Genomic DNA, 57,671 nt, shown 5'->3' with positions numbered 1-57,671 from the left:
TTCTATGATGAACCATTTTTAGCGTACTTTCTTTAAGCTCTTCGATCTCCTTAATTAATATGGAAGTTTGCTTCGTATATCGTTGTTTTAAATCTATTTCCTTTAATGTAGAAAGATTCATCTCTACTGTCAGGAATGCGGAATGAGCAGCTGCCTCAAATAGAATCGCACCTATACCTAAGTCGGAAATGACATTTTTATTTGCTAATTCCACTATACGATATGTATTCTGCAACCCCTCTTGGCAAACTTTCATAAGTTTAATAGGCACCTCAATTGCCTGAACAATCGCTATTTGAAGGGATTGTTCTCGGTTTTCTTTCTCCACATCTGTGGAAGATGGAAGTCTTAACGCGTTCATATATTTTTCAAAGGCGTTTATATCTGCAAAAAATAATTCTTCACAACTGGTAATTATATCTTTCATTTTTTCAACGAGACTGGAAGATTGCTTACAAATTTCCTCAAATTTCTCTCCTTTAGAAAGGCTTCCGACCATAGAAGTCATTGTCGCTCCAAGCGTTGCAGTTAGAGCTGAAATACTTCCTCCTCCTGGAGTTGGCTGTGAGCTTGCGGCTTGTTGAATTAACGTTCGAATGGAATGATCCCAAGTAACTGACGTCATTGATCGACATCCTCCTCAAACTTTGATTGTAATTCAATTGTATTTAATAAGTTTTCAAATAGTATAGCTGTTGTTAATGAACCCACTCCACCAGGAACAGGTGACATCGCTAACACTTGATTGTCTACGTCACTGGATACATCCCCAACCATTTTCCCTTCAGCATCTTCATTGATGCCCGCATCAATAATGATTAAGTTGGAATGAATCATGTCTCTTTTGATTAAATGAGGACGACCAACTGCCACAAATACAATATCTGCATAATGAATATGTTCTTTAAGATTGGGTGTATATGAATGGCAAACGGTTACAGTAGCATTCTCTCTTAAAAGCATATGAAAAAGTGGAAGCCCGACTGTCTGTCCCCTCCCTATTAATAGAACATTTTTACCTTGTAGATTATAGCCATAATATTTAAGTAATCTGATACAAGCCTGAGGTGTTGCGGGATAAAGACCTGTCTTCCCAGTAAAAGCCGCTAATTGATTTGTTGGTGATACACCATCAATATCCTTTTTTGCAATAATATTCTTTTCAATCGTTAAAGAGGCTAAATGCCTAGGTAATGGCAGTTCAAGCATAATACCATGAACTTGAGAATCATTATTCAAATTAGAAATCAGTTTAAATAGCTCCTCCTCTCCTACCCCTACGCTAAAAGTATGAAGATCATATAATATATCGAGTTTCTTGGCTATTTTTTGTTTCGCCTTGGCATAGTGGAAAGATGCCGGATCTCCTTCAACTAAAATTGTGGATAAACGCGGCTGTATACCATGCAATTTCATTTTTTTAACTCTGTTTCTCAATTGATCATACAATTGATCAGCAATTATTTTTGCTCTTAAAATCTTTGTCAATTTGAAATTCCTCCATTCTACTTTTTAGTGTAAAAAACACAAAAAAGTATATGCATGTCACTCCATAAACGAGTCCATACACATACTTCCCCAGGCGAACGGTCTATTTAACTGTATGCTCCACCGTGGTTCATTCCACTTATTCGCCAGTCACATACAGAATTAGAATAATTTACTTAATAATACCAAAATTCATTTAATAAAGAAAGACTTACCTGAAGCTACTTCAGTGTTAAATTTCAAACTCATATAAAGATACGATGACAGACCAATGATCATTTCGCTATTAACTCCTCCTCATGATCCCGTCGATCGGTAATGTCCTACTCCTATTTTCCAAATAAGCAAACACGGAAAAATAAATAAGATGCCTGCGACCGGTGCTACTATATAAAGAATCGCATTCCCTTCGTTTTTATCAAGCAAGTATAATAATGGCAAATAATTTACACAGCCGAATGGTAAAACGAATGTAAAAAACTTCGATACCCATTTATGATAAATATTAAGCGGATATTGGGCCATTTCTCTTCCGCCGTCAGTAAAAATATTAACGACTTCTAAACCTTGAATCGTCCAAAAGCAAAGAGTGGCGGCGAGAATGAAAATACCTGTGAATATAAAGACACCGCTAATGATCATCAATAATAGGACGATGAATTTGATCAAACTCCATTCAATATTTAATTGACTAACCGCCCAAACAAGAACAATCACACTTTGGATAAGTCTGCCGATTCTCGTAAACTCAAATTGAGAGCCCATCACTTGAATCACTGTATTTCTAGGGCGAACGAGCAATCGATCAAAGTTTCCATTTTTCACTAGACTTGAAAACGTATCAAATCCGCGTGCAAAGCATTCACTGATCGCAAATGCCATATGAATGACAGCAAAGCAAAGCGCTACTTCAAAAAAGGACCACCCTTTAATTTGGCCAAAACGTTCAAATAAAAAGTATAACCCGGCAAAAACCGAAAATGGAACAAAAAATTGCCCAAATGATAAAAGTAAAAAGGATGTGCGATATTGCATTTGCGATTTAAATAAAATTTGCAAATATTTAAAGTATAGGCTCATGCGCCATCACCCTCCTTGTACAACGATTTTTTGTAATGCTTTATGAAAAGCAAATTTGCCGACTACAATAAGCACAACGATCCAAACGATTTGCACGCTGATACCTATTAATGCTTCATTGATCGGAATATGTCCAGAGTAGACGCGAAATGGAAAATCAGCCGTTAATCGAAATGGAAGCATGTAAGCGATCTGTTGGAGCCAGCTCGGCATAAATGGAATTGGTATCGTCAATCCTGAAAAAAACTCTCCAACTACCGCGAACATTAATAATGAGCCAATCGGTGACATTGTATAAAAGACGGAGATGTAAATAAACATAGAAATCGAAACTAATAAAAGTAATGCGAAAGTGGTAGATAATAAAAATAATAGAAAGGTGATGAAACTTGGCGGCAATGTCATCCGATATGGTTGCGGTAATAAAAAAGCGACGATCAAAATCGGAAAACAGCGTAAAATCGCACTAGACAAACGTTGGGCAACTAATTTGGCATACCAAAATTCATAGATGCCACAAGGACGACAAAGCTCGTAAGCGATATTTCCGCTCGTGATCAGATCAAACAATTCATTATCCCGAAACCAAAGCATGACAAAAACAAATAAGGCTTGCTGCAGCCAAATATAGGTAATCAATTCCTTCATTGACATTGGTGGGCTTTGGATCGCATGTTGATAAAATGCTTCGAAGATCATAATATACATAAATCCCCAGAAAAACTGTGTCGCTACTCCGGCAATTGCTGCTGCCCGATATTGCATCCCATTTGAAAGTCGCAATTTTAGTACAGAAACATATGGATTCATAGTTGATGCTCCTTGTATAATTGGATCATCATTTCTTCGATCGGCTGTGCTTCGATCGAAATATCGATCAATTCCATTTGATTCGATAGTTGAGAGAGAACTTGCGACATCATGATCTTTTCTGTATCCACACTTAAAACCATTCTTTTCGAGGTTTTAAAAAGAATGGTTGCACCATCCATGTTTAAAGGCTGATTATTTCCTTGATAATCGATTGTAACGACCTTATGCGCCCCATATTTCCCCCGTAATTCCTCAAGTTTACCATCATACAATACGCTCCCTTTTCCAATTAAAATCACTCGATCGGCTAACGCTTCAATGTCATTCATATCGTGAGTTGTTAAAATAACAGTGACTCCCTTCTCTTTATTAATCGTTTGAATAAATTGGCGTACAGCGATTTTTGATTGTGCATCCAGTCCAATCGTTGGTTCATCAAGAAATAAAATACTCGGGCTATGTAATAATGATGCCGCGATTTCACAGCGCATCCTCTGTCCTAAGCTTAATTGTCTGACTGGGGTATAAATAATTTCTTGTAAATGAAGTGTCTCGATCAATAAATTCAAATTAGCTTTATACTCATGTGGAGGAATTTTATAAATATCTCGAAGAAGCGAAAATGAGTCGATGACAGGAACATCCCACCACAGTTGTGAACGTTGACCAAAGACGACACCTATATGTTTTACGTATGATACTCTCTCCTTCCAGGGCGTATAATCCATAATCGTGCAGGTTCCACTATCCGGAACCAAAATACCGCTCATGATTTTGATCGTTGTTGACTTACCTGCCCCATTGGGTCCAATATATCCGACAATTTCTCCCGGTTCGATCGAAAACGAGATGTCTTGTAAAGCGTGCACAATCGAATGTTCACGATAAAAGAGCGCTTTCAGCGAATTCGTTAATCCTGTTGAGCGCTGTGCGACCTTAAATGATTTATTGATATTTTTGATTGTAATCACCGTTCATCCCCTCCTTTGCAAATTAATCAGAAGGAAAATATTACCGCTAGATGATTCGTTTGTCAAGCACAAAAAAAGAAGCCCCACCGGCATTCGTTTCTCCGGTGGGAGTTGATTCATTTTTGGTTTGTAATAAACTGATCAAGGATTTGATTAAACTTCTCACTATGTTCCCAAAACATTAAATGCCCGCCAAGCACTTCCACAGATGTTTGTGGGGTAAGTTTTTCTGTAAACGCCCTTGCCTGCTCTGACCAATGTTCAGCAATAATGGTTAAAGTCGGCACAGTTTCACTTGCAAGCTTAGCTTCTTCTCGGTAATCAGAAAACATGCCGGATGAGAATAAATTAGCCGCAATATAATATGGGGTTTTTAATGATTGTTCAACGAGCCAGTTTACCTCCTGCGCTTCTAATTCGCGCTGAACCATTACATCCTTCGCATAGGCGGCAATGAATTCTCTTTGTTTTTCTGGACTTTGCAAATAAATGGTATAAGCAGTTGCAATGTCGTCAAGTGGTCCTTCCACCCAATCATGCTCATGGTCGTTTGACAATGGTTTTGGCGATAAATCAACAAAAACCAACGATTTAATCCGATCAAACCCACGTTGTCTAATGTATTCCCACATCGTTAAACAGCCAAATGACCAACCGACTAGTGTAACTTCCTTCAATTCGAGCGCCTCAATCACTTTTATTAAATCCGTTCCATGTGTCGTATAATCATTCCCATGCACGGTAATGGTTGAACGTCCATGACTCCTTGGGTCGATAACGATGACTCGATTTGTTTTTGAGAAATGGGATACTTGCTCCACAAAAACTTCGGTTGTAAACGTCCACCCCGGAATAAATACAATCGGTTCACCGCTTCCTATATCTTCCACAAAAACTTCGATACCAGGATCTACTTCAATATATTTGCCATTAACAGCTGCCACAACTCTTCCCCCTTTTTAATCAACTTCATCATATGAACATATTCGCTTAAACATCACGACATTCCTTCAACCAATCACTGTATTTACTCGTTGTAAGAATGCTAAAATGAAGAAAATACGTTAGGAAAGAGGAATTGCTATGTGCCGAAACATTAAAACATTATTTAATTTTGATCCTCCCGCAACGGACGACGAAATCTATGCTGCATCTCTCCAATATGTCCGCAAAGTATCCGGATTTCAAAAACCATCGATGGTGAATGAGGCAGCCTTTCAACAAGCGATTGAGGAAGTCGCTGGCATAACGAAAAATTTACTTGATTCCCTTGTGACAAATGCCGCTCCCCGAAATCGTGAGGTTGAAGCGGAACGAGCGAAAGCTAGAAGTGCCAAAAGATTTGGTACTCCGTCTGCAAAAGTCGATCGTACTTAATAGAGAATGATCGGCTTTTGTCTTACAAAGAAATTTACATATTAAAGAAAATACATATATGTTAAAATTATAAGAAAATAGGTGGTGTGATCATGAGGCATGAAAATGAAACACCAGAAAGAAGAAGAGATAGATTAAGATTAGAAGAATTAAAAAGAAACCCTACTGGAAGTTTGAACGATGCGTTTACTCGAGCAAACAGTGGAAGCCTTGCTGATTTGGTCGGTAGTTTAGGCTGGAAAGGTACCGGTATCCTTCTCGCTGTCACCATTATCGGTTTTATCCTTATTTCATTCATTTTTAGCTAGGAAGACCTCCATTGAGATCTTCCTTGTTATCATGATGAAAATTATTCATCATCAAAACTTTCCGCCTGCTTCATTCTTAAACGATACACATAATATACAGGTATGAGACCACAGATGAAAATAATCGCTCCCATTAATAGTCCGTCTACCCAGCCGAAGTTTGGAGTTATTGAAGTAAGATAAGCAACTGCTCCAACAATGATCATCAATACAATTAAACTGATTGCAAATGACTTTTTCGGGTTTTTTATTTCTTTTTCATGTTCCACGCTGACGCTCATCGTTAAATACAAATAAACGACCGTCGATAACATGAATACGATCCAAAGTGGATTCGCACGCATCTCCTCTACTCCACCTTGAATAAAGTTGTAACCAAGAATACATACAATTCCGATCGTTTGAATGACATACGTCATTCTTACATGCTGCAAATTTTTCAAATTCAGTCTTTCATCTCTAATTTTTTTCATCAAACTCCTCCTTTTCCACCCAAAAAATTTCATCTAATTTGGCATGTACAGCATAGCAAATGTGTAAACAAAGCTTTAAGGAAGGATTATACTTTCCTTTTTCAATCAAACTAACGGTTTGGCGTGTAATTCCAACTGCATCAGCTAGCTGTTGTTGGGTCAAATTCGCTTTTACCCTGGCAATTTTCACGTGATTTTTCATCGGTTAACCTCCATCTATAATGTAACATATACATTACTATATGTAAACTATATATTACATTCGTGTACGGAAAAAGGTGCTTCATCGCCATTGTGACGTATGAAACACCTTGCTAATTTACCAAGGTACACTTAATATCTGACTTCGATGTTTCAATTTCCTTTAAGAGCTTGATCATTTACAAAAAAGCGAATTTCATGATTGTTTTCTACATTATTATAAGAATAGTTTGCACGCTGACTTGGGAATGGTGTGTAATCGAATTCGAAATACTCTTCTACTCCGTCAAGCGTCGCTTTTTTTCGCTTATAAATATTCATGAAAAGTTCCTTTTTCTTCTCCTGTTTTAATCGCCCATACGGAAAATTAGAATCATATACATATAAACGAATGAGGTTCTGATCAAATTCATCATATTCCATTTTATATACATTGACGGCATGGCCGCCCGCTTCTTGGTGTAAAGAAGCATAGATCGTTTGCCCATTGGATAACGTTTGTTCAATCTGATCGATGATCGATAGTTTGGAAGAATCATATGGCTTCGTTTTATAATTGATCACTTCATTGGCATAGATCCATTGTGTTTCTAACATTTTTACTAATGTACGATCCGGCTCTATTATAGTCTCAGGATTAATCGTGATGTTATCAATATATTTTTCTACTCCGAGGTATGAAATTTGCTCATCTTTAAAGTGATAAGCATATAAATATTTATTTTCCAAAAATGGATATTGATCCAATTGTGGTGTCAAGTCATATGACAAATTTGTATAATCAGAATCTAAGAGCACTTCCCGTAACCAGGATTTCACTGTTTCTGGTTGATATGCTAATTCCTCTTCAATCGCTTCGCCATTAAAGACCCGTTCAATTACCCGCACGATTCCCGCGCAAATTCCTCCATCCCCAATCGGGGTTAACAAATTACCAAATCTAAAAGCATTCGTATTCGCAAGGAATCCAGTATCAATCACTTTGGAAGAATAAACATGCTCTTGATTAAATTCATCATCGAATATCCAAGGCATCGAATACTTCTTCACATATTCTGGTGTCCCCATCACGGTTCCATAGTCGAGCAGTGCACGTGCAAGCAACTCACCATCTGTTTGTTCCAATGGTTGGAAAATTTTATCCAATAAAGCAAATACTTTATCTAGGAAAGCGGCAGATATTACACCGATTTTCCCAATCGATAACTCCGTAATTCCGTATTCCTCATCTTCATATTTATCTTCTACAAACTGATCGCTATCTCGCCATGAGCGCTTAAAAATAAATACTTTATGATCAAATCCTAAAATTGCACGGCTAAATTGAAAACCGGAAACGCGGAAATAATAATATTTCTCAATTCGTTCATATGTGTCTGGATTGAGGATATAAACAGGATATGAATCATTGATCGTTGCAATGATTGCATCTTCCTTTATATGCTGCTGTTTTATTTCTACAAAATCTTCCTTAGTAAAATCAAAATAAAATGCTTTTAACTGATCCTGGTTTTCTATCTCTTCCGGTAACGCTAATTCCACTTCACCACTGTAATTTAAAAATTGTACAGGCTGCCGAACAGGTTGATAAATTTCATCAAGCGTGGGATGCTCATATGTTTCAATGAATGTATGATATTTGGCGTTTAAATCAGTTGTATGAAGCGCAACATCCAATTCATGGTTTTCTATACTAAACTCATTTATCGTTTTTTTATCTATTTTTTCGTTCGGATCCAGTCCTTCCTTAATTTTAGCTAAATCACTAATACCATCATCGGAAGTTGAGTATTTTTTTGGATCTAAATGATATGTATGGATCGCATCCCAATCGGAAATCCCATTTCCGGACGTATCTGTACGATAAGGATTCAATCCTGCTTTGACTTTTTCTTTAATCGACATATTCCCGATTGTTTTATCTCCATGTAGTTCAACCATCGTTTGAGTAGAAATGGCCGAATCGATTGGTAAAGCTTTTAAATATTTTCCAAGTTTGTAATCTTTATATTGATGATAGCCCCAAATCCCCGCAACAATCAGTAAAGAACTACTGATTAATATCGTTAATGAAATGAGTATGAACTTAGCAAATTTCCGCCAAAATGTCTTCATCCCAACCCCTCCCTTATAAAACAGATAAATAATCAACACTCAGTATACGTGAACAATTCTGAGTTTTGCTTATATTTGAGAAAGATAAGTAAAAAGTACGGCGTATCTTTCATCGTGTTTCGGGAAAATAGGAAAATAGATGGATGAAAATAATAATTGTAGTAGTGAAAGGAGCATAGGAAGAAAGGATGCCTCTCCCCCATTTTTTGAAGAATGTACTTGTAATTGTGTCAATGTCTTATTTCACCAATCTTGGCTTTGCAAACCCCATTCTACATAAAGACCAATGAAAGGTGGTCTTTTGAATGACATCACTTATGTCCCATAAATGATCGACTATCCGCAATTCCACGCGACGCGCAAATAGTTCTGCAAATATATCCTCTATTTCTATTTTAGCAATCGGGATTTGGGTTATCTCACTCGTATAATAACCTGCATTTTCATCTAGATGGGTAAAATGTGTGGAAGCGAATTCGTATAAATATAGCTTCGTATCTTTCATTCTTTCAAACCAGCTATTCTCAATAATTACGACATGAGAACAAGTTTTCGAAGTTAAATATATTTGCTTATCTATTTCTAATGTGTCAGGCCCGACATGAAAGCAGACTCGTGGGCAGTTTCATGGAGTAAAAAAGTTTGGTAAGCATGTTTCATTAATGGCCCAAACAAGTCCCTTCGTTTGATCAACATCTGTACGGCTTAGTATTCTTGGATGAAATACTTCGATATTACTTTCTTCACTCACATGAAATAGTCGCACAGCCTTCTCTCCTCTATACATTTATCAACGGAATCTATTTCAGTATAGATGGTCTTTTTATATGATGATATAGCAACCCTCTTAATAAAGTTTATATTTAAGGGGGTTATATTTATACTTCCTTATTTAATGTGATTCAACACGATCAACGTGGTTTACATGTTTGTAATTAAGCAAAATATACAGAACCGATATGAACACAAATATGGCACCGACGATGAATGGAACTTGCGGATTGAAGATTTCCGCTAACTTTCCAGCTGTAAATGGTGCAATAGCTCCTCCTAGGAAACGAAGGAAACTATAAGCAGCAGACGCCGTAGACCGTTCGACAGGCGCAGCATTCATCACGGCGGTTGTAATTAATGTATTGTTGTTTCCTAATAATGCCCCTGCCAAAATAACAGCTGTAATGACTACCCAAGAAGTCGACGTCCAAATACCCATCAGAACTAACAATACAGCAAATAATCCGAGCATGATACACATCGATTTAATCGTTCCAAATCGTTGTTGCAATTTAGGTGCCATGAAAACAGAAGTAATGGCCAGCAAAATCCCCCAGCCTAGGAAAACAAATCCCAGCCCGTGTTCATCTAAACCCATTACGAAAGGTGCATATGCTAATAGAGTAAAAAAACCAAAATTGTACAAAGCAGCCGTAATGCCAAATACGAGTAGAGAACGATGTCGCAAGGCGCGAAATGGATCGAGTAAAGATGTTTTTCTTTGCGTAGATCGCTTTCTATTCGTTTGTGGCATGAATGTTAAAAGACCGACAAAAGCAATCACCATCAATGTAGCAACCCCAAGAAAAGGACCTCTCCATGAAATGGCACCCAACCAGCCGCCAATAAGCGGGCCAACGGAAATACCTAGACCAATTGCCGCTTCATATAAAATAATGGCCTTAGCTGTTCCACTATTTGAAAGAGACACGATCGCCGCTAGGGCTGTGGCAACGAATAATGCGTTACCTAAGCCCCACCCACCTCGTAAACCAACAAGTGTCCAAATATTATTCGATAATCCACCAAGAGCGGAAAACACAGCGATAATGATAATTCCAGCTAATAATGTCCATTTAAGCCCAAGTCTTGATGAAATGACGCCAGTAATTAGCATTGCCACCGCCATAACTGCATTATAGCTCGTAAAAAGTAAAGTTACTTCACTATGTGTAGCATGTAGTTTCTCAGCAATAGCGGGCAAAATCGGATCCACGAGACCTAAGCCCATGAAAGCAATGATACTGGCGAAGAAAACGGCCCATACTGCCTTAGGTTGTTTAAGAAGACTTGTTTCTTCGTATGTTTTATTCGTTGTATCAATCATAAAATTAACTCCCATTCAAAATTAGACTTTTCGTTTACTTATATATGCGTATAAAATGAATCTCATCATCCCGATCCATATCTTTTCCGTTTTCCTGCACTAGACGTAATGCGTTAATCTCTTGATTACATTCCCCTCTTCTTTTATAAATTATTTACATTACTTTCTACATAGTTGTATGTTACAACTATATTATTATACAACTAAATAGTTGTATAATGCAACCATATAATTGTATAATGCAATTAGTCGCTTATGCTAGGCTAGAAAGTAATTGACAGTCATTCACAATAGGTTATTATCATTCATATATAAAGATAAGGTGGTAAGAAAATGAATAAACATTCGTTAGAAATAATTGAGCTAGAGATGGCGGTCTTAGTTCGCCACCTCAAATCGGTTACATCTAATATAGGGAAGCTAGATAGGTCCGCCTATCTTTTACTACATAAACTATTTGCGGAAGGTCCCTTGGGGGTGAAAACGTTGGCTAATAAATTGCAATTAGATATCTCGACAGTCAGCAGACAAACATCGGCGTTGGAACAAAAAGGATATGTGGAGAAGATCCCTGACCCACAAGATGGCAGATCCTACTTCTATCGGATTACCGATTTAGGAACACTGGAATGGAGTAAATACAAAGAAGCTCGATTGGATAAATTAACTAAATTACTGCATGAATGGTCTGATGAGGAATGTGAGAATTTTGGTCAACTATTGAAAAAGTTTAATCATACGTTTATAGGCAATTGATTGCCATTTCTTCTTTAAATGCATCAAAGAACACCGTCCAAATTAAAGACGGTGTTCTTTTTACTTTTTCGGTGACTGCAAAGTAATTCCCTTTCTGTTCTGCATGCAGTGCCAACAATTATTTCTCTCACTTTCATTTTTTCATTTCGGAAAAAGATGCAATTCAGGTTGATTTTGCGATGGACTCCTTACTATCCAAAATTTCACTGTGATTTAATATAACAGACATCTAAACGATTCTGTTTCGTAACTCGCTTGTAATCTCCTGATAACTTTCATTTGATAGGCTTGATGAGAGAAAGATATGTTAAGGAGCCCAGCCAAATGAAATTAAAAGCTTTACTTTGTCTATTTTTGAAAAAACATAAGTTTAATTATTATACGGATGAATGCGTTAGATGCGGAAAAATAAGAAAAATTCAATAAAACAAGGGAACCATTAATTTAGCAAAGGTTCCCTTTGTTTTCGTTTTTTTATGATTGTAGCAAACTAGCGTCATAAATCGTGTAATCACAGCGATAGATAAATAGATACTTCCCATCAATTAATATTCCCGTTGATTTATCAATATCAGTTGCGAAATACGAGACATTATCACCGACGAATGTTGCTAATGGTTTCCCCGATTGGGAGCGAATCAAAATGACTTTGCTTTTGCCGGTCGTAATATTTTTCATATCATTAACCATTCTATTGACAAAAGGAATTGATCGGTCCATGTTTTGCACGTCGACTGTTTTAGCATATTCCTCAAATACGTTCGTCAAATCTTTTTCATATAAAATTAAGCTACTGCCAACGTGAACAACGGATTCGCCACCAATCGTAAGGCTAAGCACGGAAGATTTCTTCGTTGTGTTCCCTTCCCCATCTTTTTCCGCAAATTTATCTTCAGAACCGATACTAATTGACTTTCCTTCGATTCGATCGATCACATTGCTCTCTTCATCATATGTTTGAATGATTGCTTCTCGACCTTTTAACGCTTCTTTCATTTTTCCAATTTCGTGATTAAAGAAATTACATCCTGAAAGAAGGAGTATACTAAGTGCAATTCCCATCATCATACATGTTAAATATTTGTTTTTCATATAACCAACTCTTTCCTCACGACGATTTTGTTTCAATACTTACTTCATCCACCCAATCATAGATGCTATGTTTTAATTACGATTGAACATAACGAAAGGTTTCTTTTATTTCTAATTTTGTTTAACAAGACACCTTGTTTCTGATGAGAGGATTTCGATGGTTTCATTTTCATCCATTTTGAGGTATACTAAAAATAAATAATCATATAATAAAAAAACCGTTCCGATGTTGGACCATCGAAACGGCAAAGCAATAGCAGATTCCCTTTACGGGGGTCAGCACTCAGAGTGAGAAATAATCCATCAGAGCGGTGAAACTCAAGGGTGGATTATTTTTTATGGTTAAATGACAGGACAGCAACGATTAAGCTTGCGAAGGCAATTGCAAACATCAATGCTTGAAAAACTGTCAACAGCATCACCCCCTTTCACCCGGGGATGTGCCGACCACCCTTGAGAAATCTATTCTATTGCTTCTTTTATTATAACATTACCTCGAACAGAACACACGTTTCTTTTATAGTGATAACAAATCCTTTCAGCTAAAAAAGCCCCTTCCTATTGGAAGACGCTTTTAGTAACGAGCATGTCTTAAGCTTCAGTGTCAGAGCTGAAGGATCGTTGACCTAGTTCTTTTTCATACATATACAATGAATTCATGTCTTCGCCGATTCGTTTTAAATATTCGATATGTTTATCAAATGTAGCTTCTTCTTCTACTTGTTCATCAAGAAACCAACGCAAAAATGAAATCGTTGCATGTTCTTTTTCCTCCCAAGCCAAGTCAGTCAATTCGTATATGTTTTTAGTTACTGATTTCTCTTGTTGTAGTGCTGTTTCAAAAGTATCTAAAATGGAATCGTAATTGATTTTTGGTGCGCTCGCTCCAGTAAATTCTGCGTGCACCCCACGGTCATTCAAATATTGGTATATTTTCATGCCATGGAACCGCTCTTCATCAGCTTGTTGAAGGTAATAATGCGCAAACCCGCTATAATTAGTATGTTCACAATAAGCAGCCATGGCCATATATGATTGGGCAGCTTCAAATTCAATGTTCATTTGTCGATTTAACGCCTTTGCAATTAGTGGACTAAGCAAAAAAATCCTCCCCTTCTTACACTCATTTTCTTTTATTTTACACGATTCAACATGAATTGGCACGTTCGAAGCATAATGTTGAATCATAGATTATTATTCTTTTCCTCTTTACATCGATTTTTTATTTGATATAATCATCATAGGTTTTCCATTTTTCTATCTATTCTGACAAAAGATAAGGAGGTTATTGAATGTCAAATCACAGATGGTCTGCTTTTAGTGGACAATCACCAGATTCACCAATTGAAGTCAATGTTCGTATGAAGAAGTTTGAACATCCAGATGAACATAAGGAACTCATCGAAAAAGTGAAGTTAGGTTCTCAATTTCAAATGCGATATCGCGCTCTCTTGGAATTTTACGGTGATGATTTACTCGCCTACAAACATAAGAACATAACCAGTAAAAATGTAAATGAATTTCTTCGTATTTTCTCCGCCTACCTTACTGATTACTTAGAAGATCAGACCCCCAGCTCTTGGAAAGATTGCCACTTCGCCTTTTGGGAAGAACTAATTTACGCCTTTTACCCTCAACATATGAAAATTTCTACAAAACAAAAAGATACGACTACTTTTCTTTTCCACCTAAAAAAATTCTCCTACTGGCTTGATCAACGTTCGGGAAATTCTTCATATAATATCGTCGATCAACTCGCAAAAGACTCCATCCCCATTCTTACCGTATGCGAAAGACTTTTAAACTCCCTTTATTTACATCTATTTCCAAACATCCATCATAACAGTTGGGATCCAATCGAAGCAATCGATCGATTAAACGATAATTTCCAAAATTATCAAGAAGCGGTTACAGGCATATTTAAAGTGAGTAATATGAGCGATTATATTTTAACCATTGATGATATCGATTCTGGACAAACCTATCAGATTATAGATTTCCCTGTAAAAAAGATCGCACCAAATATTTTATTGGACGGAATCATCGGGAAAAAGACAAATGAATTTTTTTGGGAATGGCATTATACGATTGGCGTCTATCCATTGCAAGCTGAAAAATATATTTTATTGAATTAAAACAAATCGCCTGATCTCACTAATGAAGAGAGCTAACTTAGACATCAATCTTAACCTTGTGTGTTTCCGCAGTTAAAATTAATTGTACAATATCTTCTGACCTTGACGGATTATTTGACACTAGAACACTAAGCCCTTAACAATTCTTTGCATCTAGACGGCATAAACGATACCCTCAAATTCCACATGCTGCACGGGAAAATGTAAGTGCGATAGCAGGTAGAATTGATAATTTTCGTCCCTCTTATTTTCATATTAAAAATAAAAGCCTGAAAAGACCAGTGCGGTCATTCCAGGCTTTCATTTAAATTATTTAATTTTATTAATTTCATTTTTTAACACTTCAGCAAGCGCTCCGTATATCACTTGGACACCCTTCCCTTTTTTGAAGACACCTTTTGCTTTTAATTCATCTTTCCAAACTGAATCAGAAGCAACTTTGTCGATATCCTTTACAGTAACCCTTAATCTAGTAATACACGCATCAACATCAGTTAAGTTTTCTCTTCCACCCAATGCACTTATTACTTCCTCTATATCAATTTCTTTTAAAAGAGCATCTTTTTTAGTATATAACTTATTTTCAGCGTCTTCCCCACGACCTGGTGTTTTAAGATTCATCTTTAAAATAAGTATTTTAAATGTGTAATAATAAATAATTGCAGTTGGAAGACCCAAAATTAAAATCCAAATATAATTCGTTTTTGCATTTCCTTGCAATAATCCAAATAAAGTAAAATCGATAATACCTCTAGAGAAGGTTACTCCTACTGAGACATCAAGCGCATATAATACAGCATAAGATATTCCTTCTAATATAGCATGAATTACATAAAGAATTGGCGCTACGAATAAGAATGTAAACTCTATCGGCTCTGTAATCCCGGTTAAAAATGAGGTTAATGCAGCAGAAAACAGTAATCCACCAACCACTTTTTTATTTTTATTTTCCGCTGTTTTATACATGGCAAGTGCCGCAGCTGGAAGACCAAACATCATTGGCAAGTATCCGCCTGTAAAATACTTTGTTGCTTCTGCCGAAAATTTTGTGACCGCCGGATCAGCAAGCTGAGCAAAGAAAATCGCTTGACCACCTTGTACTAATTTTCCGGCTACCTCCATTTCCCCACCAAGTGATGTATACCAGAAGAGAGGATAAATAGCATGGTGAAGGCCGAAAATGTTTAACAGGCGCATTAATGATCCGTAGAAAAATATTCCTATTGGCCCTGTTCGACCAAAGAACTCGGAAAAAGTTGAAATTCCGATATGAATATATGGCCAAATAAATGGAATAATCGCTCCAATTACACTGATTGACAACACTGAAATAATTGGAATAAATCTTACGCCGGAAAAGAAGGATAATGCATCTGGAAGCCTTTTATCATAATACTTATTTGCTAAAAAGGCGACAAGTAAACCAACAATAATTCCACCAAGCACACCAATTTTAACCGTAAAAATCCCAAGTTCATACCCAAAAACGTTTGCTTGTTTTGCTGCTTCTACTGAATCTAGTCCTTTTGTTAAGAAATAGTCTACTGACGTCGTTTCTGGAGTGTGACCTAAAAATCCTAAAATCGTACTTATAATTACGTGCATTACAAGAAATGCAATCGCAGCAGATAACCCAGCCGCTCCTTTTTCTTGCAATGCTAATCCTGAAGCAATACCGACAGCAAAGATAAGCGGAAGGTTGCTAAAAACAATACTTCCTATCGCAGACATCGTGCTTAAAACATAGTATAAAAATGTGCCATCCCCTAAAATATTTGTTAACCCGTAGGTTTCAACCATTACAGGATTAGTAAATGCTGCACCAATACCGAGCAATAACCCAGCAATAGGCAAAACGGCAATTGGAATCATAAAAGCTTTACCTAAACGTTGAAGTTTTTCAAACATTTTTTATTCCTCCATTTCCTCAATCGACTTTGTCTGTATAGCTGCGACAAATCGTTTTGTTATTTCACGCGGTCTCGTAATTGCGCTTCCAACTACTGCCGTGTGTATACCTTGTTCATACGCCTTTTGAAGCTCTTCGGGTGACCAAATATGCCCCTCAGCTATTACAGGAATGGTAAGCGATGTAGTTAGTTCCTTTAATAAATCAAAATCGGGAAGAGAACGATGTTTAGTTTCTTCTGTATAGCCAGCAAGAGTACTTCCAACCATATCAACACCTAATCTTTCACATTCGACCCCTTCACTAAATTTAGATATATCCCCCATTAGAATAATGTTTGGAAATAGCTCTTTAGCCTTTTTCACAAGTTCCTCTAACGGCATATCATCGGGTCTTTTTCTATCTGTGGCATCGAATGCAACAATATCTGCACCCGCTTCATACACCTCTTTAATTTCTTTTAAAGTTGGAGTAATAAAAACAGGATTATCACCGTAGTTTTTTTTCAATAAACCAATCACAGGTAAATTTACTGTTTTTTTGATTTCCTTTATGTCAGCTGGACTATTAGATCTAATTCCAACAGCCCCTCCTTCCAATGCGGCATAAGCCATGCGCCCCATAATAAAAGAACTGTGAAGCGGTTCATCCTCTAAAGCTTGACATGAGACAATTAACCCACCTTTGACAGCTTGTAAAATATCATCTTTTCTCATAGAAGTTCACTACCTTTTTTGTAATTTGTTAAATGATATCTACCGCGATGCAATTAGCATCAAATAATTGGTTATATTAAAAATATGTAGCATCACTCCCTTCATTTATTACTACTTCAAGATGAATATTTTCCCCTTATTATAAATAAAAGGTGGTTTTTTTCTCCTTTTTATTTTATAAAAAGATCCCTTTACAGTCGGATCAAGTTATCAACGATTGAGACAAATGAAAGTTGGATACGTTTCTGCAACTGCTTAGAATCCTTTATTAGCCGGTGCTTGATAATTATGCTGTCTCTAGCTAATTATAGAAATTGTCACTTTTACGGCTTGAATATTATTATAACCATTCCGACAAATGAATAATCGGTTACTTCCTTTTTGACTTCAGCCGATAAGTACATATCGGCCATTGACCCGTACATGGCATAGGTCACAGTGGCGTTGCCATGATCTGACTATGCCACTGTTCCACATCGCACATCCTCCACTTGCTATTCAACTAACTTAATGATTCGATGATCTCATGTAAGCTCATATCTGCCATGGAGTTTATTTTTAAATGATACTGTTCAAATGGTAGCGACTTCGTCACCGGATTCGGTATGATAACCGTGGGAATCTTTGCTTCAATCGCGGCAAGCAATCCATTCAGAGAATCTTCAAAAACGACCGCCTCATTTGGCTCTATTTCAAGCACCTCAAGTGTTTTTAAAAATAAATCTGGCGCTGGTTTGACGTGCTTTACATCATCTCTTGTAATTAAGTGGTCAAAATAGCTAAGTAAGTGTAAATTCGTCAAATGAGTCGTCGCCCATTCCCTTGTCGAGCTCGTTGCTAAGGCAATCGTTATGCCCGCATTTTTGGCGTCTCTTAAATATTCGGCGACGCCTTCGCGAGCTTCCGCTTCCTGTACAAGTTTTTCATGCAGTATCCCCGCACTTTTTCGAATTTGATCCGCGTCCAACTCTTCTCCAATGACTTCTTTTAAATATGAAAACAACAAGGTATCATTTGAACCAACACATTTTACAAACTCTTCAAGTGGTAAATCAAATTGAAACTGTGATTGTAACACCTCTTTAAATGAGTGGTACCATGCCGTCTCCGTATCTAAAATTAACCCATCGAAATCAAAGATGACTGCTTTAATCATGATCTTCCTCCTTAAAGTATCGACCGGTTTAAAACATCTTCTAATAAACTCCATGCTTCCTGACTATTGGGGAGCGTAAGATCTGGTTCAAACCCATAATTTATGTACATGTTGATCGCCTGATAGCTCGTCGTCTGCGATGTAAGATAAGCTTTTGAATGATGATCTGCCAAAATGTTCATCGCGGCACTAAGCAATGGTTTTGATAGCTTTCTTCCTTGATATTCTGGAACGACGCCTACCCAGTGGATTCTACCTGCTATTTCACCATCTCCATTTACATCTCCATACCATGCCGTTGTCGTTGCAATCGGTTCTCCATGCTCATTTTCAATAAATAGGCAGCGTGAAGTCATTTCATCAATGTATGGTCCAAATTCTTTATTGAAGCGTTCCAATGCTGCTTCTTCATTTATAAATTCATCGACACTTGTTTCAATTCTAGCCCAATGATGTTCGTCACCTTTTCTAAATAGACGAATGGTAAATCCTTCTGGAAGTGAAAATTGGGGAATGTCTAATAAGTTTTTACGCACCATTTTAACAGAAATTCTTTTCATTAAAACCATCTCCCTATTCTAAACATCAATCAATATTTTAATATGCTTTTTCCGCTACTGCATTCGCTGTCACTTCTTTATATTTTAGTGCCTTGTCTTTTAATCGGCTAGCAACACCATTGCATAACATATCAATCACAAATAATTGGGCAATCTTTGCTGACATCGATCCCCCTTGAAGTGCGGTTTCCCTCCCGCCAGTTAGTAAAACAACATCAGATATTTTTGTTATAGGTGAGCGTGTGAATTGGGTAATCGATACAATTTTCGCCCCATTTTCTTTTGCAATTTTTAAAGCATCGACCGTATCTTTCGTACTTCCCGTCACCGAAATGCCGATCGCCACATCTTCATCGGTTAATGTTGCTGCCGACATCGCTTGAATATGGGAATCGATAAACATTTCCGTAATGACACCAATTCTCATCATTTTATTTCTAGCATCGATCGCAGTATTCCCCGATACACCTACTCCATAAAAAACAACTCTTTTATGTGCTAGGATAAATTGAATCGCTTTTTCAAGTTCCTGAACATCAATTAAACTCGCTGTTTCTTTTAATGCCTGGATATTATTTGTCATCGTTTTTTGGATAATATATTGCGTTTCATCCAATTCGCCTGCATCTGATTCATCAAACACATCGTGAGGCAATGTTGCTACTTCTTTCGTAATTGCCATTTTAAATGATTGGTAACCTTTAAATCCTATCTTTCTGCAAAAACGTAAAACCGTTGTTTCTCCGACACCGATATGTTCTGCCAACTCGGTTACGGTCATATAAATCGTTAATTCCATATTCGCTAGTACATAATCGGCCACTTTTTTTTCTGCCTTCGTTAACGCATTAAAATGACTTGATATTTTCGTAACCAATTGAACTTGATCATGAAATTCATTCGATGTATCCATAATGACTCTTTCTCCTTTCGCTGTATGATCTCGCTTTTGTCTATTGGGAGAAAACTCAATTGATATTTTGATTATAACAGCCTAAAAGAATATTTCCACCATTTTTTAAAATAAAATCGGTTTTTTTCTCCTTTTCTTCACTAGAACTTGATCCATTGTTTTGGATTCAAGTGATTGAATAAGTATAAGTTCGATTACGAATAGAACCTTTGTACGTTTCATCTATTTAATAAATACGGGTATTTGCGATGTTTCACTTCTGTCCGCCCCACCTTGTTAGCAGTTGATTGATTTCCTCTTCTCGAGGGATCTCTTCTTTCGGTGTTTCCAAAATAAACGGGATGTCAATCAGCTGACTTGTTTTCATAATATGATCAAATTGTCCTTCTCTTATATATCCATGGCCAAAAATCGGAGCATGCCGATCCTTTCCAGAGCGCGTTTCGTATTTAGAATTATTCAAATGAACCAATTTTAATTCAGCAAAATAGCCGAGCTTCAGCCCTTTTTCAAGTAGAATTTTCCAATTTTCCCCATCCCATACCCCTGAGGAAAATGCATGACAGGTATCAAAGCAAAATCCAATTTTTTCAGGATATGAACATAATTTACGTACTTGTGTGAGCTCTTCTAATGTTGTTCCGATCGATCCTGGTAATCCGGCATTATTTTCTAACAATATTTTCGCTTCTCCACTCCAACTTTGAAGAATTTCATTCAACATCTCGATGATGAGTTGATAGCTTGCAAGCGGATTTGTTCGACTAATCTGTTTGCCAAAATGAACGACAACACCAATTGAGCCACATGCTTCAGCGATCTCTAAATCGTTTAATAAAGAAGCAATTACTTCGTTTCTTCTTTTTTTGGTCAAAGGAGTCAATGTCGTTGGATAAGGGGAATGGCTAACAGAGATCAGTTTGTTTGCTTCACAAAATTCCTTGCATTTGCGTGCATCCTCTTTATTAAACGCCTTCATTACCAAGCTTTTCGGATTTTTAGGGAAATATTGAAAAGCAGCAGCATTTATTGCGAGTGCTCGTTTGGCAGCGCCAAAATATCCGTCTTTTATGGAAAGATGACCACCGAATTTCATATCCATTCTCCTCATCCTATGTCTAATGCTGACAAGCTTGGCAATAATACGTTTTCCGTGTAGCAATATCGATTTTTATTATCGGATGTCCACATCGCTTACATGCCTTTCCCTCACGATCATGAACATACATATCATATTTACCTGTATGATGATCGTCTTTGAAAAGAGGTTCATCCATATATCCCCCCTTTTCGATGCCCCGCTGTAAAATAAAGCGAATCGATTCATAAAGGCGAACATGCTCAGCTTCGTTTAAATCACTCATTTTTCTAAGTGGAAGCAATTGTGCTTGCCATAGAATTTCATCTGAATAGCGATTGCCAATACCAGCAAGAACGGACTGGTTAATAAGCGTTGTTTTAATTCCTCCCCTTTTATGTTTCATTGTTTCGAAAAAGGCGTCGATTGTAAAATTCTCAGCAAGCGGCTCTGGACCGATATCTTGAAATTCTTTATGTAACTTGTCTGGCGATAAAAGATGCAAATAGCCAAGTCGCAGTCCGATAAAATAAAGATGATGTTTCCCGAAAGTAAGTTGTACTTGCACGGTACGATTGGGTTTGTCCGCTGCCGCTCCATAAAACATCCAGCCGCCAAGCATCAAATGCAGCAGTAAACAGGACCCGTTTTGCAGATGAAAGATTAAATATTTAGCCCTTCTATCGATCGCTTTAATCGTCTGGCTTTTTACATGATTGATAAAATCATCGGCTTGCTCATTGATTGATTTCGCGCGATTAATTGTCACATTGGTTATCGGGTGTCCAACGAGCATTTGCTGCAGAGCAGATTTATATGTCTCCATTTCCGGTAATTCTGGCATGATACAACCTCCATTTTTACAGCGATGTGCTTATTATTCCTCGATTAAGATAAAATCATTACAGGTTAGGTATTTACGGTAGACAAAAAAACGGGGCGTCCTAGAAGTCAATAAAAGTTTGACCTCTGGGCAGCCCCTTATGCACAGGTAGTTTATCCATTTCCTTCTGATCACATATTTACGACATTTTGGTCAATCGAACTTCATCCGATTGACCCTTGCCAGTAAAAAATCACCAATAAGGTAAATCGATACACGCTCGATTTACCCTCATCGATTAAACCCATCCGATAGGGGCATTCGAAACATGTTCGATTGACCCTCATCGATTAAACCCATCCGATAGGGGCATTCGATACGCGTCCCATTTACCCTCGCCGATTAAACCCATCCGATAGGGGCATTCGATACATGTTCGATTTACCCTTGCCGATTAAACCCATCCGATAGGGGCATTCGAAACATGTTCGATTTACCCTTGCCGATTAAACCCATCCGATAGGGGCATTCGATACATGTTCGATTTACCCTCATCGATTAAACCCACCCGATAGGGGCATTCGATACACGCTCGATTTACCCTTGCCGATTAAACCCATCCGATAGGGGCATTCGAAACATGTTCGATTTACCCTTGCCGATTAAACCCACCCGGTAGGGGCATTCGATACGCGTTCCATTTACCCTTGCCGATTAAACCCACCCGGTAGGGCATTCGAAACATGTTCGATTTACCCTTGCCGATTAAACCCATCCGATAGGGGCATTCGAAACATGTTCGATTTACCCTTGCCGATTAAACCCACCCGGTAGGGGCATTCGAAACATGTTCGATTTACCCTTGCCGATTAAACCCATCCGATAGGGGCATTCGAAACATGTTCGATTTACCCTTGCCGATTAAAAATCACCAATAAGGTCATTCGAGCGCATGATGTTTACACAAAAATTAGTATTACCTTCTAGACAGCCCCGTTTCGCCTTTATTCTTTTACAAATTCCTTTGTACTTCTTACTGTATCAATTGGTCGCACCATTTTTTCAATTTGCTCACGTTTTGGTTCTAAAAATGGCGGGAGCGATAATTTTTCTCCAAGTGTTTCATACGGTTCGTCCCCCATAAATCCGGGACCATCTGTCGCAAATTCAAATAGAATTTGTGGGGCAACTCTCGCATATAGAGAACCGAAAAAGAAGCGATCAACAAAACCGGATGTTTGGAAACCAAAACCTTCTATATGATTCGTCCATTCATCAAGAACTGAACGATCATCAACGCGAAAGGCTGCGTGATGCACTGTGCCGTAGCCTTGGCGGCTTGGTGGTAAAACAGTATTATGCTCGACAACGATTTGTGCTCCATTTCCCCCTTCTCCCATTTCAAATAAATAAAACGGTCCTTCTTGTCCGATTTCCTTACATAATAAAACTTTTTCCAACATTTCTTTAAAATAGTGAAAATCAGCAATACGGACAAAGATTGGTCCTAATCCTGTAATCGCAAATTCCAATGGGATCGGTCCTTTTTGCCAAGGAATACCGGAAGCAACCCCTTGATTGTTTTCATCTGAAATGAGCTGATAGTGTTGATCATCAAAATCAACGAAAGAAAGTGTTTTTTTGCCAAATTGTTCTTTGATTCCACTATGTTGTACATCCAATCGCTCAAAGCGTTTCACCCAGTAATCCAATGCTATATCACTAGGTACCCGAAATGACGTTTTGTAAATTTCATTTGTTCCATGTACTCCTTTAGGAATGCCTGGAAAATCAAAAAACGTCATATCGGTTCCAGCATTTCCTTCATCGTCTGCAAAAAACAAATGATATGTTTGAATATCGTCTTGGTTTACTGTTTTTTTAACGAGGCGCATCCCTAAAACATAGGTGAAAAATTCATAGTTTTTTTCCGCACTACTAGTTATCGCCGTTACGTGATGCAGTCCTTTTAATTCGTTCATTTAAAAGCCTCCTGATTAATTTCCATTTTCGTTTATTATAGCCATTTTGATAAATCATAGAAATTATCTTGAATCAACTTATTCTTAATTCAAGATAAATATATCATGATGGACATTAGCTGTCAACCATACAAAAGTTAATCCTTTTTTCATTTTCCAATTCAACTCTTTTGATGTATACTAATCGTAACATAAAAAAACCGCTCCGATGTTCACGCATCGAAGCGGTCAAGCAATAGTCGACTCCCATCTAGGGTCGGCACTCTTTGGGAAAGTAATCCACTCGAGCGTCCAAACTCAAGGGTGGATTATTTTTTATTGTTAAATGACAGGACAGCAATGATTAAGCTTGCAAAGGAAATCGCAAACATGCATGCTTGAAAAACTGTCAACAGCCTCACCCCCTCTCACTTGGGGATGTGCCGACCACCCTTGAGAGCATCAAATCTATTGCTTCTACCATTATATCATCTCGCGAAATAGAACACACGTTCCTTTGTGTTTATTTGAAAAACATGACTATATTCCTATCTATCCTCAACCTGCCATGTTGCATCTATCTGTCCTTGTAATGCATGGCCTTTGATGACGACTTCATATATTCCTGAATCAGCCGCACGAAAAATGAGTTCATCCTCTTCACTTCGCTCCATCCCTACGAGTTTACCCTTTGCATTCCGTACATGATATCCATGACCTCCCCCATTAAAATTATGAATATGGAGAGAAACCATTACTTTTTCTCCTTCCTGCATTCGGATTGGGATGCGATGCTCCCCATTAAAATAATCAAAACTTGCCTCGTAAGAATGGGTTCCCTTTTCTTCCTTCCAATTTGTTTTCACGGTGAAATCAAATTGAATAATGATGAAAGCTATGATCGGAATGAGAAATGCAAAAATAGATGTTACTATTTTTGATCTTGCTGATATATATGTCCCAAAATAAAATAAGATGGCTGCGAATCCACCGATTGCTCCTGCTATTATCATCAAGATATTGATGCCAAATGCTAGAAAAATAATAAATCCTGCTAAGACATGCAAGAAAGCTTTTATGTATTTCGGATTACTCGGTAATTTCGATACGAGTATATCGATAAGTATCGAGCAGACGATACCATACACAAAAAAGGCGGCCCAAAAAAGGGGATGTTTGATCGCTTCGGAGAACTCATACAGATCAAAATTCGAGGAGAATAAGATAAACATAAGAAAGATACAAAATGAAAAGCCTGCTCCTCCAAGTTTATTTATCATATATGTCGTAATCTGCTTTTGTTTTTCAGTCATGAAATTCCCCTTTCTACTTTGATCTCGCATCGATTATACCATTCAACATTTCCTTTATTGACGCCTTTATGAATTAATTTTTTCTTTCATACGAAGATTGCGTAAATAATAAGGTAAATTTAAAGGGAATGGTGTATAATTTATAAATACTTTCGAAAGATGGGAATGAGTATTGTGAAACAAAATGATCAACGTGCTTACAATTTTAACGCTGGACCTTCTGCACTTCCATTAACCGTCCTTGAAAAAGCTCAACAGGAGCTTGTAAACTTTAAAGGAACAGGAATGTCGATTATGGAATTAAGCCATAGAAGCCCGGCTTATGAGAATGTACATAATGAAGCGATTTCTCGCTTGAGAAAACTATTTTCCATTTCTAATGATTATGAAGTGCTTTTTCTTCAAGGTGGAGCAAGTCTTCAGTTCTCAGCGATTCCAATAAACTTTTTACAGCCGGGGCAAAAAGCCGGATACATCATGACCGGTGTTTGGGCAGAAAAAGCAATTGCTGAAGCGAAGTTATTTGGTGAACCATATGAAATCGCATCTACAAAAGAAGAGCAATATCGCCGTATACCGGGATTGAATGAACTAAACTTTAATAGCGATGATGCCTATGTTCACTTAACATCCAATAACACAATTTATGGCACACAGTGGAATGACTTCCCTGATACCGGAGATGTTCCACTAATTGGCGATATGTCTAGCGATATTATGTCTAAAGCGATTGATGTGAGTAAGTTCGGAATGATTTATGCCGGAGCACAAAAAAATCTTGGACCTTCCGGTGTGACATTAGTAATCATCCGCAAAGACTTATTGGAGAAAGCAAATCCGAATATTCCAACGATGTTAAACTATCAAACACATGTAAAAGCGAATTCACTTTATAATACCCCACCAACATTCGGGATTTATATGCTTGGTGAAGTGTTACGCTGGATCGAGCAATCAGGTGGGCTTGCTGCGATCGAAGAGAATAATATTGAAAAGGCGAAACTAATTTACGATGTGATCGATCAAAGCAATGGCTTTTTCGCTGGTCATGCAGAAGCGGAAAGTCGTTCACTGATGAATATTACGTTCCGTCTTGCTGATGAAGAGCTGGAAAAGAAATTTTTAGCGGAAGCTAAAAATGAAGGCTTTGTTGGCTTAAATGGTCATCGCTCTGTTGGAGGCTGCCGTGCATCAACATACAATGCCGTTCCATATGAAGCATGTAAAGCATTAAGTGAGTTTATGAAGCAGTTCCAAAATAAACATAGCTAATAAGAAAAACCGGGCAAAAAGCGGCCCGGTTTTCTTATTGTTGTTGATCAAACTCCTTTTAAAATAGAACGAGATGATTGTTTCATTTTTGCAAATGCTTGTTCCAAGTCATTGATGAGATCATCTGGATTTTCCAAACCAACTGATAATCGAAGCAAACCATCTGTAATCCCCCGTCTTTCCCTTTCTACCTTCGGCATGGCGGCATGTGACATTTTAGCTGGATAAGATAAGATGGATTCGACCGCCCCTAGACTGACTGCAAAGAGAGGCAGCTCCAAATGATTTACAAGTTGCCGAGCTTCATGCTCGCTATGGAGACAGAAGGAAAGAACCGCTCCTGGTGATGATGATTGATAGCGATGAATTTCTGCACCTGGATGTTCCGCTAAACCAGGATAATAGACTTGCTCTACCTCTTCTCGCCCACGTAAATAAGTAGAAATTTTCAAGGCAGATCTTGACGATTCATTCATGCGTACATATAACGTTTTGATTCCTCTTAATAAAAGCCATGAATCATAAACTCCTAGAATTCCACCAACGGTATTTTGCAAAAATCCAATTTTCTTTCCAAGTTCAGCTGTTTTTGCAACGGCAAGCCCGGCTGTTACATCACTATGCCCCGCTAAAAATTTAGTTGCACTATGCAGGACAAGATCAGCACCAAGTTCCAAAGGCCGCTGTAAAGCAGGTGTCATAAATGTATTATCTACAAAAGTCAGACAGCCATTTGCTTTTGCCAATTTGGCAATCGCGGCAATATCCGTAATGTTTAACGTTGGATTTGAAGGCGTTTCGATGTAAATGACTTTTGTATTTGGCTGGATGGCTTTAGCTACTTGGTCAAGATCAGTTGTATCAACAAAACTATAATCAATCCCAAAGCGTGTTAACACTTGGGTTACGATTCGATATGTTCCACCATACACATCGCGTGAAATTAATACATGATCATGCTGTGATAATATTAAAAATGCTGTTGAAATAGCTGCCATCCCAGATGAAAAGGCAAATCCGCATTTGCCATTTTCAAGTTTTGCAATTGCTTCTTCCAACACTTCTCGTGTCGGATTCTGTGATCGGCTGTAATCATATTTTCCATATTGATCAAAGTCAAATTGATGGAACGTAGATGATAAATAGAGTGGAACATTAACTGAACCTGTATCCTCATCTATTTTTGTTGAATAATGAATGATCTTTGTTTGTAAAGAGTGAAGTCTATCCATTATTGACCGCCTCCCTTTGACAGCACTGAAAAGCATGTTCTAAATCTGCAATTAAATCAGCCGCATGCTCGATGCCAACGGATATTCGCAAAAGCCGATTGCAAAGCCCATACCGTTTTCGAATTGCTTCGGGGATATCAGCGTGCGTTTGTGTAACTGGATACGTAATAAAACTTTCTATACCTCCCAAGCTTTCGGCAAACGTAAATAGTTGGATCGCTTTTAATAACGGCGATACCCACTCTTCTTTTTTGATTTTAAAGCTGATCATTCCGCCCCTTCCCGGATAATAAACATCCGTAACGAAAGAGCTTACTTCCAAATATTTTTTTATTTTGAGCGCATTCTCCTCCTGCTGCCTCATCCGTAAGGCAAGAGTCTTCATTCCCCTAATTAAAAGCCAACAATCGAATGGAGCTAAAACAGCACCGACTGCATTATGAATTTGGAATAATCTCTTACTTATTTCTTTATCCTTTGAAACAACGAGCCCAGCAAGCAGATCATTATGACCCCCTAAATACTTCGTTGCACTATGAATGACGATGTCTGCTCCCAATTCAATTGGCCTTTGAATATACGGAGTGTAAAAAGTATTATCGACGATCAGTAGTAACTGATGGCTGTTTGAGATGTTCGCTATCTTTTTTACATCCGTTTCATTCATTAAAGGATTGGTCGGTGTCTCAATGAAGATCGCTTTTGTAGTTTTTTGAATCAATTGCTCGATGTCACGATCTGTTCTTTCATCCCAATATGTATATGTAATCTGATATTTTTGCTTCAGCCATTCAAAATATCGGTACGAGCCACCATATAGATCGCGAGAGGCGATAATATGATCACCAGACTCAAATAATGAGAACACTAATTGGATGGCGCTCATCCCTGAGCTGCATGCGAATCCACGATCACCCTTTTCTAATTTTGCAATTGTTTCTTCGAGAACAGCGCGGGTTGGGTTTCCAGTTCTAATATAATCGTAGCCCTTGTTCTGTCCAATATCCTCATGTCGGAAGGCGGTCGATAAATAAATTGGCGTATTGATCGCACCAACATATTCATGTTTTTGATTACCAATTTGAGCAAGCACGGTTTCTTTGTGAAAAGTCATTTGCAAAGCTTCCCCCTTTTTTCTTGTTTTTGAGAGGGCTGATTTTACAATAAAAAGAGCCCTCTTCGACAAGAAGAAGGCCCACCATTATATAGCAGTAGGAGTTCTTCTTATCTTTCAAGTTGTTGCCAACTTGCTGGATGTAGCACCTTTCCGTACATACGGTGGTTGCTGAGGCGTCATCGGACCAGTCCCTTGACCTCTCTTGATAAGATTAAAAATGATTTAATTGTATCTATGCACAATGAACAAAAAACACCCGGAAATACAGCTTTTTTAAAGCGAGTATCTCCGGATGTCCGGTCGGTACAATTAATTATTTCGTTCATTTCGGTCAATAGATTATTTGTATTATAGGCATACAATTTAAAATCGTCAAGCAAATTTTGAAATTTTCTTTGAATCATTCACTCTTCCTCATCAAGCGATTCTTCGAAAGCGGCTGAAACCTTATCAAATTCTTCATCGCTTTCAATCGCAGATAAATCACCATCTGAATCAACCTTCATGAAGAAAATATCAAAATCCTCTTCTGATATTTGCTGGATATCCTCTACGAAACCAACCGCCATATATTCGGTTCCGTCTAAAGTTAATGATGCTAATACCTCTACTTCATGCTCCTCATCATTCTCATCTACAATTGTAAAAACCTCTCCAACTTCGACCTTTTCCATGATATTTTCTCCTCTCACATGTATACTGATATTAGCCTAACATATCCAATATCATACTTAAACATACACTATTGGAGGAAAAATAAACATGAATCAAAAAAATATAGAAAATAAAATCATTGCAAACTACCAAAATGAGGAGAAAATGATGATTCTCGTATTCGCCCAATGGTGTGTGAATCATGATTTAGACCCTGAGGATCTATACTTGCAAGCTTATCCTCAACAAGCATCAAATCAAGCTTTACAAGAAGCGATTGCCTTAACAGTGCCAAAAGAGGAAGCGGGAGAAATTGCCAATAACACATTACTTAACGTTCTATCGTTATTTGGCAATGATGATTTGGCTTTTATTGTAAGTGAACTGATCAATCAAAAGTTATCATAAAAAAATAGCATGAACGTCTATTTGTATACGTTCATGCTTATTTAAACCATCCCTTTTTCTTCGATTGGGTAATCGCCTCGATTCGGTTCGTCACTTCAAGCTTATCGAGTATTTGTGAAATATAATTGCGGACTGTTCCCACTTTAATGCTAAGTTGATTAGCAATTTCTTTCGTTGTTTTCCCGTCAGCGACAAGTTCGAGTACGACCTTTTCTCGGTTCGTAAGCGGATTTTCTTCACTGTACATATCATCCATCAATTCAGGTGCATAAATGCGTCTGCCTGTCATCACACTCCGAATCGTACTAGCTAACTCGTCACTTGGGCTGTCCTTGAGTAAATAGCCACTTACCCCTGCTTTAATCGCTCTTTGAAAATAACCCGATCTCGCAAACGTCGTTAAAATAATGACCTTGCAATCTTTTGTTTTTAACTCTTCTGCTGCCTCAAGTCCGCTCTTTTCGGGCATTTCAATATCCATAATACAAATATCAGGCTCATATTTTTCCACAAGGGCAATGGCTTCTTCCCCATTGTTCGCTTGTCCGACAACTTCCATATCCTCTTCTAAATTGAGCAATGATCCTAGAGCACCTAACATCATTTGCTGATCTTCAGCAATCACAATTCGAATCATTGAGATTCCTCCTTTACAACACTCGGAACTTTCATGATGATGGTTGTTCCTTCGTTTGAAATCATCTCTAGGCTTCCATTCACAAATTCGAGTCGTTCCCTTATTCCCTTTAATCCATGTCCGTTGGAAAATTCATGATCTGCACTTATTCCGACACCATTATCCTTCACAGTGATACGGATATCTGTCGTTGACTGCTCGATCGAAATAAAACAGGAAGTAGCTTGGCTATGTTTTACGACATTCGTAACCGCTTCTTTCATGCATAAACTTAATATATTTTCGAGAAATAAAGATACGTTGGATAATCTGACTAGTTCCCCTCCGCTAAATTCAATTCCCGCTGCTTTTAAAATTTGTTTCACACGGACAATTTCTTCTTTAATTCTGATCCCGCGCATTTGCGAAACCATTGTTCTTACTTCATTTAACGCTGTTCTAGCTGTTTGCTGCACATCTTTGATTTCAGAACGCGCTTGCTCAGGGTCTTTATACACTAATTTCCTGGCTAAATCACTTTTTAAGCCGATTAGTGAAAGTTTCTGCCCAAGCGTATCGTGCAAATCACGAGCAATCCTTTGCCGCTCTTCTTGCTTCACTAATTCTGCAATTTTCATATTGGCATCTTCCAATTGTTCTTCAAGCTGGTCTTGTTTTTTGCGATTATAAAGGTTAAACGGTAGCAAAATGACACTTATCCAAACGATAATTACAAAAGGTAAATGCTTTAAAATGAAGGCTTTTTCAATAATGATAATGTAATTAATCGAAACAGTTGTAAACACAAGATGAATAATATAAAGGGTTAAAAATGCGATTCGATTTTTAATATTCCCGTTGTAATAGGCAATATAGAAGGCAAAATAGACGTATTGGAAGAGAATGGTCATCGTAATAGAGATGGCAATTAAAATACTCGTCCACACATAAATCGGCCATCTCGTAGAAATAAACGCAAATCGATAGGCGATAAAAAAGAGGATGGTTAGGATCAATCCCGTAATAATTTCAACTGTGCTAGACGATTGAAATATAAAATAAAACGGCAAAATACTGAAAACCGTCCATATATATGGAGAAATCCCTGAACTTTTTAACGATTTTATCAACTTTCTTTTCATACCATACCTCTTCAAAAAAATAATTTAACTCCTTTGCCATTATATCACAAAGGAGTTTTAGCCCACTCTAATTCGCGTGTTTGTACCCTTTCGCATTGTTTAGCGTTTTTAAATCCTTAAACCCAATAAACTTTTTACTTTCTTCGTCCCAAAGTCGAAACTTCAGGGAACGTAAGCTCGTTGAGATTGTGATCGTTTGTGCCTCTTGTAGTGGTTTATATTGATTATGAACTTCTTCCAAATAATAATTTGGAATTCTTGGACTTAAATGATGGACATGGTGAAATCCAATATTCCCTGTTAACCATTGGAGCACTTTCGGAAGCTTGTAGTACGAGCTGCCTTCCAACGCCGCTTTTACATAATCCCACTCTTCCTGACTTTCATAATAAGAATCTTCAAATTGATGCTGTACATAGAAGAGCCAGATGCCTAGTGAACCAGAGATTAAAAAGATTGGACCTTGAATGAGTAGAAATGCTTGCCAGCCAATTGCCCAACAAAGCAGCCCAGCAATGGCGACGATTGAAGCATTTGTTATATACGTGTTAATGCGTTCTTTCGAGCGCGCATTCTTTCCATTAAAACGATATAAAATTAGAAAAATGTAAATCGGTCCAAGAACAAACATAACAAACGGATTACGGTAAAGACGATAACCAAGACGCTGAAGTGGAGATGCTGCGACATACTCATCCACCGTCATCACCCAAACATCACCCGTTCCACGTTTATTCAAATTGCTGCTCGTAGCGTGGTGAATCGAATGGCTTCGTCTCCACTGCTCAAATGGGCATAGTGTTAAGACACCAGTAATCGTTCCAAGGATTCGATTCGCCCTGCGATTTTTAAAGAATGAGCCATGACAGCAGTCGTGAAAAATAATAAAAATTCTCACAAGAAATCCTGCCGCAATAATGGTAAGAGCTAAAGTAAGGAAATAGGAAACGGATAGACTTTGATAGGCAAGAAACCATAAGGCAAAAAACGGTACAAGTGTATTGATGACTTGTCTTACACTATTTTTTGTATTTGATTTTTCATATGGTGCCATTTGTTTTCGTAATTGTTTAGGATCTTTTTTGGACATATAGAAAGCATCCCCTCTCGAATATTGTCTTAATCATAAACAATCGGAAAAGGGATGTGTAGACATAAACGTCATGGACAAACCGTGATAAATGTCATGGTCTGTGGAATTTTTAGCCAATTACTCAAGCCTTTGAATAAGCAGTGGAATCTCGCTATAAATATCGGCAATTTCATCGATTTTCATACGCACAAGGCCACTCGATGATGGTGCAACAAAATCAATCGTCCCAGAAACAACGGCTGTTGTTTGTTTTCCCCAAGGAAGCTGCTTAATTCCGCTATACTGCTGATAGACACCCTTGCCCACAAAGCAAATGATCTTCGGCTGATAACGCTCGATTTTATTGATTAATTGTTGTTTCCCCTCTTCATATTCCACTGGTGTGATTTCGGCAGCGCTTTTTGTCGGTCTTGCTACAATATTTGTCAGTCCGTAGCCAAGCTCAAGAAGTTTAAAATCTTCAGAAGGGAGATACTTTCTCTCTGTGATTCCAGCTTTATGCAAAATTGTCCAAAAACGATTCGTTGGATTGGCAAAATGATGTCCGGTTTCGCTCGACTTGATGCTTGGATTGAAACCAACAAATAACACATCCAACTGTTCTTTTATATGGTCCGGGATTGGATGTAATGTATTCATGTCATACAATTCCTTTCGTGCAATAGCAAAATGGGTGCGAAAAAATTGTTTTTTTTCGTCACCCATCCACTCTTTGCTTTTAATCTTCTACTTTGACGCTCCATCCAAATGGGTCTTCCTTTTTCCCTGTTTGAATACCTGTTAATTCATCATATATTCTTTTGGCTAACGGCCCTGTTTCTCCATTATGGATTGTAATTTTCTCGCCTTGCCAAAAGAGCTCACCAATTGGAGAAATAACAGCCGCTGTTCCGGTACCAAACGCTTCCTCTAGTGTTCCTTCTTTATGCGCATGGAAGATGTCTTCGATGGAAATCTTCTTCTCTATAACAGGAACATTCCAATACTGTAATAATTCAATGACCGATTTTCTCGTTACCCCTTCTAAAATACTTCCGTTTAAAGCAGGTGTAACAACTTCTCCATTGATTTTAAAGAAGACGTTCATGCTGCCGACTTCTTCAATATATTTCTTTTCTTTTCCGTCGAGCCAAAGTACTTGTGAATAGCCTTCTGCGTCAGCAGCCTCTTGAGCTTTTAATGCCCCCGCATAGTTACCAGCCGTTTTCGCATTCCCTGTTCCACCTGTTACTGCTCGCACGTATTCATTTTCTACGGCAATTTTCACCGGGTTGATTCCTTCTTTATAATAAGCACCAACTGGTGATAGAATAATCATGAATTGATACGTTTCTGACGCTGATACACCTAAGTACGGTTCTGTCGCGATAATAAATGGACGAATGTATAAAGATGTCCCTTCAACATTCGGAATCCATTCTTTATCAACCATAATTAATTTTTTGAGCCCCTCAAGTGCCAGCTCTTCATCGACCTCTGGAATGCAAAGGCGATTACTTGATCGATTTAAACGTTGAATATTTTGATCGGGACGGAATAATAGTACTTCCTGATCCTTTGTTACATATGCTTTAAGTCCTTCAAAGACCGTTTGACCATAATGGAAAATGATTGCCGCTGGATCAAGTGTAATTGGTTGATAAGGGGCAATTCTTGGATCATGCCAGCCACGGCCTTCCGTATAATTAAGAATGAACATATGATCCGTAAACACGGAGCCAAATGAAAGATTGTTAAAATCAGGTTTATCTTTTTTATTTTCAGTTAATTGTACTTCTATATGGTACTTTTCCACTGTCTTATCCTCCTAAAATTCCAATTAATGGCGAATTTGTCCATTTCCGTGAATAACAAATTTCGTTGATGTTAATGCATGCAATCCCATTGGTCCACGCGCATGAAGCTTTTGTGTACTAATGCCAATTTCTGCACCGTAGCCGAATTCAAAACCGTCTGTAAATCTCGTCGATACATTATGATAAACCGCAGAAGCGTCGACATTTTGCAAAAATATCTCCGCATTTTTCGTATCGTTCGTAATGATTGCCTCGGAGTGCTTCGTTCCATATTGATTAATATGCTCAATCGCTTCCTCAACCTTATTGACAATTTTTACACCAGCAGTAAGTGCGAGATATTCTGTTGACCAATCTTCATTTGTTGCCAATTGTGCCGTATTATTTGCTTGAACGACGGTTTCGTCGCCAATAATATGCACATCGTTTTTTTGCAATTTTTCTAATAATTGTTTTCCGTATTGGGCAAACCAATTTTCATGAATTAAAAGCTTTTCAACGGCGTTACATACCGATGGACGCTGAAGCTTGGCATTTAACACAATGTCCTCTGCCATTTTTTCTTCGGCACTTTCGTCAATATAAATATGGCAATTGCCAGCCCCTGTTTCAATGACTGGAACGGTTGATTCACGGATCACTGTTTGAATTAAATTTTGGCCGCCTCTTGGAATTAACACATCTAAAAACTGATTTAACCGGAACAACTCTTTCGCTGTTTCCCTGCTCGTATCTTCAATAAGCTGAACGGCATCAACAGGTAAGGCACTTTTTTCAAGAGCGCGATGAATCGTTGATATAAGAGCGATATTAGAATATTTTGCCGATGAGCTCCCTCTTAAAATGACCGCATTTCCTGTTTTTAATGACAGTGTAGCAGCATCGATCGTCACATTCGGTCTTGCTTCATAGATCATGCCAATCACACCGATTGGAACGCGTTTTTTCTCAATATGAAGACCGTTGTCTTTTTCGATCGTTTCTAACACTTCTCCAATCGGATCAGCAAGCCCAATTAGTAATTCAATCGCATGTGACATATCATGAATTCGTTGTTCATTTAACATAATACGGTCAAGAACAGAAGCTGAGAGGCCGTTCGCCTTTCCTTCTGCTATATCTTTTGCATTTTCCTCAATAATCAATGCTTGATCTTCAATTAATTGTTCCGCAATCTGTTTTAATGCAGCATTTTTCTCCTCTGTCGTTGCACTCGTTAATAAATAACTTGCCGTTTTTGCTTTTTGTCCCTTTAAGTGTACTTCACTCATGATCCATTCCCCCTTATTAAACTTTTACCCAACGATTGCGATGGATGACTTCAACGGACGGTGCAATTGGCTCAGTCAGCCTTTCATCGTTCCGTTTTTTAATTTCCTCTTTTAACTTCTCTGAAGAATAGCTTACTTCCCCTTTACCTAATAAGCCACTCACACCATATACTTCAACAACATCACCTGCTTGAAACGTTCCTTTTACTTTAAAAACGCCAGCTGGCAAAAGACTTTTTCCATTATATAAAATCGCTTCTTCGGCCCCTTGATCAACGTAAATTTTCCCAACGGTCTCCGAGTGAAAAGCAATCCACTGCTTGCTTGTGTTAATCGAATCAAGCGAGTCGTTGTCAATATAAGTGCCGTCGCCATTGCCATGCAAAATATCAAGCAACTTTTCCTCACCATACCCGGTTCCGATGAAAACAGGAACCCCTAATGCAAGTGCTGTTTTTGCTGCCAATAGTTTTGATTTCATTCCACCGGTCCCAACTTTGGAACCTGTGCTATCTGCCGCCTCAAGCATGTCATCGGTAATTTCCTCTAAACGATTTAACCTGTTTGCTAAAGGATTCAGGCGTGGATTCGCATCATATAATCCATTGATGTCAGTTAAAATAATTAGTTGATCGGCATGAATAAAGCCTGCGACTAAAGCGGAAAGCATATCATTGTCACCAAATGTCAATTCCTCGACAGATACTGTGTCATTTTCATTAATAATTGGCAATATTCCACGTTCAAGCAGCTCCATGATTGTTGAAAAGGCATTTCGGTACTGCTCGCGATTGGAAAAGTCATTTCTCGTTAATAAAATTTGTGCCGGGATGATGTCAAATTCACTGAACTTTTCAATATATGATTCGATCAATAAACTTTGCCCAACTGCCGCAGCAGCCTGCCTGCCCTTGATCGTCACCGGTCTTGACGGATAGCCTAAGCGAGCAAAACCGGCTGCCACCGCTCCAGATGATACGAGAATGACTTCATGTTTTGCTTTTCTAAGCGCAGCAACGGCGTTCACATGATCTTGGAATTTTACTTGATCGATTTCCCCCCGATCATTCGTTAATGAACTACTACCAATTTTGACAACAATTCTTTTTTTCCTCATCATCATATCTCCTACTAGGATTTTCCATAAAATAAAAAAGCCCCAATCATCCTATTGAAAAGGACGAAAGAGCTTATCTCCCGCGGTACCACCTATTTTTGAATGCATACGCATTCCACTTACTTCATAACGTTGAAGGCACGCCCATGTTTGGCATGGGACTCAAGAGGTAGGTTCAGTGGGTTGACTGCTACGAAATCTTTCAGCTTATAAATTTCGCTCTCTGCTACAGCAACGATCCACATACTGTTCCCCTGTCGACGTTCAATATATTAACCAATATTATGACTTGAAAATGAGCGCATGTCAAGGGTTTCAGCCCTTTATTAAAGGTTTTGTTGACAATATTCAGCAATCATTTGCTCTTCTTCCTCTAACATAGAGAAATCCAATACTTGATTCGTTGCCTTTTCAATAAAATGATATTGGCTGATTCGCGCGCCTTGTTCATCAACGGCAAAAATGACTCGCAATAACAAGCCTGATGTAGTGTATGCCTCATCCTCTTCTGGCAACTCAATGTGGATGAGAAATTCGTATCGCTCTCCTGGTAAAATGCCGGTTGGATCTACAATTTCTTCAATTTCATGTGAAATAATCTTCATAACCTTAATTCCCCTCATTCCTTAATGAAACGATTATACTACTTATTTGGATTTAATTCTTTTTTTAACCCATACTGCCACGAAAATAATAATAAGTAGGGCTAGTCCAATATAGATAACCGTTGAGTATACATCCATCACATCAACAATCGATTCCCATGATGCACCGACTGCTGCACCAATATTGACAAGGACCGCATTCCAAATCAATGTTCCGAAGGCGGTTAACACGATGAACACCCCGAAATTCATCCGCGCCATTCCGGCTGGGATCGAAATTAAGCTGCGAATGAGCGGAATGAAACGACAAAAAAACACGGTCCAGACACCATATTTATCAAACCAAACATCCGCTTTATGTACATCTTTTTTTGTCAAACGAAAAATATGCCCCCAACGTTCAACGATCCGACCGAGCCGATCGATATCGAGCATCGTTCCCAATCCGTAAAGAATGATCGCCCCAAGTGTAGATCCAATTGTGGAAAAAAGAATCACTCCTGAAATTCTCATCTCCGTTACGGTCGTCATAAAACCGCCGAATGTCAAAATTACTTCCGAAGGGATCGGTGGAAAAATATTTTCTAGCGCAATTAAAAAAAGGATTCCGAAGTACCCATATTGTTCCATGATTTGTGTAATCCATTGCTGCATCTTTTTCCCCCCACTAGATCGACGATTTATTTATATATCATATCATGGACAAGCAAGGATTATGACCAGAAATCGATTCAATGGGGGATTTCGGTTAATTGCATCACTTTAAGTGTGAATTGCGTAAGTTTTCGTTTAATTACACAACTTCCGTTTGAAGATCAAATAAAAGGTGCCCAAAAGTCAAGGGATTGACTTTTGAACACGATTCATTACTTACTGAAGTTCATAGTAACTGCAAACAACTTGTCCGACTGATTTTGCTGCTACGAGCAACGCATCTTCATCAATATCGAATTTCGGATGATGATTGAAATAGGCTTTTTCCACGCCTTTTGGCTTACAACCGATATAGAAGAAACAGCCAGGAATTTTCTCTGCGTAGTATGCAAAGTCTTCAGAGCCCGAAAACTTCGGAAATTCGATCACATCTTTAATATCTGGATCATTCATCTCCTTAAGACTTGCAATCACATTCGCAGTGATCTCTGGATCATTGTATAACGGCGGATAATCCGAAACATATGTTAAATCACATGTTACACCGAATTCCGCTTCAATTCCCTTCGATATACGATGAACTTCCTTGTCAATTTTCTCTTGTGTATCACTGTCCATATAACGGACATCTCCTTCGAGAGTGACAGCATCTTTAATGACATTGAAGCTGCCTTTCCCATCAAAAGATCCGATCGTTACAACGCCTGTTTCGAATGGATCTAAACGTCGACTTATAATCGTTTGTATTGCTGTCACAAAATAAGCGCCGGCGACGATGGCGTCATTGGCTAAATGTGGCGATGAACCGTGACCGCCAATCCCCTGAATAATTAATTTGAAATACGTACGCCCTGCCATCGCATTGCCGCTTCGGTAGCCAACAACACCAGCAGGATCTGTCGGAAATAAGTGAATGCCATAAACAGCATCCAAATCATCGAGTACGCCTGATTCAACAATGCTTTTTGCCCCACCAGGAGGGGTCTCTTCCGCATGTTGGTGAATGATTTTGATCGTTCCGGGAATTTGATCTTTCAATTGAATAAGGCAATCAGCAAGGATTAATAAATAAGCCGTATGCCCATCATGCCCACACGCGTGCATGACTCCTTCATTTTTCGATTTAAAAGGAACATCGGTTTCTTCGACAATCGGCAGTGCATCAAAATCTGCTCTCAGTCCGATTGTCTTTCCCTGTTTTCCGCCTTTAATCGTGACGATGATTCCAAACCCATTCCCTACATTCGTTTGAACATCAACATCTTTACCTTTATAAAAGTCAATAATATATTGTGCCGTTTTTTCCTCATGAAAGCTAAGCTCCGGATGTTCATGTAAATAACGGCGAATATCAATCATTTCTTGCTTGCGCGATTCCAATAATTTCATTAATTGTTCTTTCATCTTATCTTCATCCTTTAAGTGGTATTAGGGTGTCATCATGTATTTCATCTTCCGTTGATTCTTTCGCTTTATTCCCTCTACTACGTGGAATCATGAATATAATTGAAAGAAGCGCCAATGCAGCAAAGATCACATTCGTAATAATACCTGCTGATGCCGCTGATTCAACTGCACCAACCGCTGTTATCGCACTATATACGGCAGTCGATATCGCAACACCGAATGAGCCGCCTAAAGAGCTTGCCATTTTATAAATCCCAGAAGCGATCCCTATTTTTTCATCTGGTGCATTGGAAACCGCTGTATCTGTCGATGGTGTCGCATACATACCTAATCCAAGACCGAATAGAACGAAGCCGATAAAGACGACAACCGTATACGTAAATCCTGGTAAAAAAGTAAAAGCCATCATTCCAATCCCTACTCCGGTTAAAATCGTCCCCCAGATCATCGGTTTTCTAGCACCCGTCTTTTGCAAAATTTTCTCACCAACACGAATCATCGCAAGTACGGCCGCTAAATATCCTAATGTTAATATACCCGATTGAAACGCGGAAAACCCTCTACCTACTTGAACATAAGTATTGGCTACGACTAATGTTCCCGCAACGGCATTTAATAAAAAGTTAGATATCGTTGCACCGGAATAAGCTTTATTTTTAAACAAGGAAAAATCGATAAACTGATTATCCTTTCTTGCTTCAACTTTGAAAAAGATAAAGATCCCTATCACAGTTACAGCAGCTAGAACTAAAGTAAGTGGGCTAATCCATCCATAATCTCCACCGCGTGTAATGACTAAATTTAAAGCCAACATCGTAATGATAAAAATAACTAACCCGGTATAGTCGAACTTCGTTGCTTGAGCGGTCTCTACTTTGCTTTCAGGTACTTCTTTTATGAGAAACATTGCAAGCAGAGCGAAAACAATTGAAATAATAAAGATCCAGCGCCACCCCATATACGTGGCAATCGCGCCACCAGCGAATGAACATAGACCAGAACCACCCCAAGACCCAATCGACCAATAACTCAATGCCCGCAGACGATCGGGTCCATCAAAATAAGCCTTAATCAAGGCAATAGTTGCAGGCATAATGGCTGCGGCAGAAAGCCCTTGAATCACTCGTCCAATAATAAGGAGAGCGGCACTATGAGCAAAAATAAGACATAGCGAACCGATCACACTTAAAATCAAACCGAAATACGTCATTTTTTTCCGCCCCATCTTATCGGCTAATCCACCGGCAACAACGATAAACATCCCTGAAAATAAGGCTGTCAAACTGATAGCTACGTTTAATGTTCCTAATGAAATCCCTAAATCTTTTTGAACATCTGGAACGACATTGACCATCGCTTGCGCAAATAGCCAAAACGTAATCACCCCAAACACAATCCCAAAAATCATTTTATTAGAACCTCGATAGGTTGTTTCCATCATATCCTCCTCGTCAAATTACGACTTAACCAAAGTATTTGTCATGTAGGAGCACCCCATTCTTTATAAATAAAACAAAAATACCCATTGATTGGAGTGAAAACCATTCAATGGGTATTGATTATTTATTAAAGCGCAGCGCGAACACGTTCAAAAAGAATATTATTTTCTAGATGTACATGGTCAAATGTATATTTCTCAAGCTGTTCTAAGCGGGCATATACGGTTCGATAGGTTTGGCAAGCATCCTCGGGCGCTGTATAGTTATTTGTAATATTACGCAACTCATTTAATATCTGGCCCGCATGCTCATGTTCTTCCTCAAGCTCAAATACATGCGGCTTTACTTTTTCTTTTAGTTCGGGTGTTGGTTTATTCAAAAATTCGAGAATAAGCGGAAATACATTTTCATCTTCATCTTTTGTGTGCTCCAATAATTCTGCACGTAATTCTTGGAATAGTTTTTGAACAAGAAGAAGATGTGGATAACCGCCCCCATGAACACGCGCTACTTTCGTAATATAAGGTGCAAGTGCAGGCAACTCTTCCCTTAAATGTTCGTGATATTTCTCTTGAATATAAGCAACGAGTGTTTTTTCACCGAAAGATGCTGGATGCAAGCTTTCGCGTTTTTCCAGTTTATTTTCTACATCTTTAATTTGCTGTAACACTTCCTCCGGATTAAGGCGGCGCGCTTCTGCCGCTTCCCTCAGTGCTACTTTTCCGCCACAACAAAAATCAATGCGCAATTTCCTAAATAGATCCGTACTTTGCGGGAGTGCAGTTACAATATCAGAAACGTAGGTATTAAGAGTAAGTTGAGTCATGTTCATGTTCCTCCTATCTTTTCTACCTACATCATAATAAAAATACAAACAGAACATTGTGATATGCATCACAGTTTAAAAAATGAATTAAATTGGGGACTTTAATGGATGTTCGATCTTGAGGATTATTAAAGAAGTGGATATTCCGTGTCGCCTACAAATTAGATTAACAAACAATTGTTGGACATAACAGAAAAAAAACGTTTCGTAAGTACGAAACGAAATCGGTCACGATACAACCTCCTCAATCCCTAAAATGTCGATAATTTTATTTCTATATTTTTTATTTGGCCGAGTACCAGAAATGATTTCCGATAGGCGGCTTAATGGAATTCCATATTGTTCGCAAAATTCCGTTTGTGTCATTTTCATTTCAGCTAAGCAACGTTTTATCTCCCACCCTATATTCGTTATCGCCTGTTTGCGAACCGGCATATAGCGATCCCTCCCTTTCTTCAACGGGTCTCTATATTTAATTTTGATAAGTTGAGGCTTCCAAGTCTTTTTTTACATCGTCATAAATTCTCAATAATGCTGTAATTTCATTGGGGGGTTGCTCTTGATGGAGTTCGAGATGAAATATAACAATATGTTGGAAATATTCGTATTGTTCATAAATATAATGATTTTTATCTTTCCAATAATGTAATTTTTCTTTTATTATTTCTAACATCTTTTCTAATTTTGCTATGTCTTTTGTTTCAAACAACTTCTCTCCCCCTTATCACTCGTTGGAATCTTCTGATTTTTAGATTCACTACAAAAGTCTTGCAAATATCTCTTGTTCTTATTATGTTTCGGTCAAACTTTTTGATATGATTTGAATGTGTTATGTAATTTATTATAAATTTTACTACTTAGTAGTAGTGAAATCAAGGGGATTACATTATATTTTGTCATAAAACTGGCATTTATACACTTTTACTATCAAAGGGGAGTGATAAAAGTGGAAACAATCGGAAAAAGAATACACCATTTAAGAAAAAAATCCCTACTTTCCATGAGTAAACTCGGTGATAAAATAGGAACAAAGTCTAGTGCAATTAGTAATTGGGAAAATGAAAGAAAGCAGCCTTCTGCAAAAATGATTATTTCACTCTCGGAATTTTTCAATGTTTCTACGGATTGGCTCTTAAAAGGAGAAGACGCTAATCCCCATTTTTATAATAAAAATGGTAACCTACTTACAGTTGAAGAAGAGAAAAAGGTTGACTCCTATTCCACTGACAATGAGCATCTATACTATGATCCTAAAAAAACACTAACAAAAAAAATCTTGTTTTTATTAAAAAATGAATTCAAAATGGAAATCACATGCCCTGACCTGATCGAAAAGATTTCCCATTTCTCGGAAATGATCATTGATGGTATTCAGAAAGAGAAGAAAGACGGGACTTTATTACTCGTCTCCAAAGAAGAATTGGAATTCATTCAAATAATAAGAAAATTAAAAAAACGTGATGTGACAGAAATGTTATTAATTGCACAGATGAAAGATGAATTGAATAATGAAATGAATCATTGATATTGTCAGATGTTCCCAATAACCCTTCACCTCTATCATTATTCGAGGATAAGCGATCGTGACGTTCAAAAAGAATTTCTAAAAAAACGTTCAAATTCATGATTTCTGGGTAATATGGAAATCATAGGAGCGTGTAAACATGTATAAAAATCATGAACGTAAATTATTATGGCTCACTTTTTCGGTAGCAGCCATTATGCTTATTTCAATCATCGGAAGGATTTTTGCCAGCTAGATGAGGAGGCGAATGTTGCTTGGGAAACGAAGATGCATTATTTTTCAGTAGAGTTTTAACAGAATTAACTTTATCCTTTCACATTATTTATGCCACAATTGGTGTTGGTATCCCACTAATGATCATGATCGCTCAGTGGGTCGGGATTAAGAAAAATGATGATCATTATATTTTGCTAGCTAGAAGATGGACACGTGGCTTCGTTATTACTGTTGCCGTGGGAGTCGTAACAGGAACAGCGATTGGCTTGCAATTATCATTGCTATGGCCTAACTTCATGGAACTTGCTGGGAATGTCATTGCCCTCCCGCTCTTTATGGAAACCTTTGCATTCTTTTTTGAAGCGATTTTTTTAGGAATCTATTTATACACTTGGGATCGCTTTAAGGATCAGCGTAAACATTTATTATTGCTTATTCCAGTCGCAATTGGAGCATCTTTTTCTGCTGTCTTTATTACGATGGTAAATGCATTTATGAATGCCCCACAAGGCTTTGATATTGTAAACGGATCACTTGTCAATGTGAATCCGCTTGTTGCCATGTTCAATCCGGCAATGCCGACGAAAGTTGCACATGTTGTCGTCACTTGCTATATGACAGCTGCCTTTGTCCTTGCTTCAATCGCTGCCTTTCGATTATTAAAAGGTTCGGATCATATCTATCATAAAAAAGCCCTATTTTTAACAATGAAACTGGGATTGATCTTCTCCATCGCTACGGCCGTCATCGGTGATTTCTCTGGAAAATATTTAGCTGAATATCAACCAGAAAAATTAGCTGCGGCCGAATGGCATTTTGAAACGGAAGAAAAGGCTCCGCTTATTTTATACGGTGTTTTAGACAATGGTGAAGTGAAATACGCAATCAAGCTCCCATTTGCACTTAGCTTTTTGGCACATAGTGATCCAACGGCCGAAGTACTAGGGCTTGATCAATTTCTAGAAGATGAAATTCCCCCACTCTACATCCACTATTTATTTGATATTATGGTTACGATTGGTATGTGGATGGTCCTGTTATCATTTGTTTTTTGGATTGGGACAAAACGACGCTGGGTCTTTGTACAATCGAACTGGTTTCGCTGGCTCATCGTTCTTGGCGGCCCCCTTTCACTCATTGCGATTGAAGCAGGATGGTGGCTGGCAGAAGTAGGACGCCAACCGTGGATATTGCGTGGAATCATGCGTACGGCCGATGCAGCTACTTCGAGCAATCAAGTGGATTTAATGCTTATGCTCTTTTCGGGTTTATATCTCATTTTAGGGATGGGAACGATTGTTGTACTTAGCCGAATGTTTAGGAAAAATCCCGTTGAGCGCGAGCTCGAAGATCGTGAAGCGGAACAAGGTGGTGGGCAGGCATGGACTTAGAAATCATCGGCATTAGTGTACTTTGGACGTTTTTATTCGGCTACGTCATCGTCGCTTCGATCGACTTTGGTGCGGGTTTCTTTAATGCTTATAGTGTTTTTACCGGAAAACAGCATATATTAACGAATATTATTCAACGCTATTTATCACCGGTGTGGGAAGTGACCAATGTATTTCTTGTTTTCTTCTTCGTTGGAATCATCGGTTTTTTCCCGAAAACAGCCTTTTATTACGGAACGACATTACTCGTCCCTGTAAGTATCGCCATCATTCTACTTGCGATTCGTGGCTCCTATTATGCATTTGAAACATATGGCTCAAGAGGACATAAAGGCTATGCTTTCATGTACGGATTATCGGGGCTTTTTATCCCTGCATCGTTATCGATTGTCTTAACCATTTCTGAAGGTGGGTTTATTTCACTCAATAATGGTCATCCAGTGCTAAATTATTGGCTTTTATTTAAAAGTCCGCTCACATGGAGCATTGTTGTATTAAGCATAGCTGCCGTCCTTTATATTTCCGCCGTATTTCTCACTTGGTATGCGAATCAAGCCGGTGATATAGCTGCGACGAATATTATGAGGAAGTATGCATTGATTTGGGCTTTACCGACAATCATTACTGCCGGCGGGATTATTTTTGAGTTACGGCTTCATAATCATGAACATTTCGAACGACTAATCGACTTATGGGTGGTTTTCGGTCTATCATTTTTATTATTTATCGGAACGGTTATGCTCATATGGAGAAGGAAAAACTATGGGTTAGCATTTGTCTTATTAGTTGGTCAATTTGCTCTTGCTTTTTTTGGATATGGCTTTTCCCATTACCCGTATTTACTTTATCCATATTTGACAATTTATGATGGTTTTACAAATCATGCGATGGCCATTTCACTCATTGTCGCTTTTATCGCGGGACTCGGATTACTTATTCCTTCTTTATATTTACTGCTTCGGTTATTTTTATTTAATAAAGACTATGTAAAAGGTAAATCTGATCATCATCCATAATGAGGAGGATTTTATGAGTAATTTCTTTATGTTTTACGCACCTTTCATCGTTTTATTTGCTTCAATTGGACTTGCCTTTTGGGCCGCATTAAAAGATAAATCTATTTCAAAAGACTGAAGAAAAAAACAAGGATGCTCCTTTCATACGGGGCATCCATTTTTATCAAAGCAAAACTTGTACGGACAAATTGTTATTGTGATCGAACTAATTAGCACCTATTAATAATAGCTTGAGTCTAGTCCTAATAGCTCGTGCCATAAGAATATATCCTCACCTTAACGCAATATAACGAAATAGTATGCCTAAATAATAAAATCATTTTTATAGAATTTTACTCATTTGGACATATTATCAATATCTTCTTTTTATTAAAAGCTTGAGGTGAGAGGGCGAATGGACTTTTTTCATAGTCAAGAATCGCTGACAGCCATACAGTGGATTTTAAGAGCAATTGTCGCTTATTTCTTTATGCTTCTAGTAGCTAAAGTAATGGGACAGCGATCCATTTCGCAATTAAGATTACTCGATTTTGTTATTGCACTAATTATTGGCAACATAATTGCTCACCCATTATCGGATGAACAATTAGGCTTGAAGGGATCAATGCTTACAACAAGCGTCCTCATTATCTTATATACAGCTAGTGTAATTGCCGGTCTAAAATCAAGAAAACTGAGGAAGTTTTTTGAGCCACCTCCCCTTCCTTTAATTGAAAATGGGCAAATTTTATATGAAGGCTTAGCAAAAGCAAGAATTTCACTCGATTATTTATTATCAGAATCAAGAAAAGAAAAGATTGACGATGTCCAAAAAATCGCGCTCGCATTATGGGAGCCAGATGGAAAAATTTCATTTTTCTTAAAACCACAATATCAACATACAACGCCAAAAGATTTTAATCTAGCGACCCAAACTTTCGATTTACCTAGAACAATTATTAAGGAAAGCAAAATTATTGCCAGCGAATTATTACAATTAAATAAGGATGAACGCTGGCTAAGGAATACAATTAAAACAATGTATCATGTAGAACCCGATGAAATATTGTTAGCTACAATCGATAAAAATGAACAAATAAAAATCTTTTTATATAAATAGATCCCCGTTTTTTGAAGTCGAATATGGTGGCAATTTCGAAACAAATAGCAGCTTGAAAAGGATTAAGTAAGGAATGCCAATAGTATGTGCAGAGAGCATATGCGGAATGGTTCTATAATTGAGAATAATTTCTTTGCAGGTGGTTCCCTATACCCCTTAGTGAATATGTAGGGCCGGGAGCATTATCCGGCTCTTGCAGAAACATCTATTTTTCCAGTTTTCACTTGATGTAAATACAAGTGATGGATGGTAATTTCTGGGCGGCTTCCCACACGAATGTTCACCCCAGTTTGCCCAAGCCCCTCACTTATATAAAAAGGGCGACCCAAGTATTGATGCAATCCTTTAACCATGTTCATACGAACCAGTTTCCCCATCTTTACAAGATGGTAAGGTTTAGGCCAATGAATTTGCCCACCGTGGAAATGACCAGACAAAAGATAATCAAAATGATAGTCCGACATCACTAGGACAACGTTTGGGTCATGCGTTATAACAAGATTATACCCTCTTTCTACACCTTCATAAGATTTAAATAAATTACTACGCTTTGTGCTGAAATCATCAATACCGATCATATTCAACTGCTTACCGCCTATTTCAATCGTTTCATTCTCATTTTGAAGCGTTTTGAAACCATGTTCGTTTAGCATCTCTTTCATTTGATTAAAATATGGTTGACGCAATACATAATCATGATTGCCAAAAACAGCATAAGCCCCATAGGCTGGCTTTAATTGATTTAATGCTTGTAAATAGGGGACAAGTTTCGGGATACTTCGTTTTCGGTCAAGAAAATCACCTGTGAGTGCGATGAGATCAATCGGTTGCATTTTAATATGTTCATACAATTGCTCAGGTGTAATTGAAATATTTTCAAGATGCATATCAGAAATATGCAAAATTCTCAACGGATCGCCATCATTCTGTTGAGCATCTTTTTCTATTTCAATTTGATTAATTGCAACCGAATGCGTATTTTTATAGCCCTTATAGACAAAATAGCTCAATAATATAGTAATAGAAGTAACAAAAATGATCATTAAAATCCCCCTTCTTCCTCTAATCATAAAGGGAATAAGGGGAATTGATAACCTGTAATTATTGGATAAATATCTATGACTTATTTCTATTCATTTAATCCCGTACTGTTGAAATAAACTCTCTTTAGACATAAATAAATACATAGGAGTTGGAATTTCTTTTTTAAACGTGTTTTTTGTGGACAGAAAATAAATTGGGAAAAAAGCAAGTTGTTTGAAATATTTATAATATCGATTTGTAATGGAATGCGGCTCAAATCCTAGTTTCTTACACCCCTTATAAAGCATTGAAATGCCAATTAGCCCTTTAATGTCATTAGCATAACGATGCTTGTAGATATAGTGAGCAATGGATGGTAGTGAATCTTGGACACCCTTATAAATCATTAACGCTTTCCTAACTTCACTATCATACCCTTGGATGTGCCTTAACAATTTGACATTATGCAAATGAATTTTTACAAGCACATCATTCTTATTGATTGCTGTCCCATCCGCTAAAACAATGTTTCTTCCTTTATACTTTGTTAACCGCACACGCATCATTGTTTGATTACCGCATGTTTTTTTTATATGCTGTAAACGTGTGAATTGAACATATAACGGATCGATGAAAGACCATGCTGAAATGCAATATTGTCTGATACCCATTCTAAATCCCCTTGTATAGATGAAGTATTGAGAAACTAAATATATTTTGGAATAAATAACATTCAATTATTTATGGAAATTTCAGGTGTATGGGATGAAATGTCCCTATTTTCGCAAACTCCGTTATGAAGGGGGCCTTTACCTTACGAGGTAAACTAGGATATTCTCGCCTGAAGCTTTGAAAAAAGCCAACAAAGGCTCCTTTTCACATGATTTCCATCAATAAATCCATACTAAATAAAAAAAGGAAGCCAAAGGATGGTGTGACTTCTTTTTTTATTTTTTTAACAGCCGCTTATTTGATTGGCTTTTCAACACTTACTAAAAAACGCCGATGCCCGCGCCCACATTAAAATTTTTATATAAGCCTGAAGCTGTTGGTTTGTTTCCAACGATGCCAGTAACGATTGATAGCTTGTCTAGTATAACGAAGCTAATAATCGACTCATCAATTATGGCAGTAACATGAAGCAAGTAGCCAGTCCTGCAAGTTTTAGATAGCATTAGATCATTTAAGCGAGATATGCAAACTGAATATGAGGACTTAAGTAAGGTAAGACATTCTTCTGCTTCCACTAATGGACTCATTTATTGTGGAGACCATGCCATCGATTATATATCTTTAAACCTTACTCCTGCAATTGAAGAAGTAACCGAAAAGATGGCGCCACGAACCGTGTGTTTACACCATTTGGGAAATAACAATATAAACAAGTCCAATTTCTCATTTGATACCGTGAAATTGGACTTGTTTTAGCTATTTGTATTTTCATCATGAATATATGAAGCAACTTTCAAGCAAACCATGATAAAGGCATTCTTTATTAACATCGCTCTTGCTCCAAAATGGTTCTCATCCTCTTCTCTTCATCATCTATGCTGATCTACAAGAATAGTATTTCCATCAGGGTCTTCAATTGTAAAACTTGCAGGTCCTTCACTTGTTTCATCTGCTTCCGACAACATCTTAATTCCTTTAGCTTTTAGCTGCTTTTGAAGGTCTCGGATATCTGTAAATGAATCGAGATTTTCAGCATTTTGATCCCAACCTGGATTAAACGTCAAAATGTTCCCTTCAAAGATTCCTTGGAATAAACCAATGACTGTGCTTCCATTCTTCAATATAAGCCAGTTTTGACTAATATCCCCACCTAAAGTTTGAAATCCTAGATTTTCATAAAATGATTTAGATTGATTGATGTCTTTTACACTTAAACTTATAGAGAATGCGCCTAGTTTCATATTTCCTCCTGATAAAAAATTAATCATTTAGAACATTTCCTTATTCATTAAGTGTACATCATTATTTTGAAAAAAGGAAAAAAAGCAATCCTTGCAAATGCGCTGATTGTTAGATCTGCTACTTTGTATACCTAATCGCCAATATTACGACCCCCATTCCAAATGCTTAAAAATATTCGTGAATAAGATATAACGGTAATTTGTTTATCAAAACGATTCAAAGCAAATGAATGGTCTTATCACAAGTTTGAATCATTTACTTTTGATGATAATAAATTCTTGCTTCTCATTAAACTCGATAAGCGCTCCGGTAGTTACGATCGTATTCTTTAATCGCCAACATTGACTATCTGCTATTTTATTTAACTTAAACGGCAAATCCTTTTTGAACAATTATTTAAACAAAAAATGAAATCCCGAAGGATTCCATTTTTCGAACATATAAGCTGCTTTATAATTAGGTACCATAAATATTGTCACATTCTCCTGCTCTTGGTTCGTAGAAGCAATGCAATTTATAACGTGCCACTAAAGGCTGATTATACCAAGTGGCTGGACAATCTCCTTCTGGTCGAAAATACCATAAACTATATTTAGCTGGCCAGAGCCGATGCCCATTTACCGCTCTTCTTGCCAATGATTTCTCTTTTTCCCTTGCCCCTTGATAAAAATAACCGTGGGTAACAGCTTCAAATGCATGTGGTTGATGCACCATTTGTGGGATCGTTCTGATTCCTATAAAATCGGAACAATCGCCTCGAATCCGATTAATCCCCACATTGCCAACCATAAGCATCCCTTGCTGCCCTTCACCTTCTGCCTCAGCTCTTAAAAGCCTTGCTAATAAATTGATATCAGCCTCCCTAGCTTTTACAACAGCCATAATTCCACCTCCATAAATCATTACATTGCTATCTTATTTTCAAATGCAATGATTGTTGCCTAGAGGCTGAAATGGACACGTGCTTTAGCCGCAATTTCTTCGGGGCTTTTATAGGAAAGCGGCTCTTGATGCATCATTTGGAAAAAGTTTATGTCACTTGTCCCAAGATTTCCGATTGTTAATCGTGGAATAAGCCGGACATGAATCGGGTGCTGTTTATTCGGATCTACTTGCAAAGATAAATTAAAACTGGCAAACCCTTGCTCAGTTAATGTGGAAAAAATACGAACCAAACCTTCGGAAAAATCGATCCAGTCTTGCTCCGTAACCTGATCAATGGAAGATGTAGCCGTAAAAATGCCGATAAAATCATTATGACTTTTTGGTGCAAACGCATGAATCCATGCGACATTTCCTTTTTCACCAATCCAGCGTTCACCGAGCGCTTTCTCTTGCTTATAAAGTTCGGAAAAATATTCCTTCCCCATTTTCTTTTGGAAGTTATTTGCCTTTTCACTAATGGTAGCTTGGACGTTCGTCGGTGATTCCGAACAAATAATATGTAAATGCGGATGCAAAATGCTTCCACCTGATTCTGGGAGATAATTCCAATTGATTGATGCATAGTTTGCCTTTGCATCGGTTTGTGCCACTTTTTGAATATATGTTTGTGCAACGGCAAAAGCATCTTTGATCATCGAAACGGAAAATTCATCTAAACGAACATAATGCTGGTCAGAGAAAACAACTACCCCATTATGTTTACTGTATGGGAATAGATTCGGAAATAAAATTGCTTTCCCTTCGCTAAGTCGTCCATCTTCCGCTATTTCCTTTGGAAAAAGTGGGGTTAGCTTTAAAATATTCTCCGCACAAAACGGACAATTTTTCCCAGTGCTTTGTTCTGCAGCTTCTGTATAGTCTGGAATTTTTGGTGATAAGCCCGGATCGAAAACGAGCCGTGATGATTCCCCTGTTAGTGGATCAAATCGAACCTCCGTTTTTCGCTCAATGATATCCCCTTTCTCATCATAAAACGTAAACCATTCTTCCACTTGCTTAAATTGAATCGTCATCTAACTTCCCCTCCTCTTTGCTTGAATATATCATTTCCACTTGTATTTGTCTGTATATTCTAATGTTTTCTATTTTCATAATGTTTGTCGGAGCCCATCCCTATAAGGGAGATTTCCTATTGGTACTAATATAACAATCCTGATCATATTTTATTAAAAGGATACAATAAAGAGGGAGTGTAAAGTTAGGTGAAAAACGTTAACGTTCGTTTACGACCCATTGTAAGGAACATAAATTTGCCTACTGTTTTGAAAACGTCTATACTTCCGGGTGACTCAATTGAAAGTTTATTTATCGCAACCCAGGTAGGTGAGATCTTTTACATAAGAAACGGGGAGATTCGGACTTTTTTAGATATTCGTCCACACATTATAAGACTCGGTACTTCTGAACCAGGTGTTTCCCGTGGTGGATATGATGAACGGGGATTAATCGGACTCGCGTTTCATCCGGAATTTTATAATAACGGTCTATTTTATCTTCACTATTCAGTAGCTGGAACACAGGGTCCAGGTGCTCTTTCTGGACGTTTTTCCCCTAACCCTTGTGATCCCAAAACGTTAAATCTAAAGTGGACCAATAGAGAAACGAAATATGATCATGTTGATACAGTTGAAGAGTGGATTTTACAATCGAATGGTCACCCTCAAAAACGTCGGACTTTACTTAACTTAAGAAGACCATTTTTTAATCATAATGGCGTCAATAGTTTAAACTTTTCTCCTGAAACTGGAAAACTTGTATTAACAATCGGGGATGGTGGTTCAGGGTATGACCCGTTTAATTTAAGCCAAAATGATATGGAGATTGCAGGTAAAATTATTGAAATGGATGTAAATAAAAATGCATTTATCCATCAGCCGCCCATAGTCACACGCTTTGATGAACTTCCCGCTCCTATTCAAGAAACTCTTACGGTAATTGCCAAAGGGGTTCGCAATATACCAGGGATTTCATTTCAAAGGTTTTATAATCAGCATATCAAATATGTAGGAAATGTTGGACAAGATTTAGTAGAATCGATTTTTTCATTCGTTCATTATAAACCAATACCGGTTACTGAGCTTGTTCAAGCGTATTTGAAGAAATCTGAATCTGACCAAGATGGATTTATTAACTTTGGCTGGAGAGGCTGGGAAGGGGCTTTTCCTACTTCAACGATAAAGAGCTGCTCCACAAATCCGAATTTCACTGAGAAAACAATGGCTTATTACAATGAAACAGTAAAAACTTCTGTGAAGCGACTTCAGCCTTTAACTAGTTATTTTCATAAAGATCCCCGTCCCGATAAATTTGGAGGTACTGCACTTACAGGAGTGCAGTCATATATGGGAGCTGGAATTCCGGAATTAGCGGGAAGCGTTGTATTTACCGATATTGCCCGGCACGAAGAATCACAATCTCCAACTAGAGGCGTTTTAGCATATACTAGAGTAAGAACAGATTGTAAACTAAGCGATTATAGTGTGATTGAAACCAATGATAATTTTGGTTCCCAATCTGCTTATTATGTTAGTTTGGGAACGAATTTGGATCAAACAAGACTATATTTGGGCGTCTATGGTTCGATGAAAGTGACTGATTTGAATCGGGGGACTGTTTTTGAAGTGATTCCATGAACGAGAGTGGAGGGCTGTCAAAAAGGAAGGCGACTTTTGTTAAACATCTTGCACCCGATTGACCGTATTGAGGATTTTTGGCTGGTGAGGGGCATTCGGACGGCGTTCGATTTACCTTATTGGGGATCTTTTGCCGATGAGGGGCATTCGAATAGCGTTCGATTTACCTTGTTGAGGAACTTTTGCCAATGAGGGGCATTCGAATGGCGTTCGATTTACCTTGTTGGGGATCTTTTGCTGGTGAGGGGCATTCGGACGGCGTTCGATTTACCTTGTTGGGGATCTTTCGCTGGCGAAGGGCATTCGAATAGCGTTCGATTTACCTTGTTGGGGAACTTTTGCCAATGAGGGGCATTCGAGCGACGTTCGATTTACCTTGTTGGGGATTTTTTGCCGATGAGGGGCGTTCGGACGGCGTTCGATTTACCTTGTTGGGGATCTTTTGCTGGCGAAGGGCATTCGAATAGCGTTCGATTTACCTTGTTGGGGATCTTTTGCTGGTGAGGGGCATTCGGACGGCGTTCGATTTACCTTGTTGGGGATCTTTTGCCGATGAGGGGCATTCGAATAGCGTTCGATTTACCTTGTTGGGGATCTTTTGCCGATGAGGGGCATTCGAGCGACGTTCGATTTACCTTGTTGGGGATCTTTTGCCGATGAGGGGCATTCGAGCGACGTTCGATTTACCTTGTTGGGGATCTTTTGCCAATGAGGGGCATTCGGATGAAGTTCAATTTACCATAATGACGTAAATAAAAAAGGGATTGTTCTAGTTGTCAATAAAAGTTTGACTCCTAAGACAGCCCCGAGCTCCTACGATAAGGATTTGCAAAGCATTGATTATAAACAATTGTGTTAATAAAATATTATTTGATTATTCGCCCCGGATTTCCAACAATTGTTTTATTTGCGGGAACATCTTTCGTTATAACACTTCCAGCACCAACAATCGCATTTTCACCAATGGTAACTGCTGGCAGCAAGGTGGCGTTATTGCCTATTTTAGCTCCTTTTCTAATAATCGGACCTTGATGCTTAAAATTTCCCTCCCCCATGTACTTATCATTGGAAGTAGAACAACATGGACCAAAAAATACTTCATCTTCAATTATCATATCCGCAGTTATATAGCATCCGGTCTGGATGGTGACGCGTTTTCCAACTTTCGTATTCGTTTCCACCATTGCGTTTCTTCCAATAATACTGTCTTCACCAATCGTTACCTTTTCGCGGATACTTGCCAAGTCCCCAATAAAAACGCCAGTATTAAGTTTAACTTCACGATAAATAACGCTATTGCACCCGACAATAACATTGTCTGCAATAATAAGTGGTTCAAGATCTCTTTCGGTTTTGCGCCTCATTTTTTTATTGGAGGAAGGAGATTTGCCAAGAACCGTCAGTTCTCCAATTTGTGTATTTCTCCCAATCGTTGTATCCTTTTTAATTACTACATGATGTCCAATTGTCACTTGGTCACCTATGATCACATTTTCTTCAATCACCACATTTTTTCCGATAGAAACGTTCTCCCCTATTTTTGCTGATGGATCTATCATACTTGGCACTCCTTTTCTAACTAATTCCAAATTTTTTTTTTGTAAAAGAGCTTGTCTTAATGCCTTTATAGTTTCTGATAAATCTTTACAAGTTCATCTGTCACACGTTCAGCAGAATGGTAATTTTGCACGTATCTTCTTCCGGCTAGCCCAAGTTCATGACGCCGTTTAGGATTTTGCACCAACTCCAAAAGGACATCTGCCAGTGTTTCTGGTGTTGCTTGAACAATTGGAAGATCTTTTGGGAACTTTTTGCGGACATCATCTCTAATAAAAGCAACAACCGGCTTACCCATTGCCATTGCTTCCACACTAAACATTCCATAAGTTCCACACAGTAATTGATCAACAATAATATCTGCTTTCAAATAATTTGAAACTGCTTTCTGATGACTCATTTTTTCGATAATTTTGTAGGTAAACTGACTCTTGTTTTGAATTTTTTTAATTGCCCTTTCAACATAATGAGAGCCCTTAAATTTTCGGTTTGTAGGAGCATGAACAATAAGGGGGTTATCATTCGTTATTTTGGGAAAAGACAATCTAAAATCATCAATATTGCATGCAAGTGGTAATACGAAAACATTTTTGTAATAATCTTTTACATAATGATAGGCTTCATAATCTTGAACAATGGCTGTATCAATGTATTTGGAAATAGTGGTGAGTTGGTTATGGATTTCTTTATCCGTATAGTAGGTGGGCACAAGTGGATAAGGGTTTAGCTTTTTAACCATTTTTACGGTGCGTACATCACTACCCCAATGATGCATAACCATTTTCTTTCCCTTTTCTTTTAGTATGGGGAGGTCTTCGAAATTTTGCAGAAACGTATTCGCATTATGAAAATGAAAAATATCTGTATTATTAATAAGGTAATCAAATTCTTTTAGCAGTTCCCATGCATCGGTATTTATAATATCACCTTTATAGCTTAAGTAAGTATGAAAGCAATTGTATCCGGAAACTTTATGCCCTTTTTTTCTAAGTTCCTTACATAAAATTCCCATCTGGCCGGCAATTTCTGTCGGGGCATGCACAATTTTCATATAAATCTCTCCTTTCGTTTTAGTATATTCTGGAGGGACAAATCGGTCATATCTAGCTTCATAATTGAATAAATAGCGGACACACAGGTAATACGAATAAGTCATATTCTGTATAATAGGACTTTAAAAAGGTGGGATTATCTTTGTCACAAAATAACTATATGTCGGCAAAAGAGCTTGGAGTACAAAATCATATATGCCTACTTCCCTGTGGAGACCAATCAGAAAGTAGGATTTCGAAATGGACAGCCATAGATTTAAAACCTTATCAGTATTATCTAGTTAATAAAAAAGCCGTTGATAAGATGTTTGGAGGCTTGATTTTCCACACTATTAGTGGTCGAAGAAATCGTTTTCTCTACCCGATGTATGCGAATATCGGTATATTAGCAGAGAAAGAAGACTGGGAATTAGCATTAAACAGACTATTTTTGAAAAACTACAACTTTGCTGCTGCTGCTACTAATGTGAAAAAAAGAGAAAAAACGGATATATGGGTAACTCTCCCATACCCTACTCCTATGCAAACGAATTTCGGAAAAATTAAGGGCATCAGTATAAATTTTAATAACGACTCTCATCGAATTGAAGCAATTGAATGGTGGATTTTAGAGTTTTTAAAAATGTGGAGAGATGCTGAACACATACATGGTAAACTATCATTCAAAGGGTTTGTATGGCCGCGCGCCTCAATTGACAGCAGAGATGAGAAACTTGTTAAAAGAGTAACAAATTTTATTCGTAAGAAAGGCTATCTTTCCTTATGGCTGCAGCAATATGGCTCAGCTGGTTGTGTGAAATGGAAAAAGTTTGGTTTTAATGCGGCATGTACTCATCCTAATTATTACGGAGAAAAAGGTCCAGATTATACTTGGATCAACAACTCAACATTATTTGCCAAGTATTACCACACAGGCATGCAAATTATATTTGGAAAAGGCGCTCTTTTTAAACAAAATCAGTTGATTGATTATTTAAATTACGGTGTTTACAACAATTATATGAATGATAGCTTGCTTGTTTATCAATTTCCTAATCAATCAATGCGTGAAATTTCAAAAAAACGCGAATATACTTATCTCTATACTTTTATAAAAAAGAGGTATAAGCCAATTTACCCTACAGCTGCATTCTCGTAAGATCCTAATTCTACGACCGGATCTTAACCCTAAAAAAAGAGAGGCTAGATCATTTTTGATCTAGCCTCCTGTTTAACTCCTATAAGTTTAAATAAATTTCAATCAATTGATCTACTATAACATCATGGGAATGAAATTTTTCTACATAACTCCGCCCTTTTATTCCTAACTGCT

At 37.9% G+C, this 57,671-nt stretch carries 62 protein-coding genes, 1 pseudogene and 2 riboswitches (2 of these 65 running past the window's edge); of the genes and pseudogenes, 13 read left to right on the top strand and 50 right to left on the bottom strand.

From position 1 onward, the window contains the following. The 6 genes from KHA95_RS18185 to KHA95_RS18160 form a co-directional block, all read right to left on the bottom strand. Window positions 1–625, bottom strand: the 5' portion of a protein-coding gene (locus KHA95_RS18185) for a cyclodeaminase/cyclohydrolase family protein (protein WP_213138974.1). 14 nt of this gene lie to the left of the window's left edge; the window shows 625 of its 639 coding nt (coding positions 1–625); its start codon is at window positions 623–625; the stop codon falls past the left edge of the window. Further along, the gene (locus KHA95_RS18180; protein ID WP_213138973.1) at window positions 622–1,488 is read right to left on the bottom strand and encodes a bifunctional 5,10-methylenetetrahydrofolate dehydrogenase/5,10-methenyltetrahydrofolate cyclohydrolase; all 867 of its coding nucleotides are present in this window, start codon (window positions 1,486–1,488) and stop codon (window positions 622–624) included. Before KHA95_RS18180 ends, KHA95_RS18185 begins: the two co-directional genes overlap by 4 nt. 81 nt (window positions 1,489–1,569) lie before the next feature. Further along, a riboswitch (ZMP/ZTP riboswitch) is annotated at window positions 1,570–1,652 on the bottom strand. A gap of 133 nt (window positions 1,653–1,785) precedes the next feature. Next, the gene (locus KHA95_RS18175) at window positions 1,786–2,568 is read right to left on the bottom strand and encodes an ABC transporter permease (protein ID WP_213138972.1); all 783 of its coding nucleotides are present in this window, start codon (window positions 2,566–2,568) and stop codon (window positions 1,786–1,788) included. A gap of 6 nt (window positions 2,569–2,574) precedes the next feature. Further along, window positions 2,575–3,378, bottom strand: coding sequence for an ABC transporter permease (locus tag KHA95_RS18170; RefSeq protein ID WP_213138971.1), 804 nt, complete (start codon window positions 3,376–3,378; stop codon window positions 2,575–2,577). Beyond that, window positions 3,375–4,352, bottom strand: a complete 978-nt coding sequence (locus KHA95_RS18165; protein WP_213138970.1) for an ABC transporter ATP-binding protein — start codon at window positions 4,350–4,352, stop codon at window positions 3,375–3,377. Before KHA95_RS18165 ends, KHA95_RS18170 begins: the two co-directional genes overlap by 4 nt. A 116-nt stretch (window positions 4,353–4,468) precedes the next feature. Further along, window positions 4,469–5,296 (bottom strand): alpha/beta fold hydrolase, encoded by an 828-nt coding sequence (locus tag KHA95_RS18160; protein WP_213138969.1) that lies wholly within the window; start codon window positions 5,294–5,296, stop codon window positions 4,469–4,471. Window positions 5,297–5,435: 139 nt separating this feature from the next. On the opposite strand from KHA95_RS18160, the gene KHA95_RS18155 reads away from it, so the two are divergent. Further along, entirely contained in the window at window positions 5,436–5,729 is a 294-nt protein-coding gene (locus KHA95_RS18155) for a DUF2277 domain-containing protein (protein ID WP_213138968.1), read from the top strand. Window positions 5,730–5,821: 92 nt separating this feature from the next. Continuing rightward, window positions 5,822–6,037, top strand: a complete 216-nt coding sequence (locus tag KHA95_RS18150; protein ID WP_213138967.1) for a DUF6366 family protein — start codon at window positions 5,822–5,824, stop codon at window positions 6,035–6,037. A 41-nt stretch (window positions 6,038–6,078) separates the two neighbouring features. Here KHA95_RS18150 and KHA95_RS18145 read toward each other — a convergent pair whose 3' ends face one another. The 5 genes and pseudogenes from KHA95_RS18145 to KHA95_RS18125 form a co-directional block, all read right to left on the bottom strand. Further along, the gene (locus KHA95_RS18145; RefSeq protein WP_213138966.1) at window positions 6,079–6,510 is read right to left on the bottom strand and encodes a hypothetical protein; all 432 of its coding nucleotides are present in this window, start codon (window positions 6,508–6,510) and stop codon (window positions 6,079–6,081) included. Next, window positions 6,497–6,712 (bottom strand): helix-turn-helix transcriptional regulator, encoded by a 216-nt coding sequence (locus KHA95_RS18140; RefSeq protein WP_213138965.1) that lies wholly within the window; start codon window positions 6,710–6,712, stop codon window positions 6,497–6,499. Before KHA95_RS18140 ends, KHA95_RS18145 begins: the two co-directional genes overlap by 14 nt. Before the next feature lie 152 nt (window positions 6,713–6,864). After that, window positions 6,865–8,826: a hypothetical protein gene (locus tag KHA95_RS18135; RefSeq protein WP_213138964.1), complete on the bottom strand. Its 1,962-nt coding sequence runs from the start codon at window positions 8,824–8,826 to the stop codon at window positions 6,865–6,867. Between the two features lie 238 nt (window positions 8,827–9,064). Then, window positions 9,065–9,577 (bottom strand): annotated as a pseudogene (locus KHA95_RS23290) (DUF6886 family protein). A gap of 141 nt (window positions 9,578–9,718) precedes the next feature. Next, window positions 9,719–10,927: an MFS transporter gene (locus tag KHA95_RS18125; RefSeq protein WP_249317048.1), complete on the bottom strand. Its 1,209-nt coding sequence runs from the start codon at window positions 10,925–10,927 to the stop codon at window positions 9,719–9,721. 333 nt (window positions 10,928–11,260) lie between these two features. Here KHA95_RS18125 and KHA95_RS18120 point away from each other — a divergent pair, with 333 nt between their 5' ends. Beyond that, window positions 11,261–11,683 carry a MarR family winged helix-turn-helix transcriptional regulator gene (locus tag KHA95_RS18120; RefSeq protein ID WP_213138962.1) on the top strand — a complete coding sequence of 141 codons (423 nt, stop codon included), beginning with the start codon at window positions 11,261–11,263 and terminating at the stop codon, window positions 11,681–11,683. Here the strand turns inward: KHA95_RS18120 and KHA95_RS23210 are convergent. The 4 genes from KHA95_RS23210 to KHA95_RS18110 form a co-directional block, all read right to left on the bottom strand. Next, window positions 11,670–11,798 (bottom strand): hypothetical protein, encoded by a 129-nt coding sequence (locus KHA95_RS23210; protein ID WP_283248184.1) that lies wholly within the window; start codon window positions 11,796–11,798, stop codon window positions 11,670–11,672. The genes KHA95_RS18120 and KHA95_RS23210 overlap by 14 nt on opposite strands. Before the next feature lie 359 nt (window positions 11,799–12,157). After that, on the bottom strand, window positions 12,158–12,811 hold the full coding sequence (locus KHA95_RS18115; protein ID WP_249317047.1) for a DUF5052 family protein: 654 nt from the start codon (window positions 12,809–12,811) through the stop codon (window positions 12,158–12,160). A gap of 293 nt (window positions 12,812–13,104) precedes the next feature. Then, complete coding sequence (locus tag KHA95_RS22990) at window positions 13,105–13,194, bottom strand: putative holin-like toxin (protein ID WP_249317045.1); 90 nt, start codon at window positions 13,192–13,194, stop codon at window positions 13,105–13,107. Between the two features lie 172 nt (window positions 13,195–13,366). Continuing rightward, entirely contained in the window at window positions 13,367–13,876 is a 510-nt protein-coding gene (locus KHA95_RS18110; protein WP_213138961.1) for a ferritin, read from the bottom strand. A 191-nt stretch (window positions 13,877–14,067) separates the two neighbouring features. Between KHA95_RS18110 and KHA95_RS18105 the strand changes: the two genes are divergently transcribed. Next, window positions 14,068–14,910 carry a hypothetical protein gene (locus KHA95_RS18105; protein ID WP_213138960.1) on the top strand — a complete coding sequence of 281 codons (843 nt, stop codon included), beginning with the start codon at window positions 14,068–14,070 and terminating at the stop codon, window positions 14,908–14,910. Between the two features lie 309 nt (window positions 14,911–15,219). Here the strand turns inward: KHA95_RS18105 and KHA95_RS18100 are convergent, their stop codons facing one another. From KHA95_RS18100 to KHA95_RS18060, 9 genes are all read right to left on the bottom strand, one after another. Then, on the bottom strand, window positions 15,220–16,818 hold the full coding sequence (locus tag KHA95_RS18100; protein ID WP_213138959.1) for a PTS transporter subunit EIIC: 1,599 nt from the start codon (window positions 16,816–16,818) through the stop codon (window positions 15,220–15,222). A gap of 3 nt (window positions 16,819–16,821) precedes the next feature. Further along, window positions 16,822–17,535, bottom strand: a complete 714-nt coding sequence (locus KHA95_RS18095) for an N-acetylmannosamine-6-phosphate 2-epimerase (protein ID WP_213138958.1) — start codon at window positions 17,533–17,535, stop codon at window positions 16,822–16,824. A 502-nt stretch (window positions 17,536–18,037) separates the two neighbouring features. Further along, a complete protein-coding gene (locus KHA95_RS18090; RefSeq protein WP_213138957.1) occupies window positions 18,038–18,691 on the bottom strand; it encodes an HAD family hydrolase in 654 nt (217 codons plus the stop codon). An 11-nt stretch (window positions 18,692–18,702) separates the two neighbouring features. Then, a complete protein-coding gene (locus KHA95_RS18085) occupies window positions 18,703–19,251 on the bottom strand; it encodes a GNAT family N-acetyltransferase (RefSeq protein WP_213138956.1) in 549 nt (182 codons plus the stop codon). Between the two features lie 37 nt (window positions 19,252–19,288). Next, complete coding sequence (locus KHA95_RS18080; RefSeq protein ID WP_213138955.1) at window positions 19,289–20,164, bottom strand: MurR/RpiR family transcriptional regulator; 876 nt, start codon at window positions 20,162–20,164, stop codon at window positions 19,289–19,291. 253 nt (window positions 20,165–20,417) lie between these two features. Continuing rightward, window positions 20,418–21,266, bottom strand: a complete 849-nt coding sequence (locus KHA95_RS18075; protein ID WP_249317044.1) for a deoxyribonuclease IV — start codon at window positions 21,264–21,266, stop codon at window positions 20,418–20,420. Window positions 21,267–21,282: 16 nt separating this feature from the next. Then, entirely contained in the window at window positions 21,283–22,086 is an 804-nt protein-coding gene (gene mutM, locus KHA95_RS18070; RefSeq protein ID WP_213138954.1) for a bifunctional DNA-formamidopyrimidine glycosylase/DNA-(apurinic or apyrimidinic site) lyase, read from the bottom strand. A 983-nt stretch (window positions 22,087–23,069) separates the two neighbouring features. Then, window positions 23,070–24,047, bottom strand: a complete 978-nt coding sequence (locus KHA95_RS18065) for a ring-cleaving dioxygenase (protein ID WP_213138953.1) — start codon at window positions 24,045–24,047, stop codon at window positions 23,070–23,072. A gap of 527 nt (window positions 24,048–24,574) precedes the next feature. Beyond that, window positions 24,575–25,339 carry a hypothetical protein gene (locus KHA95_RS18060; RefSeq protein WP_213138952.1) on the bottom strand — a complete coding sequence of 255 codons (765 nt, stop codon included), beginning with the start codon at window positions 25,337–25,339 and terminating at the stop codon, window positions 24,575–24,577. A 174-nt stretch (window positions 25,340–25,513) separates the two neighbouring features. Here KHA95_RS18060 and serC point away from each other — a divergent pair, with 174 nt between their 5' ends. After that, complete coding sequence (serC, locus tag KHA95_RS18055; RefSeq protein WP_481748459.1) at window positions 25,514–26,611, top strand: 3-phosphoserine/phosphohydroxythreonine transaminase; 1,098 nt, start codon at window positions 25,514–25,516, stop codon at window positions 26,609–26,611. 47 nt (window positions 26,612–26,658) lie between these two features. On the opposite strand, the gene metC is transcribed toward serC, so the two are convergent. From metC to KHA95_RS18040, 3 genes are all read right to left on the bottom strand, one after another. Beyond that, window positions 26,659–27,843: a cystathionine beta-lyase gene (metC, locus tag KHA95_RS18050; RefSeq protein ID WP_213138950.1), complete on the bottom strand. Its 1,185-nt coding sequence runs from the start codon at window positions 27,841–27,843 to the stop codon at window positions 26,659–26,661. Further along, on the bottom strand, window positions 27,836–28,957 hold the full coding sequence (locus KHA95_RS18045; RefSeq protein WP_213138949.1) for a methionine biosynthesis PLP-dependent protein: 1,122 nt from the start codon (window positions 28,955–28,957) through the stop codon (window positions 27,836–27,838). The genes metC and KHA95_RS18045 overlap by 8 nt, the downstream gene beginning before the upstream one ends. A gap of 107 nt (window positions 28,958–29,064) precedes the next feature. After that, window positions 29,065–29,172: riboswitch (SAM riboswitch) on the bottom strand. Between the two features lie 192 nt (window positions 29,173–29,364). Beyond that, window positions 29,365–29,634 (bottom strand): DUF1292 domain-containing protein, encoded by a 270-nt coding sequence (locus KHA95_RS18040; RefSeq protein ID WP_213138948.1) that lies wholly within the window; start codon window positions 29,632–29,634, stop codon window positions 29,365–29,367. 88 nt (window positions 29,635–29,722) lie between these two features. Between KHA95_RS18040 and KHA95_RS18035 the strand changes: the two genes are divergently transcribed. After that, window positions 29,723–30,022, top strand: coding sequence for a hypothetical protein (locus KHA95_RS18035; protein ID WP_213138947.1), 300 nt, complete (start codon window positions 29,723–29,725; stop codon window positions 30,020–30,022). Window positions 30,023–30,059: 37 nt separating this feature from the next. On the opposite strand, the gene KHA95_RS18030 is transcribed toward KHA95_RS18035, so the two are convergent. The 14 genes from KHA95_RS18030 to KHA95_RS17965 all read right to left on the bottom strand — a co-directional run bounded on the left by KHA95_RS18030 (window position 30,060) and on the right by KHA95_RS17965 (window position 42,697). Continuing rightward, window positions 30,060–30,659: a response regulator transcription factor gene (locus tag KHA95_RS18030; RefSeq protein ID WP_213138946.1), complete on the bottom strand. Its 600-nt coding sequence runs from the start codon at window positions 30,657–30,659 to the stop codon at window positions 30,060–30,062. After that, window positions 30,656–31,780, bottom strand: coding sequence for a sensor histidine kinase (locus tag KHA95_RS18025; protein ID WP_213138945.1), 1,125 nt, complete (start codon window positions 31,778–31,780; stop codon window positions 30,656–30,658). Before KHA95_RS18025 ends, KHA95_RS18030 begins: the two co-directional genes overlap by 4 nt. Window positions 31,781–31,847: 67 nt before the next feature. Further along, window positions 31,848–32,870, bottom strand: coding sequence for a Delta(5) desaturase DesA (gene desA / locus KHA95_RS18020; RefSeq protein ID WP_213138944.1), 1,023 nt, complete (start codon window positions 32,868–32,870; stop codon window positions 31,848–31,850). Window positions 32,871–32,990: 120 nt separating this feature from the next. Next, window positions 32,991–33,512: a G/U mismatch-specific DNA glycosylase gene (gene mug, locus KHA95_RS18015; protein WP_213138943.1), complete on the bottom strand. Its 522-nt coding sequence runs from the start codon at window positions 33,510–33,512 to the stop codon at window positions 32,991–32,993. Between the two features lie 79 nt (window positions 33,513–33,591). Next, window positions 33,592–34,668, bottom strand: coding sequence for a branched-chain amino acid aminotransferase (locus tag KHA95_RS18010; protein ID WP_213138942.1), 1,077 nt, complete (start codon window positions 34,666–34,668; stop codon window positions 33,592–33,594). Between the two features lie 24 nt (window positions 34,669–34,692). Beyond that, window positions 34,693–35,940: a glutamate-5-semialdehyde dehydrogenase gene (locus KHA95_RS18005; protein WP_213138941.1), complete on the bottom strand. Its 1,248-nt coding sequence runs from the start codon at window positions 35,938–35,940 to the stop codon at window positions 34,693–34,695. Between the two features lie 16 nt (window positions 35,941–35,956). Further along, window positions 35,957–37,057 carry a glutamate 5-kinase gene (proB, locus tag KHA95_RS18000; RefSeq protein WP_213138940.1) on the bottom strand — a complete coding sequence of 367 codons (1,101 nt, stop codon included), beginning with the start codon at window positions 37,055–37,057 and terminating at the stop codon, window positions 35,957–35,959. 326 nt (window positions 37,058–37,383) lie between these two features. Further along, window positions 37,384–37,662 carry a DUF6509 family protein gene (locus KHA95_RS17995; RefSeq protein ID WP_213138939.1) on the bottom strand — a complete coding sequence of 93 codons (279 nt, stop codon included), beginning with the start codon at window positions 37,660–37,662 and terminating at the stop codon, window positions 37,384–37,386. Window positions 37,663–37,704: 42 nt separating this feature from the next. After that, entirely contained in the window at window positions 37,705–38,316 is a 612-nt protein-coding gene (locus KHA95_RS17990) for a DedA family protein (protein ID WP_213138938.1), read from the bottom strand. Between the two features lie 216 nt (window positions 38,317–38,532). Beyond that, on the bottom strand, window positions 38,533–39,720 hold the full coding sequence (locus KHA95_RS17985) for a M20 family metallopeptidase (RefSeq protein WP_213138937.1): 1,188 nt from the start codon (window positions 39,718–39,720) through the stop codon (window positions 38,533–38,535). A 7-nt stretch (window positions 39,721–39,727) separates the two neighbouring features. After that, window positions 39,728–41,161 (bottom strand): MFS transporter, encoded by a 1,434-nt coding sequence (locus tag KHA95_RS17980; RefSeq protein ID WP_213138936.1) that lies wholly within the window; start codon window positions 41,159–41,161, stop codon window positions 39,728–39,730. 128 nt (window positions 41,162–41,289) lie between these two features. Then, on the bottom strand, window positions 41,290–41,988 hold the full coding sequence (ric, locus tag KHA95_RS17975; protein WP_213138935.1) for an iron-sulfur cluster repair di-iron protein: 699 nt from the start codon (window positions 41,986–41,988) through the stop codon (window positions 41,290–41,292). A 228-nt stretch (window positions 41,989–42,216) separates the two neighbouring features. Then, entirely contained in the window at window positions 42,217–42,423 is a 207-nt protein-coding gene (locus KHA95_RS17970) for a helix-turn-helix domain-containing protein (protein WP_213138934.1), read from the bottom strand. A gap of 37 nt (window positions 42,424–42,460) precedes the next feature. Then, on the bottom strand, window positions 42,461–42,697 hold the full coding sequence (locus KHA95_RS17965; RefSeq protein ID WP_213138933.1) for a hypothetical protein: 237 nt from the start codon (window positions 42,695–42,697) through the stop codon (window positions 42,461–42,463). A 237-nt stretch (window positions 42,698–42,934) separates the two neighbouring features. Between KHA95_RS17965 and KHA95_RS17960 the strand changes: the two genes are divergently transcribed. The 5 genes from KHA95_RS17960 (at window position 42,935) to KHA95_RS17945 (ending at window position 47,235) form a co-directional block, all read left to right on the top strand. Further along, window positions 42,935–43,513, top strand: a complete 579-nt coding sequence (locus KHA95_RS17960; protein ID WP_213138932.1) for a helix-turn-helix domain-containing protein — start codon at window positions 42,935–42,937, stop codon at window positions 43,511–43,513. Between the two features lie 254 nt (window positions 43,514–43,767). Continuing rightward, on the top strand, window positions 43,768–45,120 hold the full coding sequence (locus KHA95_RS17955) for a cytochrome ubiquinol oxidase subunit I (protein ID WP_213138931.1): 1,353 nt from the start codon (window positions 43,768–43,770) through the stop codon (window positions 45,118–45,120). Further along, window positions 45,111–46,136 (top strand): cytochrome d ubiquinol oxidase subunit II, encoded by a 1,026-nt coding sequence (locus KHA95_RS17950; protein WP_213138930.1) that lies wholly within the window; start codon window positions 45,111–45,113, stop codon window positions 46,134–46,136. Before KHA95_RS17955 ends, KHA95_RS17950 begins: the two co-directional genes overlap by 10 nt. Before the next feature lie 13 nt (window positions 46,137–46,149). Next, window positions 46,150–46,254, top strand: coding sequence for a cytochrome bd oxidase small subunit CydS family protein (cydS, locus tag KHA95_RS23400; protein ID WP_481748458.1), 105 nt, complete (start codon window positions 46,150–46,152; stop codon window positions 46,252–46,254). 276 nt (window positions 46,255–46,530) lie between these two features. Then, window positions 46,531–47,235 carry a DUF421 domain-containing protein gene (locus KHA95_RS17945; protein WP_213138929.1) on the top strand — a complete coding sequence of 235 codons (705 nt, stop codon included), beginning with the start codon at window positions 46,531–46,533 and terminating at the stop codon, window positions 47,233–47,235. 182 nt (window positions 47,236–47,417) lie between these two features. Here the strand turns inward: KHA95_RS17945 and KHA95_RS17940 are convergent, their stop codons facing one another. The 6 genes from KHA95_RS17940 to KHA95_RS17915 form a co-directional block, all read right to left on the bottom strand. Beyond that, on the bottom strand, window positions 47,418–48,278 hold the full coding sequence (locus tag KHA95_RS17940; protein ID WP_213138928.1) for a metallophosphoesterase: 861 nt from the start codon (window positions 48,276–48,278) through the stop codon (window positions 47,418–47,420). Window positions 48,279–48,368: 90 nt separating this feature from the next. Then, entirely contained in the window at window positions 48,369–48,929 is a 561-nt protein-coding gene (locus KHA95_RS17935) for a YkoP family protein (protein WP_249317042.1), read from the bottom strand. 321 nt (window positions 48,930–49,250) lie between these two features. Next, window positions 49,251–49,403: a hypothetical protein gene (locus tag KHA95_RS17930; RefSeq protein ID WP_213138927.1), complete on the bottom strand. Its 153-nt coding sequence runs from the start codon at window positions 49,401–49,403 to the stop codon at window positions 49,251–49,253. A gap of 396 nt (window positions 49,404–49,799) precedes the next feature. Further along, on the bottom strand, window positions 49,800–50,171 hold the full coding sequence (locus KHA95_RS17925; protein WP_213139006.1) for a VOC family protein: 372 nt from the start codon (window positions 50,169–50,171) through the stop codon (window positions 49,800–49,802). Between the two features lie 457 nt (window positions 50,172–50,628). Then, window positions 50,629–51,054: a cell wall hydrolase gene (locus tag KHA95_RS17920; RefSeq protein WP_213138926.1), complete on the bottom strand. Its 426-nt coding sequence runs from the start codon at window positions 51,052–51,054 to the stop codon at window positions 50,629–50,631. 59 nt (window positions 51,055–51,113) lie between these two features. Beyond that, complete coding sequence (locus KHA95_RS17915; protein ID WP_213138925.1) at window positions 51,114–52,130, bottom strand: hypothetical protein; 1,017 nt, start codon at window positions 52,128–52,130, stop codon at window positions 51,114–51,116. Window positions 52,131–52,319: 189 nt separating this feature from the next. Here KHA95_RS17915 and KHA95_RS17910 point away from each other — a divergent pair, with 189 nt between their 5' ends. Then, window positions 52,320–53,750: a PQQ-dependent sugar dehydrogenase gene (locus tag KHA95_RS17910; RefSeq protein ID WP_213138924.1), complete on the top strand. Its 1,431-nt coding sequence runs from the start codon at window positions 52,320–52,322 to the stop codon at window positions 53,748–53,750. A gap of 866 nt (window positions 53,751–54,616) precedes the next feature. Here KHA95_RS17910 and KHA95_RS17905 read toward each other — a convergent pair. After that, complete coding sequence (locus tag KHA95_RS17905; RefSeq protein WP_213138923.1) at window positions 54,617–55,309, bottom strand: N-acetyltransferase; 693 nt, start codon at window positions 55,307–55,309, stop codon at window positions 54,617–54,619. Between the two features lie 65 nt (window positions 55,310–55,374). Continuing rightward, window positions 55,375–56,358: a glycosyltransferase family 4 protein gene (locus KHA95_RS17900; protein WP_213138922.1), complete on the bottom strand. Its 984-nt coding sequence runs from the start codon at window positions 56,356–56,358 to the stop codon at window positions 55,375–55,377. A gap of 143 nt (window positions 56,359–56,501) precedes the next feature. Between KHA95_RS17900 and KHA95_RS17895 the strand changes: the two genes are divergently transcribed. Then, window positions 56,502–57,497: a DUF4855 domain-containing protein gene (locus KHA95_RS17895; protein ID WP_213138921.1), complete on the top strand. Its 996-nt coding sequence runs from the start codon at window positions 56,502–56,504 to the stop codon at window positions 57,495–57,497. A 79-nt stretch (window positions 57,498–57,576) separates the two neighbouring features. On the opposite strand, the gene KHA95_RS17890 is transcribed toward KHA95_RS17895, so the two are convergent. Further along, window positions 57,577–57,671 carry the 3' portion of a glycosyltransferase family 4 protein gene (locus tag KHA95_RS17890; RefSeq protein WP_213138920.1) on the bottom strand. 898 nt of this gene lie beyond the right edge of the window, so 95 of the gene's 993 nt are visible here — the last part of the coding sequence; its start codon lies off the right edge, out of view; its stop codon occupies window positions 57,577–57,579.

Source organism: Bacillus sp. FJAT-50079 (assembly GCF_018343515.1).
Classification (GTDB): Bacteria; Bacillota; Bacilli; order Bacillales; family Bacillaceae_C; genus Lederbergia.
Note: the sequence above shows the minus strand (reverse complement) of the source record. Positions and strands in the feature narration are given on the sequence as shown.

Bases quoted from the DNA above. Each gene is read 5' to 3' on its own strand.
- KHA95_RS18175 (WP_213138972.1), bottom strand. From the start codon at position 2,568: ATGAGCCTATACTTTAAATATTTGCAAATTTTATTTAAATCGCAAATG.
- KHA95_RS18170 (WP_213138971.1), bottom strand. From the start codon at position 3,378: ATGAATCCATATGTTTCTGTACTAAAATTGCGACTTTCAAATGGGATG.
- KHA95_RS18155 (WP_213138968.1), top strand. From the start codon at position 5,436: ATGTGCCGAAACATTAAAACATTATTTAATTTTGATCCTCCCGCAACG.
- KHA95_RS18150 (WP_213138967.1), top strand. From the start codon at position 5,822: ATGAGGCATGAAAATGAAACACCAGAAAGAAGAAGAGATAGATTAAGA.
- KHA95_RS18145 (WP_213138966.1), bottom strand. From the start codon at position 6,510: ATGAAAAAAATTAGAGATGAAAGACTGAATTTGAAAAATTTGCAGCAT.
- KHA95_RS18140 (WP_213138965.1), bottom strand. From the start codon at position 6,712: ATGAAAAATCACGTGAAAATTGCCAGGGTAAAAGCGAATTTGACCCAA.
- KHA95_RS18135 (WP_213138964.1), bottom strand. From the start codon at position 8,826: ATGAAGACATTTTGGCGGAAATTTGCTAAGTTCATACTCATTTCATTA.
- KHA95_RS18125 (WP_249317048.1), bottom strand. From the start codon at position 10,927: ATGATTGATACAACGAATAAAACATACGAAGAAACAAGTCTTCTTAAA.
- KHA95_RS18120 (WP_213138962.1), top strand. From the start codon at position 11,261: ATGAATAAACATTCGTTAGAAATAATTGAGCTAGAGATGGCGGTCTTA.
- KHA95_RS22990 (WP_249317045.1), bottom strand. From the start codon at position 13,194: ATGCTGTTGACAGTTTTTCAAGCATTGATGTTTGCAATTGCCTTCGCA.
- KHA95_RS18105 (WP_213138960.1), top strand. From the start codon at position 14,068: ATGTCAAATCACAGATGGTCTGCTTTTAGTGGACAATCACCAGATTCA.
- KHA95_RS18100 (WP_213138959.1), bottom strand. From the start codon at position 16,818: ATGTTTGAAAAACTTCAACGTTTAGGTAAAGCTTTTATGATTCCAATT.
- KHA95_RS18095 (WP_213138958.1), bottom strand. From the start codon at position 17,535: ATGAGAAAAGATGATATTTTACAAGCTGTCAAAGGTGGGTTAATTGTC.
- KHA95_RS18090 (WP_213138957.1), bottom strand. From the start codon at position 18,691: ATGATTAAAGCAGTCATCTTTGATTTCGATGGGTTAATTTTAGATACG.
- KHA95_RS18085 (WP_213138956.1), bottom strand. From the start codon at position 19,251: ATGAAAAGAATTTCTGTTAAAATGGTGCGTAAAAACTTATTAGACATT.
- KHA95_RS18080 (WP_213138955.1), bottom strand. From the start codon at position 20,164: ATGGATACATCGAATGAATTTCATGATCAAGTTCAATTGGTTACGAAA.
- KHA95_RS18075 (WP_249317044.1), bottom strand. From the start codon at position 21,266: ATGGATATGAAATTCGGTGGTCATCTTTCCATAAAAGACGGATATTTT.
- mutM (WP_213138954.1), bottom strand. From the start codon at position 22,086: ATGCCAGAATTACCGGAAATGGAGACATATAAATCTGCTCTGCAGCAA.
- KHA95_RS18065 (WP_213138953.1), bottom strand. From the start codon at position 24,047: ATGAACGAATTAAAAGGACTGCATCACGTAACGGCGATAACTAGTAGT.
- KHA95_RS18060 (WP_213138952.1), bottom strand. From the start codon at position 25,339: ATGACTGAAAAACAAAAGCAGATTACGACATATATGATAAATAAACTT.
- metC (WP_213138950.1), bottom strand. From the start codon at position 27,843: ATGGATAGACTTCACTCTTTACAAACAAAGATCATTCATTATTCAACA.
- KHA95_RS18045 (WP_213138949.1), bottom strand. From the start codon at position 28,957: ATGACTTTTCACAAAGAAACCGTGCTTGCTCAAATTGGTAATCAAAAA.
- KHA95_RS18040 (WP_213138948.1), bottom strand. From the start codon at position 29,634: ATGGAAAAGGTCGAAGTTGGAGAGGTTTTTACAATTGTAGATGAGAAT.
- KHA95_RS18035 (WP_213138947.1), top strand. From the start codon at position 29,723: ATGAATCAAAAAAATATAGAAAATAAAATCATTGCAAACTACCAAAAT.
- KHA95_RS18030 (WP_213138946.1), bottom strand. From the start codon at position 30,659: ATGATTCGAATTGTGATTGCTGAAGATCAGCAAATGATGTTAGGTGCT.
- KHA95_RS18025 (WP_213138945.1), bottom strand. From the start codon at position 31,780: ATGAAAAGAAAGTTGATAAAATCGTTAAAAAGTTCAGGGATTTCTCCA.
- desA (WP_213138944.1), bottom strand. From the start codon at position 32,870: ATGTCCAAAAAAGATCCTAAACAATTACGAAAACAAATGGCACCATAT.
- mug (WP_213138943.1), bottom strand. From the start codon at position 33,512: ATGAATACATTACATCCAATCCCGGACCATATAAAAGAACAGTTGGAT.
- KHA95_RS18005 (WP_213138941.1), bottom strand. From the start codon at position 35,940: ATGAGTGAAGTACACTTAAAGGGACAAAAAGCAAAAACGGCAAGTTAT.
- proB (WP_213138940.1), bottom strand. From the start codon at position 37,057: ATGAGGAAAAAAAGAATTGTTGTCAAAATTGGTAGTAGTTCATTAACG.
- KHA95_RS17995 (WP_213138939.1), bottom strand. From the start codon at position 37,662: ATGAAGATTATTTCACATGAAATTGAAGAAATTGTAGATCCAACCGGC.
- KHA95_RS17990 (WP_213138938.1), bottom strand. From the start codon at position 38,316: ATGCAGCAATGGATTACACAAATCATGGAACAATATGGGTACTTCGGA.
- KHA95_RS17985 (WP_213138937.1), bottom strand. From the start codon at position 39,720: ATGAAAGAACAATTAATGAAATTATTGGAATCGCGCAAGCAAGAAATG.
- KHA95_RS17980 (WP_213138936.1), bottom strand. From the start codon at position 41,161: ATGGAAACAACCTATCGAGGTTCTAATAAAATGATTTTTGGGATTGTG.
- ric (WP_213138935.1), bottom strand. From the start codon at position 41,988: ATGACTCAACTTACTCTTAATACCTACGTTTCTGATATTGTAACTGCA.
- KHA95_RS17970 (WP_213138934.1), bottom strand. From the start codon at position 42,423: ATGCCGGTTCGCAAACAGGCGATAACGAATATAGGGTGGGAGATAAAA.
- KHA95_RS17950 (WP_213138930.1), top strand. From the start codon at position 45,111: ATGGACTTAGAAATCATCGGCATTAGTGTACTTTGGACGTTTTTATTC.
- cydS (WP_481748458.1), top strand. From the start codon at position 46,150: ATGAGTAATTTCTTTATGTTTTACGCACCTTTCATCGTTTTATTTGCT.
- KHA95_RS17945 (WP_213138929.1), top strand. From the start codon at position 46,531: ATGGACTTTTTTCATAGTCAAGAATCGCTGACAGCCATACAGTGGATT.
- KHA95_RS17940 (WP_213138928.1), bottom strand. From the start codon at position 48,278: ATGATCATTTTTGTTACTTCTATTACTATATTATTGAGCTATTTTGTC.
- KHA95_RS17935 (WP_249317042.1), bottom strand. From the start codon at position 48,929: ATGGGTATCAGACAATATTGCATTTCAGCATGGTCTTTCATCGATCCG.
- KHA95_RS17925 (WP_213139006.1), bottom strand. From the start codon at position 50,171: ATGAAACTAGGCGCATTCTCTATAAGTTTAAGTGTAAAAGACATCAAT.
- KHA95_RS17920 (WP_213138926.1), bottom strand. From the start codon at position 51,054: ATGGCTGTTGTAAAAGCTAGGGAGGCTGATATCAATTTATTAGCAAGG.
- KHA95_RS17915 (WP_213138925.1), bottom strand. From the start codon at position 52,130: ATGACGATTCAATTTAAGCAAGTGGAAGAATGGTTTACGTTTTATGAT.
- KHA95_RS17905 (WP_213138923.1), bottom strand. From the start codon at position 55,309: ATGATAGATCCATCAGCAAAAATAGGGGAGAACGTTTCTATCGGAAAA.
- KHA95_RS17900 (WP_213138922.1), bottom strand. From the start codon at position 56,358: ATGAAAATTGTGCATGCCCCGACAGAAATTGCCGGCCAGATGGGAATT.